Genomic DNA, 57,671 nt, shown 5'->3' on the forward strand with positions numbered 1-57,671 from the left:
AGGGGTCGGATGGTTTCATTGCTCTTTGACATAGTTCCTTATTAAGGAACGCAGAATTAAGAATGGTGAATGAAGAAAGGGGGCACCCTCATCCTCAATCCTTCTCCCGGCCGAAGTTCGGCTTCCAAGGGAGAAGGAAGACAGGAACAGGTGCGTTCGTACGCTTCAGACGTTCTTCGGCTGCGTTTCTGCTGAATGGTGGGCGTGTTTTGTCGAGGACGGAGTTGACGATGTAAAAATCGAGGACGACGACGAGGACGAAGGACGAGCACGATTATTGGCGTTGAAGTGGCTGGCGAGGGTCGGATCTGGGAGGTGTGGACTGGTGGCTAGAGTGCCGCAGGACAGGATGCTATCGAGATGAGGGAGCATCGACCGGACGAGATGGGAAGGCGACTCAGGGGAATGTATGAATTATGAGGTATGGGTTATGAAAGGAGAATTGGGGAAACATCGAACATCCAACATCGAACTCTGACATCGAAAGTGGGGAGTTAGAGCCGCAGCGGCGGCTGAGGAGGGAACTGCCGACAAGATGCCGGCAGCACATTGCTTAGGGCGTGTCGGTGCTTTTTATTGGGATCGGCAGTGGCAATGGGGTGGCGGAGGTCGGTGCCGGAAGTTCGCCTAGTTTGGCTGATAGTGGTTTGCCTTGGTTCAGTTCTTTGTCAGGGGAGTAGACTTCGGGGAGGACTACTAGGGCGATGCGGCGGTTGCGGGCGCGGCCTTCTTCGGTGGTGTTGTCGGCGATGGGGTGATATTCGCCATAGCCGACGGCGGCGAGGCGGTGGGGATCGACGTTCGCCTTTTCAACGAGGTAACGGACGGCGGCGAGGGCGCGGGCGGTGGAGAGTTCCCAATTGGTGGGATACTTCGCCCCGGCGCTGGCGCGGATGGGAATGTTGTCCGTGTGGCCGATGACGTGGATGAGGCGGTTCGGGTGGTTGGTGAGGATGTTGGCGATGCGAAGGAGGACGTCGGCGCCTTCGGCTTTCATCTCGGCTTTGCCGGTGTCGAAGAGGACGCGGTCGAGGATGTTGACTTCGAGTTTGCCCTGGAGTTCGGAGATGGTGATGTCTTTCGATTGCAGGGCGGTGCGCATCTCTTCTTCGAGCTTGGACTTGGCTTGGACGGCGGCTTGGTTCTGTTCTTGGAGGGCGGTGAGTTCTTCCTGGGTCTTGGCGAGGTCGGCTTTCAGTTTCTCGACTTCGGCTTTGAGGTCGTCGGTGGCTTGCTGGGCTTCCTTGGCCTTTTGGACTTCTTCGGGTGTCGGGCCTTTATCGGCGACGCTGAAATAGATGATGACGGCCACGAAAATGGCGGAGAGAACGCTGGCGATATACCAAGTCTGTTTTGGCATGGGAGGGAGGATAGGAGCGGATTCGGAAATTGGGAAGAACGACGTGGGGAAAAAGTATCGGAATGCTGAAAAAAACGAAAATCCGTTGGCTCGCTCACTCCTCACCCCGGCCCTCTCCGCCGAAGCTCGGCCTGCCTATAGAGGAGAGGGAGAACATTTGCCGACTGCTGGCTGGATTTAACAGTCACGGGTTGGCGGTGCAACTTTGAGAGGTTGAAAATTCAGGCGAGGGATGAGTCGGGCTTTCAGCCCTTGGGGCTTTTGGCGAAACGGATTCCTAGGCCGTTGGCCTAGGCTGGTATGAAGCGCGCCGTTGGCGCTAAGGGGAATGCTACGGCGGAGGTCGTGGACTGCCGGCTGGAATCCGGCAGCACGGGCATCGTGCTTCGTCGCTCTGTGTGGAACGCCAACTTGAAAAATTGGAGGGTGAATCACTACTTGCCTTCGATGCCAGTATCGGTTGAACATTCGCGCCGATTTATTTGTCGGATAGCCGTCAGGCTTAAGGCATGGAGTGTCGAAGCCGGACAGAAGAAAACTTATTTGGAAAATGTCATGAGCACAGAGAAGCATCAGTTTCAGGCGGAGATTCAGCAGTTGCTGAACATCGTCATCCATTCCCTCTACACGGATAAAGAGATCTTCATCCGCGAGCTGGTTTCCAACGCGGCGGATGCGTGTGAGAAGTTGCGGTTCACGCAGGCTTCCGGTCAGGCGGTGTATCAGCCGGAAGCGGAACTCAAGATCACGGTGACGACGGATAAGGACGCGGGGACGATCACGATCACGGATGCGGGCATCGGCATGACGCATGATGAGATCGTGCAGAACCTCGGCACGATCGCGCACTCGGGAACGAAGGCGTTTCTGAAGCAGATGGCGGAAGGGCAGAAGCCGGATCTCTCGTTGATCGGCCAATTCGGTGTGGGTTTCTACTCGGCTTTCATGGTGGCGACGAATGTAACGGTGTTCAGCCGTTCATGGCGTGCGGAAGAGCAGGGTTGGAAATGGGTGAGCGCAGGCGAGGGCAGTTACGAAGTGGAGCCGGTGGCTGATCTGCCGCGCGGAACGAAGATCGTGCTGACGTTGAAGGAAGAGGCGAAGCTGTTCTCCGAAGAATGGGAGGTGGAGCACATCATCAAGCGTTACTCGAGCTTCGTCACGTTCCCGATCGAGCTGAACACAAAGCGCCTGAACACGGTGCAAGCCATCTGGGCGCGCAGCAAGAACGAGATCAAGGACGAGGAGTATAACGAATTCTACCGCTACATCGGTCACGACACGGAAGAACCGATGTTCCGCTTGCACTTTGCCGCGGATGCGCCGCTCGCGATTCAAGCGTTGCTCTTCGTGCCGAAGCATAATGCGGAAGCGAACGGGATGACGCGCTTGGAGTCCGAAGTGAACTTGCACTGCCGCAAGGTGCTCATCCAGTCGAAGGCGAAGGGGTTGTTCCCGGAGTGGTTGCGCTTCTTGCGCGGTGTGGTGGATAGCGAGGATTTGCCGCTGAACATCTCGCGCGAGTCCATGCAGGACAGCTCGCTGATGCAGAAGCTGAACAAGGTGTTGACGACGCGTTTCTTGAAATTCCTGGATGAGCAATCGACGAAGGAAGCGGAGAAATACACGACGTTCTATCGCGAGTTCCAACGGTTCCTGAAGGAAGGTGTGGTGACGGATTTCACGCATCGCGAGGCACTGGGTAAGTTGCTGCGCTTCACGTCTTCTGCGACAGAGGGAGATAACTTCACGTCGCTGGCGGAATACGTCACGCGGATGGGTTCCGAGCAGAAGGAGATTTACTTCCTGCTGGCGGCGGATCGCGCAGCGGCGGAGGCGAGTCCGTATTTCGAGGTGTTCAAGGCGCGCAAGTTCGAGGTGCTGTTCCTGAACGATCCGTGGGATGAGTTCGTGATGGATCATCTGCGCGAGTTCGAGGGCAAGACCCTGATCGCGGCGGAGAAGGCTGATCTGTCACTGACGGACAAGCCGGAAGGCGGTCTCTCGGATGACGACGCGGCGGCCTTGGCGAAGTGGTTCAAGGAAACGCTCGCGGAGCGTGTGGGCGAAGTGCGCGCCTCGAAGCGCTTGGTGGACAGCCCGGTGGCGGTGGTGGATGGCGATAAGTTCATGACCTCGAGCATGCGCCGGATCATCAAGGCGATGGGCAAAGGCAAGGAAGCCGAGATGACGCCGAAGCTGGACTTGGAACTGAATCAGTCGCATGACCTGATGGTGCGCTTGAATGGGTTGCGGCAGAGCGATGGGACGTTGGCGGCGTTGCTGGCGGAGCAGCTCTTCGATAACGCGAGGTTGTCCGTGGGCCTCTTGGAAGATTCGCGCAGCATGGTGCAGCGGATGAATCAGTTGCTCGGCAAGCTGGCGGGTGGTGGGAAGTAAAGCCTTGTTCGTGCAAGCGGAGGAGACGGGACAGGCGAAGGCGCCTGTCCCACTACGCTTCGTCCGGCTTTGCTTGCTTAAAAGTCGTGAGGGATTGTTGAAAGCAAGGGTTGAATAATTCGGTGGGACGGGTTAATAGAACAGTAATGAAACGCTTAGGCTTAACTCGGAGCGTGACGCATCTCGGTCTTAAACTGGGAGTGGCGGTCGCGATTTTGGCGGGCAGTGTGATCAGCATGGAAGCTGCACCGAAACCGCCCAAGCCCAAGTCCAAGCCCCCCAAGGGCACCACGGCGGCCCATCATCACCTGCAGCAAAACAACAAGAAGAAGGCGCAACAGCTTCTCTTGCAGCAACAACGGAAGAAGTGATCGCAGGAGCGCACGTTTTACGGGGATCCGTAAAACGTTCCACGAATGAACGTTCTTATCACGGGCGTATGTGGGTTCGTCGGCAGTTCGCTGGCGCGCATCCTTAAAGCTCGTCATCCGGAGTGGAAGCTCTCAGGTATTGATAATCTCAGCCGTCCGGGGGCAGAGACGAATTACCGCGAGTTGCTTCGGTTAGGAGTAACTTTTCGGCACGGAGACATCCGGCAACCTTCTGACCTCGAATCTTTCGGTGATATTGATTGGGTGATCGACGCGGCGGCGAATCCCAGTGTGCTTGCAGGCGTGGATGGAAAGACGAGCAGCCGTCAATTGGTGGAGCACAATCTCACGGGTACCATCAACCTCTTGGAGTTTTGCCGTTCGCGCAAAGCAGGCTTCATCCTCCTCAGCACGAGCCGCGTCTATTCCATTCCGGCGTTAGTAGCGATTCCTTTGAAGTCCGCCGAGAAAGCATTTGAATTTGATGCCAGCCACGCAGCTCCGGCGGGTGTGTCAGCGCATGGAGTAAATGAAAGTTTTTCCACGCAAGCGCCGGTTTCACTCTACGGCGGGACCAAGCTGGCTTCAGAAGCGTTGGCGTTGGAATATCATCACGCATTCAATGTGCCCGTGTGGGTCAATCGTTGCGGTGTTTTGGCTGGCGCGGGTCAGTTCGGTCATCCGGCCCAAGGGATTTTCGCTTACTGGCTCAATGCACATAAGTATCGCCAAGCATTGAAATACATCGGTTTCGGCGGCACGGGACATCAGGTGCGCGATGGGTTGCATCCAGATGATCTGGCAGAGTTGTTGTTCCAGCAGATGGCAGCGCGTGAAGACAAGCTGAAGCCGCGGTTGGTGAATGTGGCGGGTGGCAGCGCAAATAGCATGTCCCTACGACAACTCACGGAATGGTGCGATACGCGCTTTGGTAAACATTCCGTGCAGGCGGATTTGCAACCACGTCCCTTTGACATACCGTGGATGGTCTTGGATTCGCGACTGGCAGAACAGGTGTGGAGATGGAAGCCCAAGCGCGCATTGCCCTCAGTCCTTGAAGAAATCGCCCAGCATGCGGAAGCAAATCCGGGCTGGCTGGAATTGTCGAAAGTTTAACTATGAGTTTTTCAGGTGAAATCGTGTCGCTGGCGGATCTGCCGGCTTGGCGTCAAAAACTGCGGGACAAAGGGCTCAAGCTCGTCGTGACCCATGGCTGCTTTGATATTTTGCACGCCGGCCATGTGAGCTATCTCCAGCAAGCGCGGGAGCAGGGTGATGTGCTGCTGGTGGGGTTGAATGCCGATGCTTCCATCAAGGGGCTGAAAGGACCGAACCGACCGATCAACAATGAAGGAGATCGTGCGCAAATCATGGCGGCCCTACGCTCCGTAGATGCCGTTACACTATTTCCAGAAGTACGAGCCACCAACTTGCTGAAAGCTGCCCAGCCCGATGTGTATGTGAAGGGCGGCGATTACACGCTGGAGACATTGAACCCTGAAGAACGTGCCGTTGTGCAAGCCGCAGGCGCGAAGATCGTGTTCATCCAATTTCTGGAAGGGCGTTCGACGACTTCCATCATTGAGCGGTCGAAGCAGTAGAGGGCAGTTAAGCCTCCAGATGTTTGCGGCGCCATTTTTCTGCGGGCCTGTCGATAATCCAATACACCGCCAGAGAGCCGATCAAGACCACCAATAACGCGGCCGCTGTACGTGGCCAATACGGCAATTTTGCCAGGCGTCCCACGTTGTCGAAAAGGAACACGACCGAGAAGTGGAACAGATAGAGAGGGTAGGAGAAGTTCCCCAATTCACGATCCAATCCTTGGCTGGGAAGGCGCACTGAGTAGGCGATGTAAGGCACGGTGACCAATCCCAGTACCGCACAAGCATACCGGTTCATCAGATACCAATACTCATTGGATGTGCGAGCGGCATCTGGACCGAACAACTGATGCAAAGCTGGCACCATCAAAGAAAGCAGGGCTGTAAGCAGTACGATGCCGATGGAGACGAGCGCTATCTTCTTTCCAGGTTTATAGCCCGATGTGCTGGTGAGGATGCCGAGCAGGAAGCAAAAGAGAAAGCCGGGGAGGAAGGCGACTTTCGATTCCAAAAAGATGTTCAGCGAATAAAACATCAACGGCAAAAAGATGGCGAACGCCAAAGCTTGCTTGCGCGTGAATTTCTGGGGTTCACCGGCAGGAGTGAGATATGTAGCCATCCAGATAAGCAGCGGTGCGATGAGGTAGAACTGCATCTCTACCACAATGCTCCAGAGCGGCGGCAGGAAAGCAGCATGGGACGCTGCCGGGACGATGGCGACAAGTTTGATCCACCAGAGAGGATGCTGCGCCTGTTCGTGTAAAATAGAGTAATCCTTGGAAGTGAAACGCAGCACTATTGCAGCGATGAAGAAGCAAGCCAGATAAACCGGGACCAAGCGCACATAGCGATTGCTGATGAAGCGCAGATAAGGTCTGGGCTGCCTGGAATATTTGTGAACCCACACTTCCGTGATCCAAAACCCGCTCAGGATGAAGAAGACATAAACCGCCCACCCGCCAAAACTGATCACCCAGAAGTGGTGCAAAACCACTACCATGGCGAGAAACGAGCGGAAAATTCCAGGTGCAAGCAGCTTGTTCATCAGAACACAGTTCAGAACGGCGGATTGAAACAGCCGGTATTTCAAAGGTCAACACTCTCGATAGAGCAGGCCGGGGCGGCATGCCCAAGCGGAAATAGAATGGCGTATTCTGCGATTGTAATGGAGGACGGCTTTTTCGACACTTCTGCAAATGGCTGCAGCTGTGGTAACTGGTTCGGCCGGACTGGTCGGCTCGGAAACGTGCAAAAAAATGCATGCGGAAGGGATGGATGTCCTCGGCATCGATAATGACATGCGGGCGCATTTCTTTGGGGCCGCCGCTTCCACCTCCGGCAATCGGGCGAAGCTGGAAGCAATGCTGGGAAACTACCGCCATCATTCCATCGACATCCGCGATCAGGAGGCGGTGTTCAAGGTGTTTAAAACCTACGGCAAGGACATCAGCCTGATAGTCCATGCGGCAGCACAACCCTCTCATGACTGGGCAGCCAAAGATCCGTTCACGGATTTTGGCGTCAATGCCAATGGCACGCTTAATCTGTTGGAAGCCACGCGCCGATTCTCCCCAGATGCAGCGTTTATCTTCACCAGCACGAACAAGGTTTACGGTGACGCACCCAATGCTTTGCCTTTGGTAGAACTCGAAAAACGGTGGGAGATAGCGCCTGATCACAAGTTTAAACAAGGCATCGACGAGACACTGACCATTGATCAAAGCAAGCATTCCCTTTTCGGTTGCAGCAAGGTTGCCGCCGATCTGCTGGTACAGGAGTATGGCCGTTATTTCGGAATGAAAACCGTCTGTTTCCGGGGTGGCTGCCTGACCGGCCCGGCCCATGCTGGCGCGGAACTGCACGGGTTCCTTTCCTACCTCATGAAATGCACGGCTGAAGGCAGGGCTTACCGGGTGTTTGGTTACAAGGGCAAGCAGGTGCGGGACAATATTCACAGTCATGATCTGGTGAATGCGTTCTGGAGCTTTTACCAACAACCGAAAAGTGGTGCGGTATATAACATCGGCGGCAGCCGTCACAGCAATTGCTCGATGCTGGAGGCGATTGATCTTTGCGAACGGATCAGTGGACGGAACCTGGACTGGACTTACGTGGAAGAAAACCGCTCCGGAGATCACATCTGGTGGGTAAGCGATGTCCAGCGATTCCAGAAGGATTACCCCGCGTGGAGTTACCGCTACGACCTGCGGGGGATATTGGAGGAAATTTATCAGGCATGCCTGGGATGACTGAAAGCATGAACACCACTGCGTCCAACTCTGCCGGAGTGGCATCGCCGGAAGCGCCTCCCGCAAGCGTGCCGAAGCTCACACTCCTTTCCATCGTCATACCCGCAAGGGATGAAGAAGGATGCATCGCCTCGACTGTCCAGCATTTGCACCTGGAGCTGTCACTGAACAAAGTCCCTCATAACATCCTGGTAGTGGATGACGGCAGCAAGGACCGGACTTGGGAGATATTGACCGAACTGGCGCAGAAGATGCCTGAATTGCAACCTGTACAAAATCTCGAACTTCACGGTTTTGGCCGTGCCATCATCAAGGGGCTGGATATGATGAAGGGTGATGCGGTGGTGATCATGATGGCCGATGAATCGGATGATTGCCGGGATGTGGTGCGCTATTGGCAAAAACTCAATGAAGGATGGGACTGCGTTTTCGGCAGCCGTTTCATGAAAGGCGGCGGAGTCATTGATTACCCTTGGTTAAAACTGCGGATCAACCGGCTGGCGAATTCCTTTATCCGCATCCTCTTCGGCACCAAGCTCAACGATACGACCAATGCATTCAAGGCATATCGAAAAACAGTGATCGATGGGTGCCGCCCATATCTGTCACCGCATTTCAATTTGACCGTGGAACTGCCGCTGAAGGCGATGGTCAGAGGCTATACGTGGACGGTGATGCCCATCACCTGGCGCAACCGGCGTACGGGCGAAGCCAAGCTCAAGATCAAAGAGATGGGCAGTCGCTATCTCTTCATTTGCCTGTACGTGTGGTTGGAAAAATATTTCAGCCGGGGAGATTACCGAAAATCCAGGCCGGTAAAATGATAGTGCAGTTTTAAGGGAAGGTAAGGGTCTAACTTGGACTTAGGAAGAGAGATATAACCCCTTCATCCGTTTTTTTTGCAAAATGCAAAATTCAACCGCAGTTTCTTATCTGGCAGAAAGTCCATAAGTGATTGTGGCAATCGTCAGCGTCGCGCAGTGCAAGGACGCTTTCTTCCATTCATCCCAAGCACCCAGTGGCGTTGTGTTTTGTAACTATTTTGTTTTAAAATACTTACGTTCTTTTAAAAGGGGTGAAGACACTATTTTCTTGGTGTGACTGATAACCGTGCTAAGCTGAGTTGGATATGAGAGAGTTGCTGGACAGGTTTACACTCGATGCGATCAAGTTCGACTACCAAGTTTTGGCGGGGATGATTTTGATTTGGCTGGTCGTTTTGGCCTGCGTGGTCAGCAGTATTTTTCATCAAGGCGGCACCCGCGGCCGTCGAATTGCTTGGATTTGTGTGGTGACATTTGTGCCGATCATCGGCGTTTTAATTTATTTACCCTTCTCTTTCCGGTTGGAGAATTACCCGGATTTATTCATCTGGCGTAAATCCAAAGGGGCACAATCCAAGGGGTAAACGGTTTTTACCTCAAAAAACGGGCTTAAACGGCTTTTTTTCCTAATTCTCAGTCTTTCAGCGACTTGTGAGGCTTTTTTCTGGACTGAACGGAAGTGATTGGCAATATATCGGCGGTTTTGGAAATCCAAAACCACAAGACACCAACAGTAAGATGTCATCACATTGTGATGGCGTCAAATTGTGCAGGGCATAATTTAGGCATCGGGCAAGCATAGCATACCATGCAGGCAGCCAAGAGAGACATCGCTGGCAAAAAGCGTACGCCGATTCGTGGTCGCAAGATGCAAAGCGTCTTGGGATTGGGAGTGGCGTTCACGTTGTCAGGATTAGCAGCTTCAGCGGAAGCGCAGGAGCAATCCCGCCCGGAATTCACTGCGGCTAATGACCGGTTGCAAACAGGCAATGCGCCTGATGCGGCAGCAGCCGCTTTGGGGGGAGAGCTGACAGCATCCAAGGTGATTGCCGACCCCGGTGCGCCGTACGAGAATCTATTCCAAAATTTCGGTGTAAATCTTGGGGTGACGCCAAAATTTGGTGCCGCACAAACCTACTTCAAAACCGGACCGCTGAATTTGGGCATGGGGGCTGACACCCCGATCAAAAGGGGGTTTCAACCGGATACGGCAGAACTCAAGATCGGTAATTTTTATCTCGACCTCGACTACCTCTCGGCCAGCCTGTTATACACAGATAACGCCAATCTTAGTGAGACGAACCGCCGCGATGATGTCCTTAGCGCGGTGACTTTGGGCATCAGTGCTTTGTATCAGTTGACTGAGGGGCTTCAAATCGGTGTGAGCGGTGCGGTTATTTGGTTGCCGTTGGAAAACCGCATCGGTCTGGCCGGTTTCGGTCTCATTGATCCGTTCGCGCGCTTTGCGTTAGATGGGCAACCTCTGTTCCAGGCCGGCATCTCCTACGATATGATTTTGGGCGGATGGGACATCCGCCTGTTTGATGAGTTCCGGGCCAATAACCGTTCCATTTACGGTTATGGTGATTCTGGCTTCATCGATTTGTATGATGGTGAAACGTTTGATTCGCAGGGGGATGATCGCGTTCGTAATCAACAAGTCTATTACGCTCCCAACAATAATCCGCAGGCTGTGAACCAGCCGAACACGCAGACCACGCGATTTGATGCGGATAACACGGATTTGAGCAATACGGTAGGCGTCATTGCGACCCGGTCACTTCCCACTGAGACGCGTGCCTCGTTAGCTTATTACCATCAAAACTTCTGGGACCTGTCCAGTAACAATCTCCCTGGTGCTGCGCAGGTCGATTCCTTGGATTCATTTATCGCCCGTTTGGATTCAGAGCGAGAGAATCTGCGGTTCAAACCTTATTCGCAGTATACGGCTACGAAAAACAACCTGCAGGATGGTTGGGATCAAACAGTAACCGTGGGTCTGCGCGGACCCATTACTGAAAACATGTTCTTCGATGGCAACATCGGCTACGTTTTCAGCGGCAACACGGATAACACCTCGTTGATCTGGCTCCTGCGGTTGACTCACGAGATCAACCCGACAACGGTTCATATGGTTGATTACAGCCGCGTGCTGACCCAGCCAGATCGTTTCCTGACGCAGAATTACTCCTACCAGATAGCCAAGATACTTGGGCCTTATCTGTCATCTAGTGCTTACGTCCGGCGTCTTGAGGCGGAAGATTTGGATAACAGCAACAGCCTGTTCACTTTGGATCAAGCAGGTGCTTACCTTCGTTATGACTTGGGCGAACATGGTCAGGCGCAGATTCAAGCGTTCTATTCCAAGTACGACTTCGCCTCCGCCGCCTTCAATGACTACGAGCTATACACGCTGCGTTTCCTCTACTCGCGGCAGATCTCGGCCACGGTCTACGGGGATTTCATGTATCAGTTCGAGAAGCGTGAATCGACTGCTGCCGGGGATAGCTACTACGAAAATCTCGTAGCCCTGCGTCTGACGAAGTATTTCTAAGCGCTCTTTTTCTTCTTAGAGTGCCCTCCATACTGGGTCAGTATGTCTGCATGACGGTCATACTGATGCAACACTGCGATGGGACTTCCGTCCTGATTCAAAATCTCGTTGTTGCTGCTCCGGATGATTTCCTCCGCCTTGATTCCGCCCAAGTGTACAACCGGTCCATGCAGATTTTCCAGCATGCGTAATCCCGGGATGCGTCCCTCCCAAATGAGGCGGTTGTGAATCGCTGAATCCAAACCGAACCGAAACGGTTCAGCAGTTTTGTTCACCAGTAGGAATTTCACGAACTCGCGGAAATAGGTCTTCATCTTCTCCGTCGGTCCCATAGTGATGGCACAGCAGCTTATGCGATCTTTGAAATGCTTCTGTGCGTAATCCTTTCCGAAGGCTTTGGTGATCCAATCACGATAGTTTTTATCAGTTTCCATCGTGAAACGAGGATGCTCCCAGAAGGATGTCACTTCACCGCCATCATCGAAGCTGAACGGATCACGTTGGAAAACCACATCCCGTACATCGGTAAGCATGATGCGTCCGTATTCGGAAAGCTGTCCTCGTTGCAACAGTTCATCGGTCAGCAGAAAACGGATGTTCACCACATGATACAAACGTCTGCCCAATGCCGTGATGGATTGTTCAGAGCCAGGCAGCAGTTGCAAAGTTCTCTGCGTGAGAGAAAGCGCCGAGCCGATTTTTCCTTCCCCGTTCAGCTTCCGATCATGCAACGGATGGCGTGGATAACGTTGTTTGAACGCAATGAGTTTTACTCCGCGTTTCTTCAATTCGTTCAGCGTTTCCTCGCTCGTGCGATCATGAAAAAGAAGCACATCACCGGCATACCCAGTGGCCGCCAGCGTATCAAAAAACGGCCGTAATGCGGCAAAGTCATAGCCGCTCACCAGACCGATGATCAGATTCTTCATCTTCAAAAAAACTAGCTGCCCTTGGTATGATTGGCGATGAGTTTGGAAGTCTTCTTCACGAAAACCATGTCCACCTGCCACAACGCGTCATCCAGCGGGCGACGCATCAGATTGCAGACTTCGTAAGGCACGAAACCGCGTTCATCCATGAACCGCACCGTCTCGGGCATCAGGGGCGCGCCTTTGATGATAGGCAAGAGTGATACCTCAAGCAGCACGAGTTCAGAGATGGCCAAGGCATTGGTCGCTCCGCGCAACACTTCGAGTTCATAGCCCTGCACATCGATCTTCAACAGGTCGATGCTCTTGATGTTGTGCTTCTCCACCAAGAGATCCACCGTGGTCATGGAACGCGTCACCTTTTTGCGGTTGGCATCGCATTGCTCATAAAGCACAGAAGAACCGGTCTCCATCTCGTAGAATTCCACCGTGTCATTGGGGCTGGCGCCTACGAGCGTGATGGCATAATCGACCTGTCCGTTATTACGGTCCACTACCGTGCGGAGCAGCGGCTCTTTTGTCGGCTGGCCTTCCACCATGAGCGATCGGGCGTTCGGGAATATGCGAATGACCTCTTCTGTCCATTCACCCTCGTAAGCGCCCACATCGATGATTTGGTTCAGCTCATGGCCGCAGCGTTTGATGTTCTGCAAGGTCCACTTCATGTTGGTCATGTTGTAGAACCAGTTCGCCCGCTGCCGTTCCTTCGGGTTCAGGATGGCGATGATGTAATGCAACACGAACAGCTTGAGCTTGCTGGGAAGCAGGCTGCGGCCGAGTTGCAACAAGGTTCGTTTAATGGCCTTCATGGTGTCTTAACGATTCCACTGCGTAGTGGAATACGCATTTAGCAGATTAACGGCTTTTGTTCTCAAGAAATTTCTGCGCGGCCCCGATCACGGCCGCAGCTGAGATGGCATCCATACATTTCAGGCCGTAAGGGCAGGGTGTCCGCAACCAGCACGGGGCACATTCCACCGGTGTATAGAACGGGATGTTATTCGGATAAGGAAAATTCTCTGGTGAGGTGTATCCGCCAAAGACGATTATCGCCGGTGTTTTAAATCCTGCAGCCATGTGCATGCCGCCCGATTCTGCGCCTAAGTAGAGCTTCGCCTTGCTGATCAGGAAGGCCAAGTCAGTGAGAGTGGTTCGGCCAGCCAAAGAGAGGAAATTGGGACCAGACAGATTCAATATCGGTTTGGTTCCCGCTTCGATCACCAGATGGTCTTTGCTGAGAGCTTGTGCCACAGCCTGCCACCGTTCGAGTGGCCAGGTTTTATTCGGCGTCCAATTGCTTGTCTCCGTCTGAATGACGATATAAGGACGTTTTTGTGCCGCCAGCTCTGCTGTAAGCCAGGGAGAGGGTGTGACTTCTGGGGGGGCGGGACGAAAATCATCCGCATCCAAGCCTACACGTTCGCAGATGAGACGAAAGACATTGCGATTGCTCGGTACTTGATAGCGATAGCTTAGCTCCAGAGAGTCGCGTTTGTTTTCATCTTTGGCCGGGACTACCGAAGAGAGCAAAGGATGTCCTTGCCAGAAATCCATGTACCGAGTGACGAACGTGATTCGACAGGTTGGGTTTGCGATCTTGATGGCACGAATGACACCACTCGCCAGCAGTTCATCCCCGATTCCGCCACCGGGTGAACGAATCTTCAGCGTATTGCGCTGATAGGGTTTGCCCAACGGCCAACGAAGATGCCGGTATGCGGCAGGATGAACCCGCCGGATGAAAAGCGCACAACGCTGGTCAACTGCCTGAACAGCTCCGCGCAAATCTTTTAGAATGGCTTGGAAACGGCTCACAGCTCAATGCGGGCGAACCTTTTTGGCTTCTGCCGGTTTGCTTCCCGGAGTCACGGCTTTCACCAGTGATTTGAACATGGCCACTAGTGGGCGAGAAGAGGGCTGGTAACGCCATGACTTGAGGAACAGAGGCACAGCTGATAAGGCGCTTTCTTGAGCAGTGTAATAAGCATAATCAAAAAAATGTTCGGCCACCATTTTTCGATATCGCGCATGTTCAGGCTCTGGCAGCCGGTCATTGATATGTTTGTAGATGCATTCCAAACCACACGCTTCACGGCGGGCAGCAGCCACAACGGTTGCATGGACTGAAATGTTGTCCCCTTGAAGCGGCTTCGTCCAGGTGGGCCGTGAGCTAAAGGCGCACGTCGCATTATGGTTCAGCGTGATCTCGCTTAAGAGAAGCAGGTCCTCCAAAGTCCAACGCGCCACTTCCAGATTCCAGCGGGCCATCTTGTCTTTGCGCATCACCATGGCCGTGGAAGGGGCAGGGCGATGGATGACGATCAATTCTCGCGTCCTCTCGGCTGACAGATGACAAAATCCATCCGCATCTGGTGAGGTGGAAACCGGCGGCATGTAGGAAGTATCCTTGAACCGGTCGGCGGCCAGTAATTGGCCTTGCTCATCCACCTCGCGCCAATTCGCAAAATAGATGGGTACTTGGTACCGTTGAATGGCGGTCATCGCGCGCGCCAGATGATTTTCGTCCCAGTAATCATCGGAATCGAGTGTGGCCACGTAATCACCACGCGCACGGTCGAGACCGTGATTGCGGGCAGCAGACTGGCGTTGATTCTCCTGCCAGTAGTATTCGATATCTGTGCGTTTCTCGAGCAACTCGCGAGTCTTATCCTTGGAGCCGTCATCAATGACGATGATCTGCTTGTTCGGATAAGTCTGGCGCAGCGCGGAATCGATTGCGCGCATGACCGTGCGTTCCCGATTGTAAGTCGGGATGATCACCGAAACGAGCGGCAGATTGGAAAGGGAGACAGACATGTGACTAGCGTGTGCTGCCTTGCTTTTGCATGAGCTGTTTGAAAAGCGTCACATACCGCTCTCCTTGCAGGGCGAGCGGATATTCTTTTTCCGTTTTGCTCCGGCAAGCGGCCCGGAGATCTGTACCAGAACTCAAAGCGGTCAACGCGCGTTGCAGACATTCGGTGAAACCTTCCACTGAAACATTAGGATTCAACCATCCGGTAACACCATCGGTGACCATGTCAGGCATGCCGCCGATGTGGAAGCCAACGACAGGTGTGCCGCAAGCCATGGCTTCCAGCACAGTATTAGGCAGATTGTCCTCGGTGGCGGGATGCAGCATCAGGTCGGCTGCTGAATACAGAATGGATTGCAGCACTTCACTGCTGATGAAGCCCATGTGCTGAATCGTCACGCCCGGAAGGTCGAGCTTCGGCGGTTCATGGCCCATGGTCAGCAGCGTGATTTTTTTATCCGACATCTGCTTCAAGGCACCGAGCGCGAAGCGTGCGCCTTTGCGCTCTTCGCCCAAGTTGGTGGCTGGCAGCAGGAGAACGGGTCCTTGAGCTTTAATGCCGAGGGATTCACGCGCCGACGCACGATCTACCGGACGAAAGGTGTTCAGGTTCAGCCCGTAGGGAATGTGGATGACTTGATGATCACGCCACGCGCCGCGCAATGCCTCCTTTTGCATCCAGACGGAAGGCGTGATGCAAGTGAGGTGCGGGCGGTCTTTCAAGAACTGAAGCTTACGCTGAAATATGGGACCGATCTCTGCGGGAGGCACGTGCTTATGGACGCCAGGACATAATTTCTCCGTGGCGCACGCAGCATCACAACCAGCGGTGAACTTGTTGCAGTAAAATGCGTAAGTGCAAGCACCGGTAAAGCTCCACATGTCGTGCAGAGTCCATGCTTGCGGCAGGTGGGCAGGGATGGCTTCAAGGATGCCCATGTCCCAGCCAGTCGTGAACGTAGTGTGGATGTTCACCACATCCGGTTGGGTCTTGGCGATCAGCTTCTTGAGCTTGCGGATACTGAGATTCTGCAGAAGCTGATTCTGCGGGCGTTCCGGCAAAAGTTTGATCAGTGACGTGATCGCTTCCCCCGAAGCGGACAGATGCGAAAGCAGAGGATGCGAGACCCAGGGCGTACGTTTGTTCTGCGCGTACGCATAAGTGCGATGCACCTCGGCTCCAACGGCCAGCAGGCCATGCGCCAGCCGCGTGGTGGAGATGGCTCCACCATGCGAAGATTCTGTGTCTGATAAGATGAGTATGCGCATGATTGGCTTTGGCGCTCGCAATCCAGTGATGAGGCTTAAATTTTCTCTGTGATGACCGGAGGGATCCAGCGGGCCACCCGTTTGTTGAACTTCCGTTTCTTATCCCAAGCGAGCCACTCACTGAACTTGGGACCGATCAGGTTCTGCCGTTCCAGTTCGGCGATGACGAAAGGATGAAAATTGCGCATGCAGGGCAACAGCACGGCGGGAGGACATTGTCGGATCAGTTCATCGATCTCTTTTCTGATGTCCACCCCCATATGATTACACAAGGCGATGACGTGCTTGGTGGTGCCAGTCACGTAAGGCTCCCGCATCGCTTCACTGAAGCGCTTGCCATCCTGTTGCTGATGATGACGGATGCAGACCAGCGGTTCCGGGCTGAAAGTGATGCCGCCATAACGCGCGATTTCAGCCGCCACCAAACGGTCACAATCGTAAGGATTGTAGAACTCCGTCAGCAGGGTGAAACAACGGTTCAAAGTCTCCCTTTTCCACAGCCCGGTCGAGAGGTGGATAGGGGTGCAAGGCAGAGAACCCAGTGCCAGTTGCTTCGGACTCAGATTCCACGGAGCGGTCACAGCCGGAAACCCGGAACCAAACCAGAGAGCGTAATTCTTGGCAGACGAATATTCGCAAATGGTTTCGGAAGTGTAGAAATTCCAATCGCAGAAAAACGCTTCGGTGCCATAAGTCTTCAGGCTGTCGTAAGCCCGCTGCAAATAGCCAGGAAACCACCAGTCATCATCATGAAGCGTGGCGACATAGTCCGCGCTCGCCTGACCGTAAAGGTTCATGCTTCGGGCTGGATGAGGCTGGGCTGGGTCCAGATACTCATACTTGATCCGGGCATCACCAAAACTTTCGCAGACGGCCTGTGAATCACGGTTCTGCCCGTTCTCCGAGACGATGATCTCCTTGATGAGATGACCGCCCGTCTGATTCAGGACGGAGGCGATGGCCACCTTCAAGAGTTTCGGCCGGTTGGCCGTTGGCATGATGACGCTTACCATGATGCAGCGAGAATATCTGAGGTAACCCGTTTAAGGTTGCAGCCCCAGTGATTTCGGATGGAGACCGGTGATCATCTCTTCGCGCAACACTTCACGAGGAAGCAAAGGAGAAAGATCTTCCAAAGGCGGTGAAACCAATGTCCCATCCTTTTGCACGGCAAGCGAAAGCTTGGGATGAAAATATTGTTCCGGATGCATGAAGACCTCGACGATGCACGGGCCTTGATGCGCTTGAACCTCGGGCAATACCTTGTCGAAATCTTCCCACGTACGGATCTGCCATGCAGGAAAGCCGAACACAGCCGCCAGCTTGCTGAAATCAGGGCAGCTCACACCGGATTTGCGGTCCGTGCCGGAATAACGGCCTTTGAGGATCGCCTTCTGCGTGTGCTTGATCATCAGGTAACCGTCGTTGTTGAAGATGAACAGTTTGATGGGCAACTGATGATGCGCCATGGTCTGCAATTCCTGCAGGTTCATCATTATGCCGCCATCGCAGTTGAGGCACATGACCTCACCGCGATTAAGTGCGAATGAAGCACCGATGGCACCGGGCAGGCCGAAGCCCATTTCGCCCAGACCTTGCGAAGTGAGCAACCGTTGCGGCGGCGTGATGGAAAGCGCCTGATGACCGCTGAGCAAGGCGGTGCCCATGTCCGTAACGATCACCTGGTCCGGTTTGAAGTGCGGACGCAGCTTGGCCATGAACGGATAGGAATTGATGAAGCCTTCCTTGTCTTCGTGTTCTGGCCCGATCCAAGGGAACTTCCGGCAGGTGTTCTGGCATCTTTGCACCCATTGTGTCTGCTCGGTTGTAGGAGCAGGTGGGTTGCTGGCGAGAACGGTTCGGATGAAATCGCCCGCATCAGCGCACACGTTGTGATTAAAGCGGCTCGGATACTTCTTGAGTTCCGTAGGATCGATATCAACGACCGTGATGGTCGAAGCGTCGCGGGCAAATTCAGAGATCTCGTAACCTACCTGCAAAATCGCCATGCGTGTGCCGATCGCGAGCACGTAATCGCTGTTCTGCAGAATAAGGTTGGCCGCACGCTGGCCATAAGCACCAGCACGCCCGACGATCAATGGATGTTCCGAGGGCAGCAGGTCAATGGCTGACCACGTGACCAACGCGGGAATGCCTAGCTGATCCACCATCTTGCGCACGTCTTCCACAGCATCTGCCATACGCACACCGACACCGAGCCAGAGCAGGGGACGTTTGGCGCTACGCAAAGCCGTGAGAGCCTTAGTCACTTCCTGTTGCAAGGCTGCTCCGGACAGTGTTGCCGGGGCTGACTTTTCTTCTGCTTCCGGTGTGAAGTGAGGGAGAGTATCCTCTTCCACCATGGCTCCCTGCACATTCATCGGAAAATCCACCCAACAAGGCCCAGGACGGCCAGTGGTGGCGTAGTGCCAGGCTTTCTCCAGTTCAAAAAGAACTTGTTGCGGGTCCATGACACGGCTCGCGTATTTGGTCATTTTGCTGACCGCGAACGGGCTGTCATAACCTTGGATGCCATACATGCGCAGATCATGATCCGGCGTGATATAACGGGCGTTTTCCTGACCGGAAAGGATCAGGCAGGGGATCGAGTCCGCCCAGGCAGAAAGCACGCCGGTGATGGCATTGCTGGAACCGGCACCTGCGGTCACAAGCGCGAAGGTGGGTTTGCCCGTGATTTTCCAATAAGTTTGCACCGCCATCGTGCAAGCCTGCTCATGATGGTTGCAGATCAGCTCGATGTTCGACTTGTTAAAGATGGAATCGAAAATGTGGGCATTGGCAGAGCCGATGATGCCGAAGGCATGAGTGATGCCTTTTTCATCAAAAAAACGGGCGATCAAATCGCTGACTTTAATTTTCATATCGATTGGATGTGGCGATTCCAGGTGATCGTGCGCTGAATGGCGTCAGCCAAGGGCACCGTCACAGTCACGGAAAGTTCTTTCTTGGCGCGTTCGACTGAGGGAACCAGCCGCGTACGGTCATGGCCCGCCTGTCCCAAACGGGTGCGGATCTCGGGTGGAGGTGAGAAATGGCGGGTGATCAAGTGGGCGAGTGAACCGAGGTCGATAGGTTCAGGGCTGCCAACATTATACACCTGGCGCAGACGTCCTAGGGCCAGCGCGGATAAGACCCAGAAAGCAAAATCGCTGGCGTACATGATACTGCGAATGGTAGCGCCATCGCCCATGATGCGAATGGGGCCGCCATTGAAGCTGTCCCGCATGAAATCCGTGACCGCCCAGGGCAATTGCAATGATTGATAAGGGCCGACAAACGCGAACGGACGCAAGGTGACGATAGGCAACTTGCTTTCACTCAAAGCGCATTGTGCGGCCACTTCAGCAAAACGTTTCGATTCGGCGTAAGCGACGTTCACATCGTCGCAACGCAAGGCACCGCTGTAGGTTTCATCGATGCAAGGCATGTCCCAAGGCTGGGAACCGTAGACCAAGCCGGAACTGAGGATGACGATCTTCTCCAAGTCCTCCTGGAGATTGGCAGCGCGCAGCAAACGCATGAGGCCAAGACCATTGGTTTCTGCGACGGCATTTGGCTGGGACGCGAGCAGACGACGGTCTGTCAGGGCGGCGGCGTGGATGATATAACGGACATCGCGCGGCAGTTCGGTGAAGTGACGGATATCGCCCTCAGTCAGCTTGAGCCACGATTGTTGTCCCAGCTGCGGCCAGCGGCTGGCGAGTGATTTGGCATTCCGGCTGAAGGCCGTGACCTTGATGCCGAAACTGTGCTTCTCATTCAGCACGTTAATCAGTTCCAGCAACCATGTGCCCAGGAAACCGGTGCCGCCCGTGATGAAGATGTGCTGGTTGCGCAGAGCTTGCAGATTCTGCGTGCGGCCTTCGATCACCGCTTCCGCGTCAGCCCGGACTAATGCGATTGCTGGGTTCATAGTTTACTTGGGCGCAATTTTCTTTTGGGCGAGTTCAGAGGCGACTTCCAGAATCAGATCTTCCTGGCCGCCGACCACTTTTCGCCGCCCTAATTCAAAGAAGACGTCACGTGGGTCGACACCTAATTGCGTGGCGGCGCGCTGAACAGGTTTCGCAAAGCCGGAGAACACGCCCGCCAAACCGCTGACGATGGTGATGGCGTTAGAATCGGGCAAAGAGCCAGCGAAGAGCTTTGCGGCGATCTCGGCGGCGTCGAGGGCCTTGTAGAGGTCCAGACGTACGGGATAGTCCTGCTGCTTAAGCACCGCGGCGAGAAGCTCCAGCGGAGCATTACCTGCACCCGCGCCGAAGCCTTTGGCGGTGCCATCGATGATGCGTGCGCCTGCTTCTAGGGCCGCAAGTGAGTTGGCGATGGACAGGCCCAGATTGTCGTGCGCGTGGAAACCCACGGGCACTTCCAGTTTCTCGACGAGCAAACCAACTTTCTCGGTCACCGCAGTGGGGAAGTATGCTCCGGCGGAATCCATGAGCACGATGCCTTGAGCCCCATAGCTCTGCATTTTCTTGGCTTCTTCAAGCAGCACATCGGCTGTGACCATGTGGCTCATCATGAGCACGCCCCATGTCTCGCGACCGACGGAGCGGACGTAGCTGATGTGACGCTGGGTGATGTCCGCTTCCGTGCAATGACAACCGATGCGGAACAAATCCACGCCGCAGTCCAAGGCATTGACGATCTCGCGCTTGATGGTGGCGAAACCGGGAATCACATGGACGCTGAGCTTGGTATTGTTGAGGCACGCTTTGGCTGCACGAAGCATGTCGCCTTCGGGGACGAGGCTTTCGCCTACTTGCAATGAAGAAGCTCCGAGGCCGTTGCCGTGGCCGACTTCGAGAAAGGAAAAACCGGCGGCTTCTGCGGCTGTCGCATAGGCGCGCACTTGCTCCAGCGTGATCTTGTGGCTGTAAGCATGGGAGCCATCACGCAGGGTGGCATCGCAGACTGTGATGTCGGGTTTGGCGGTCATGCGTCAGGAAAGTTTTCTTTGTGAGTACGCTTCGGCAAAAGCGATGGCAGCACAGTTGATGATATCCAGATTGCCTGCGTATTTCGGAAGATAATCGCCCAAACCATCCACCCTGACCATCGTTATCAAACGGTTTCCTTCGATGATCGGGTCGAGGATCAGTTGGTAACCGGGGACGTATTGACGGATCAATGCCACCATTTCCGAAACCTTCTGGCGCGTAGCGGCCAAGTCAGGCTTGGATATTTTCGCCATCACCGTGGTCTGCATATGCACGCACGGGCTGGCGGGATTAAGATTTAAGATGGCCTTGGTGTGATTGCAGGAGGAGAACATCTGTATGCCCGATTCGGTGGTCATCAGATATTCGTCCAGATTGATACGGGTGGCTGGACCGGCACTCCGTGAGGCGATGCTGGAGACGGTCTCGATATATTCCACGCTCTGGTTCGCACTGGCGATGGCGCAGGCGAGAGGGATCGAAGCCTGACCGCCACAGGTCACCATGTTCACATTCGGCTCGTTCAGACACTCGTTGAGATTCACGGCCGGAACGCACATGCGACCTACTTTGGCGGGAGTCAGATCGACGGCTACGATGCCTGCTTCCTGAAAGAGCGGTGCGTTTTTGTAATGATGTTCTGCGCTGGTGGCATCGAATACCAAGGCGATCTCTTTTTTGAGATCGAGGATGCTGTCGATGCCTTTGGCAGAGACAGGAACGTTCAGCATGCTGGCCTTGGTCATGCCGGGAGAGGAGAGGTTGCGACCGGCGAAGACGCGACATTCCAGCAGGGGAGAGCGCAGCACCTTCAACAGCAGGTCCGTGCCGATATTGCCGGTTCCTAAGATCGCGATGGGCAGTTTGGCCATACAGCTTGCTTGTTCAGCATCAATTCCGTTTTATCCATGCCACAGTCCGTTGCAGCGCATCATCCAGACTTGTTTCCGCATTCAAATGTAGTTGTGACCGGGCTTTGCCAGTGGCGGGCACGTAACGCTCCGGCAAGCTGCCAGCCCGAGGCTGGCCGGCGATGACGACCGGTGAACCGGGAGAGAACTGGTTTTGTATCTTTCGCGCCAGTTCACCGATGGAGAGATCGTTTTCCGCACCTACATTATACGCTTGGAAAGCCTCGCCACGAAACAGGATGGTCCAAAGCCAAATGGCAAGATCCGCTGCGTAGAGGTAAGAGCGCATCGGCGTGCCATCACCGAGGATATGGATTTTTTCACCCGCCAACGCGTTTCTCAAGAAGTTGCCGATGGCGTAGTGAGAATCCAAGGGCAGGTAAGGACCCACGAAAGCGAAACAGCGGGCTACTTTGACTTCGAAGCCATATTGCCGCCCATGAAGCACGCTCAAGTGTTCGGACAGGCGTTTGCCTTCTCCATAGGCGGAGAGGGCGTTCATGGTGTCAGGAGCGCCGGTATAGCTTTCGGGAACGTGGGTGAGGTCTTTGGGTTGTGGTCCATAGACTGCCCCGGAACTGGTCAGGAGAAATTTTTTAGCACCTGCATGGCGGGCAAATTCCAAAGCCCGTTGCGTGCCATCCACAATCGTTTCCAACATCAGCAAAGGCTGTTCAGCATTCAGCTTGGCACTGGCTTCGGTGGCCGCGTGGATGACGTGGGAGAAATTTCCGGCGGGAAATTCAAAGTCCCGAATATCTCCCGTGACAAAAGAGATCGCCGGATGGTTCAGCAGATGCGGAGCTTTGGCAGCCAGTGCCTGCGGATTGCGACTGAGCACTACGGCATGGGCGTCGAGCTTCAGGGTGTCATTCGCCCACGCAAAACTTTCCAATAACCAGCAGCCAAAGAAGCCGGTTCCTCCGGTGATGAAAATACGCTGGCCACGCAGCTCCTCCCACAACCCTTGGGTGTGGTGCATTACATGATCCAGATCTTTGGCCAGCGGGTTGCTCATTTACGGCTATGGCAGTAATCGCGAATGACTTTGACCATGTGATCCAGCATGGCCTTGGACAGGCCCGGGTAAGTGCCCAGGAAGATGGCTTGGTTCATGATCTGATCAGCACCGGGGAGTTCTCCGATGGTGCGGAAAGCACTGGGCCGGTCTTTCTTCAACTGCACGAAAACGGGCTGGCGAAGCAGATTGCCGCCAAAGAGCATGCGGTTGCCGATCTTTTGTGAATCGAGATGACGGCCTAATTCCGTGTGCGTGAAAGGCGCGCCGGGCTTGACGCGGATCATGAAGCCGAACCACGAGCAATCTGTGCGGCAGCCGGTGTTATCCCAAGTGAAACCTTGCGACGTCCAGCCGGTGGCGTGAGTAGGCAGCGAGAAATCGAAAAACTCTGACAAGTCCGCCAATCCAGCGCGGAGGTGTTCCCAATTCGTTTTGCGCGCCTCGACAAAGGCGGCGAGTTTCTTCAATTGCTGACGCCCGATGGCAGCCTGCGGGTCTAGCGGCTTCAAATTGTAGCCGAGGTGGCTGTAGATATATTTGTGGTCGTAGCCTTTGGGCAGTTCGCCGAGCTGCCAGTCGAAACGCTTGTTGCAGGTATTGTCTTTGCCGCTGGCGCACCAGCAGTCGCGACCCCAATCACGAAAGCTCTCGGCATAAGTTTTCAGAGGAGGACGGGAGACGATGTTCACGGCGCCACCTTCACCCATGGTGAGGTGGTGCGGGGGATAAAAAGATTGTGTCGAGATGTCACCCCAAGTGCCGGTGTAGCGGGTGATGTGCGTGCCGTTTTCCGGGATGCCGGGAGAATTGCTGGTGATGCCGAGAGCTTTGGCGCGTTCGATCGGCATGGAGTAGGTGCAGCCGAGGGCATCGCAATTATCCTCGATCAACCACAGATCATGTTTGCGGCAGAATTCGAGGACGGCACCGAGATCAAAAGGATTGCCCAAGGTGTGGGCCATCATGACCGCTTTCGTTTTGCCGGGGCTGTAGGCGCGTTCCAACTGATCCACCTGCGCGTTGCCCGTAGCCGGATCGTTATCCATGAACACGGGGATGGCACCGTATTGGACGATAGGAGCGACGGTGGTCGGGAATCCTGCGGCTACGGTAATGACTTCATCACCGGGCAGGATACGCTTATGCGGCGGTAGCTTGTGGCTGGTTAGAGCAGAAAATGCTACCAGATTCGCTGAAGAACCGGAGTTGACGAGCAGCGAGTGTTTGACGCCCAGATAAGAGGCGAGTTCTTTTTCAAAGGCTTCGCCTTCCGGTCCCAAGGTCAGCCAGAAATCCAACGTGCTGCCGACAGCGGCTTCCACTTCGTCTTCCGTGAAGACGCGGCCTGCGTAGGGGATGGTGGTTTTTCCGGGAGTGAACTCGTTGGCGTTTTCAGCGCCGGGACGGTTCGCGCGATGGACCATGGCGGAGTATTCGCGGGTGAGGCGTAATATCTCAGCTTTTAACTCAGCAGGGGTTGGCATGATGCGTTTAAGATTTGGCCCACTCGATCTGGCGCTCAGCGGCTTGCTGAGCGTAGTTTTGGATCTGGGCGAGAGTCAGTTCCCGGGCACTATTCGAGTTGTTAGATTCGGTGACGGTGCGATACCACTGGGCGGTACGGGCGACGGTTTCAGAGAAGTTCCACACCGGTTGCCAGCCCAACAGGCCATGCGCCTTGTCCGTGGTCAGATGCAGCAACTTGGCTTCGTGCGCGGCTTTGGGATCGCTCTTGTCCGTCCAGGTGCCGGGCCAATGCTTCAACAATTCTTCCACCAGTGATTTAACATTCTGGTTGGAGCTGTTGGTGGGGCCGAAATTAAAAGCGGAAGAATAGTATGAACCGTCGAAGCGGCCCAACTGCGGATTCGCCAGCAATGCGCCGAGCCACAGGTAACCGCTCAAAGGTTCCAGCACATGTTGCCAGGGACGCGTGGCCACTTTGTTGCGGACAGGGATGGCTTCACCCTTTTGCAGAGAACGGACGCAGTCAGGGATGATACGGTCCTTGGCCCAATCTCCACCACCGATGACATTCCCCGCGCGCGCGCTGGCGATCTTCACCGGATGATTGACGAAGAAAGAACGACGCCAAGAACTGATGGCCAGTTCAGCAGCAGCTTTGCTGGAGCTGTAGGGATCGAATCCACCCAAGGCATCTTCTTCGCGATAGCCATGGACCCATTCACGATTCTCGTAGCATTTATCCGTGGTGATGAAGACGGCGGCACAGGACTTGCCCAAGTGACGAAGCGATTCGAGCACATTGACAGTGCCCATCACATTCACTTCGTAGGTATCCACCGGGGCGTCATAGGAATAACGGACCAGTGGCTGTGCGGCTAAGTGGAACACGAAATCCGGCTGCGTTTCGAATATGGATTTCTTAACGGCAGCAGCATCGCGGATGTCGTTGATCTCGTTCTCCAACCGGCCAGCGAGTTGCAGCTGATTGAAGAGGGCAGGGCCCGCGTCAGGCGCGAGGGAGTAGCCATGCACAATAGCACCCTGTGACAACAGCCATTCAGCCATCCAGGAACCTTTGAATCCTGTATGGCCGGAGAGCCAGACTTTTTTACCGTTATAGATGGAGCCGAACATCACCAGGTTTTCCAAGGAGCTTTGCCGCTGTTCCAGAGAGAGTTCAGGTATTGGTTTTCTTGATAAGTATCCATCGGCTGCCAGAAGCCATCATGCTTGTAGCTGTTGAGCTGACGGTCTTTTACCAAATCTGCGATCGGCTGACGCTCCAGCATGACATTGGGATCGTCAGGCAGATACTTGAACACGTCGTGCTGGCAAACCATGAAGCCGCCATTGATATACGCGTCTTCCATCTGCGGTTTTTCCGCGAAGCTATGGATGCTGCCATCATCGGCGATCTGCATCGCACCGAAGCGTCCGGCAGGATGAACGGCGGTGATGGTCAGATGCTTGCCTGATTTCTGATGGCACTGGATCGAAGCATTGACATCGATGTTCGATACTCCGTCGCCGTACGTGAGGAGAAATGGTTCGCCGGGGGCGAGATATTTTTGAATCTGGCGCACGCGGAAAGCAGTCATGGACTCTTGGCCGGTATCAGCCAAGGTCACACTCCAGTCTTCTTCACCGTGGCGGTCGTGATATTGGATGGCCGGATTGCGTCCGAGCTGGAGGGTGACATCGCAGGTGTTCCAATGATAATTACGGAAATAGTCTTTGATCATGTCGCCTTTGTAGCCGAGGCAAAGGATGAACTCCTTGTGCCCTTGCACGGCGTAGGTCTTCATGATGTGCCAGAGGATCGGACGATTGCCGATGGGCACCATGGGCTTGGGGCGGTATTCCGTCTCTTCACGGAGACGGGTGCCTTTACCACCGCAGAGGATGACTACTTTCATATTTTCTTAGTGGCTCAAAACTTCGGTGGACCAGGCCATCTTAGGACGGATGGAACCGATCCAAGGGCCGGAATATTCTTTGCGCATCTCGCCGCTATCATGGGCGATGAAGCTCAGCACGTTCTCGGCCTTTGCCAGGATCTTGGAATTGTTATGCACGAGAAATGCGCTGATGCCGTAGCTGCATTCATTTAGGAAATTCGCCGGGATGACGCAGCGGGTGCGGTAAGTGCCGATGGGCAGATTCTTATTAGCCCAAACATCTTCAATGGTGTTCACCGAAGGCATGTTGCCGGTCGCGAGGATGCAAGAGCCGAGATTGTCCAGCAGGTGGATGCTGCAGGAAACAGCTTCATTGCCAGTCTGACAGACGTAGTCAATCTCCACGACTGTCTCGCTGCCGGTCTTCACTTCGCTGGTGATCTTTTCATCGCTGAGCAAACGTACGGCGGTGATTTTGGCGATGTGATTTCCTGGAGCTTTCTCCAAGTCTTTCCACTTCATTTCTCCTTCGCGATTACCGAGTCCGGAGATGTAATGCTCGATCGCTTTGGAAACGGTGCCGTCCATGGAGACTTGGCCTGCGCTCATCACGATGCCGCGCGTGCAAAGTTTGCTCAAGCTGGCTAGTTGATGAGAGACGAACAGGACCGTGCGGCCCTCGTTGTTAGCCACGTTCTGCATTTTTCCGAGGCACTTCTCCTGGAAACGCACATCACCTACTGCGAGCACTTCATCTACGATCAAGATTTCGGGATCAAGGTGAGCAGCCACTGCAAAGGCCAGACGCACATACATGCCGCTGGAGTAGCGTTTGACCGGAGTATCGAGGAACTTCTCGATCTCGGCGAATGCGACGATTTCATCGAACTTCTTTTTGATCTCAGCCTGGCTCATACCGAGAATGGCACCGTTCAGGAAAACATTCTCGCGTCCGGTAAGTTCGGGATGAAAACCGGTGCCGACTTCCAGCAAGCTGGCGATGCGACCGCGGAGGCGAATCTCGCCAGTGGTGGGTTCGGTGATCTGGCTGAGAATCTTCAGCAACGTGGATTTGCCAGCGCCATTGCGACCGATGATGCCGACGACTTCGCCGGGATTGATATCGAAAGAAACATCACGCAATGCCCAAAATTCGGCAGGAGAAGTTGAGGGTTGCCCATTTTGGGCTCCTGACCCGCCCAAGAATTTCTTGGCCGTATACGCCAGTCGGTCGCGTAGAGTGTCATGACGAATGGTTTCGCCGAGTTCGTAACGCTTGCCGATATTACGAACGCTGATGATTGGATGGCTCATTCGTTAAATAACGTCAGCAAAGGTTTTCTCCGTGGTGCGGAAGTAATAAGCACCCGTGATCAGCAGTAGTCCCACAACTGCCACGCTGGCAGTCATACCAGGCCAATACGGCTCAAATTGTTCACCCAGAATGCACCAACGGAAGCCTTCCACAGCGCCCACCATGGGATTGAGTGTGTAAGCAAGCATAAGCCATTTCTGGGGAATAAGGCTGATGCTGAAAAACACGGGCGTCACATAAAGGCCCATGCGGGTAAGGAAGGGGACTACGTGTTTCACATCCCTATATTTGACATTCAAAGCGCTCAGCCACATGCCGACGGCCATGGCTGCCATGGTGGTGTAGAGGAAAAAGAAAGGCAAAAGCAGCAAGCGCGGAGTAAGTGCTGTTTGATGATACAACATCAGCAAGAACAAGAGAACGAGGGAGATAAGAAAATCGATCATGCCACTCATGACCGCGCTTCCGGGAATGATAAGGCGGGGAAAATAGACCTTGGTGATCATGTTCTGCGAAGCGATCAAGGAATTGCTGCTTTCCGTCATGGCATTGGAGAAATATTGCCAAGGAAGCAAGGCGGCGAAGGTGAGTAAAACGTAAGGCACGCCATTACTGGGTAAATTGGCAAGACGTCCAAAGACGACTGCGCCAATTGCCACAGTCAGAAGGGGTTGCAACACGGCCCAAGCCACACCCAAAAGAGTCTGCTTATAACGGATAAGCACATTGCGCCATGCAAGTTGCCAGAATAATTCGCGATAGCGCCAGAGTTCCGCCATATCAATGGCGGCCAAACCGCTGCGGGGACGGATAACTCGCTCAATGGCGGAGGCGTTGGGGGAGGATGCGGGCATGCTCAGAGGAGGCGGTTGATCAACGGGTTGTCAATGAGGCCTGACAGTTGGCGTTGGAACTTTCGTGCGCGTTCCAGTCTTTCCGTGACGGTCTTCATGGCGGCGGACTCGTTTTCAGAACTGATGTCGGATGTCTGGGCCAAACTTTGCTTGGCGTGAGTTTCAACCTGCTCAAGATGTCGGCCTGCCGTGTGCAGTTTTTTTTGTAAAGTTTCCAAGAAGCCGTCGCGAAAGATTTTTCGAAAGTCAGTTTCGGCTTCGTAAAAGTCTCGGCGATCACCTTTTACCCAGACTTTATGCACTGCAGCCCAGCGTTCCATCTGGCGGATGGTGATGCTGATGCTGGCTTTGCTGACGCCGAGTTGTGCTGCAATCTCTTCCAGGCAAATGGGTTCGGGGCTGAGGTAGAGGAGGGCGTAAATCTGTCCTACGAGGCGACCAAGCCCGAAAGACTGGGTGGTGGAGCCGCCCGCTTCAATAAACTTGCTGCGGGTATGCATCCAGTCGGGCTGTTTACTGTCTGTCTGCCTGGGCATTCGTTTAGAAAATTCTAAACGTTGTGTATGGTTTGTGCTGGTTGAGTGTCAAGTACTTTGAGTGAAGATGCGCAGATAAGGGCGGGCTGATTTGGAACAAGACAGCTAAGATACAACACTGCTCAATTTTTGCAAATTTCTACTTTACAGGAAGAAGGGAGTTTAGTTCCTTATAGCGCGTGACTTATCACCGGCCTAATGGCTTGGTGGAAACTGGGTTGAGGAATTGAACGTTTTTATACGCCATGAAACTAAATTATCGCTACGCGCTTAGTTTGTTTGCCGGACTTGTTCTTGCGACAAACGTTACTGCGCAATCTCAAAATGCATCTGACAAGGTCGATGGATGGCGTAAGGCTCGCGAGGAGTATTTGAGCCAGTTGCGCGCCAAGGAGCAGGTGGGTGGACGTCTGGACGGTCTCCAGAAGGAGCTTGATCGCCTGTCTGATCGCCGCGTGTTTTTGGAGCGCGAGTCTACTTATGTCCGTTCCAAGTCTGATACTGCTGCCAAGCAGTTGCAGCTTGCCAATTCCAACCAGGTTGCCACGGAGATTGAGAAGTGGCAGAAGGAAGCCTCAGCTTGGGCTGAGCGTGTGAAGGCTGTGGAAACTGAGACAGCGCAAATCGATGCGCAGATCGAAGCTAAGTTGGGCGAGTTGCGCAAGCTGGCCTCTGAGGGTGGTTCCAAGGTTTTGACCACGGGTGAGCCGATCCAGATCTTTGTGGTGGAAGACGAGTCGTTCAACAGTGTTTATCAAATCCGTGAGGGTGGATACATTGTTCTTCCTCGTATCGGTCGCGTGCAGGTTGCTGGTAAGGACTTGCCGGACGCCGAGAAGACGATCAAGGAAGCTCTGGAAGCTTCGCAGTTGCGTCAGGCCACGGTGATGGTTGAGCGCACGGTTGAGACTTACTCGGCTGGTTCCGCGAACGTGGTGTATCTGGCTGGTGAATTCAAGCAGACTGGTCCTTTGTTGTTGCCTGCCGGTTATTCACCGACAATCACGACCATCTTCATCCGTTCGGGTGGTACAAAGGATTCCGGTGATTTGACCCGTGTGAAACTTCTCCGCCTTGCGGAAGGCAAGAGCTTGGTGGAAGAAGTCAATGTGCAAGCGATTTTGGATGGTGCTGGCTTGACGCCGGATGTGTCCGTGCAGCCGGGTGATATCGTGGTGGTGCCGGCCTTCGCCAACCGCGTGTATGTGACGGGTAACGTCAAGAGCGCTGGTATCGTGCAGTTGCCGATTGATGAGGAGTTGACGGCCTATGCGGCGATTCTCCGCAGTGGTGGTTTTGCCCGCTTCGCCAAGAAGAGTGGTGTGTATGTGCTTCGCAATGGTGGTAACGGTGAAAAATTCCGCATCCCTGTGAGCATCAAGAGTGTGCAATCTGGCAAACAACCTGATGTGGTGCTGCAAAGCAATGACATCATCGTGGTGCCCGAGAGCTTCTTTAGCTTCTAAGATGTCATCTTATTGACTCTCAATCCCCTGCGCTGCCCAGTGCAGGGGATTTTTGTTTGCAGATGCGGATTCTTGCTTTCCTTGCGGCTTTATTAGGTTAGAATACAACTGATATGTTACCCGGCGTAAAACAAGCCCCGATCAAGTTCGGTGATTTGATGGTCTATCTGACGGTTGTGATCAAACACATCCGGCTGATAGTGCTATTGATGGCTTTTTCCCTGCTCGCCGGCCTGACGTTGTATGTGTATTCCCGGCCAGTCTATTACGCGAAGACGTTGATTGAGCGCAAGGAATTGCCATTGCCGGTGACGACTCAGACTGTTTTCGGAGATAGTACCACTGATTCACTTTTCTATCAGTTCAGTTCTCCGCATCTGACGGAAAGGACGGCTGCCCGGTTTGGTATCAACATGCCATACAAGTATGTCTACCGGAAGCACATCAAGAAGGTTTCTTATAAAATTAATTCTCAAGGAAATGTGGAGATTGAGGTTTGGGCTTTTTCAAGGGATTTGGCGGAGTTTTGGACAGAGCGCATGCTCGAGGAGTATAATATTTACCGCCAGGAGCAACGCCAGAAGCGTCGTGAGATGGTGTTGAACGATTTTACCAAGGAGATGGCCAGCATCAGTAAAAAGATGGAGGAATGGGTTGCTACCAATTTCGCCTATCAGGACAGTAATAAAATGGCAGAAATCACCAGCCAGATGCGCGAGATGCAGGCCGTGCCCGTTGAATTGACCCGGGTTAACTATGTGATAGAGGAATTGCAGAGTTTGAAGGCGCGGCTGACCAAGCCGGATTTGAATGTGGTGGAGAAGCTGTCGATTTTGTCCGCAAACTCAGGTCTTTTGGACTTGAAGATTGGCGCCACCTTCGATGTGAGCGAAGGGTTGAAGCCCATCGGAGCTGGGGCTGATGCCAATGCCAAGACGCGTGAGTTTGTGATCATCCCCGCAATCAATGAAGCCAAGGGGCCGGTCACTTGGGATGAGGCAGAACGGAGATTCCGCTCCTTGAAGCAGGAGCGTGATCAATTGAGCCAGCGTTATCTTGCTGCCCATCCCAAGATGAAAGAGGTAGAGGAGAAACTAAAAAATGCCGAACAACAGTTGAAAGCCGAATTGGAGGGTGGCATTCAAAAAGTGGATGTCCGTTTGGCGGAGCTCAGCGCCCGTCAGGCCGACTTGAAGGCGAAAATGCCCGAGTATCTTGAAACAAAGAAGCAACAGGCGAAGGTTCAACTTGGTTTCGATCAATTAGCTGCGGGCCAACTGGCGTGGCGTGGGTTCTATGACAGTCTGGCAAAGGCGGTCAGCACGCTGGATTACGGTGAAAACAAGGAACGGATTTTTCTGAACTACGCAGGCATATTGGAGGAGCGCCTCTCAGTCCCTGCTTCTCCGAACCGTTTCAACCTTTTGCTTTATGCTTTCATACTTGGGCTTGGCCTCGCAGTCGGGGTGCCTTTCCTGATCGAGTACTTGGACCATACTATCGGCACGGTGGAAGTGGGTGAAGATTCCTTGAAACTCAGGGCTTTGGGTGTGGTGCCCCAGTTGAGCCAGCGCGGCGTGCAGGACAAGGCGCAGGGGGAATCTGAATTGGCGACGATGACGGAGAATTTCCGTGTCATCCGTACAAATCTTTTGTTCAATGGCGAGGCCGACAGTGATTCCAAAGTCATCATGGTCGCCAGTGCGATGCCGCAAGAAGGCAAGACTTATGTGGCTCGTAACATAGCAACCTCATTCGCCCGGAAAGGGGAACGTACGCTGCTGGTTGATGCGGACATCCGTCGCGGGACTGTGCATCAAGCGTTCAAAGTCGCATCCACCCCTGGTCTCGCAGAAATCATCATGGACAAGAATGATGCTGCCAGTGCCATTCGCAAGACAGACATACCTAACTTGGATGTAATCCCGCGTGGCAAGTTCAGCGAAGAAGTCACGGACCGTTTTGGCAGTGAAAAGGTACATAATTTCATCGAGAGTTTGCGCGAGAAATATGACCGCGTGATCATCGATACTCCGCCAGTGCTGGGTCTTGCCGAGACATCCTCCTTGCTTTCTTCAGTGGATGGTGTGGTTTTTGTGATCTGGAGCGGGCGCACTCCTTTGCGCAATGTCCGGATCGCGATTGAGACGTTGCGCAGCAACGGTGCCCAGTTCTATGGCTTTGTTTTGAACCGGTTGGATCTCACGGCCACTTCCAATTATTATTATTACTACTACTACTCTCATAACTACTATGAGAGCTATCATCCAGCAGAGCGCGCAAGTTGAGTTGCATCCGGCTTTTGGTCTGTTGACGCACTGGTAATCAATAGCAATCCACCCCTCCTTGAACCTGTCCAATTCCGCAGTTTCCGATCAAGGCGTTTCGGTGGTCATACCGGCCTATAATTATGCGCACTTTCTGGCGCAAGCGATAGATTCCGCATTGGACCAGACGCACTCGAATGTAGAAGTCATCGTGATTGATGATGGTTCGATCGATAACACACCGGAGGTGGCGGCGAAATACGGGGATCGCATCCGTTATATAAGGAAGAAGAATGGCGGACTGCCAGCAGCCAGAAACACTGGCATCCGGGCAGCAAGCCATGGGCTGATAGGGTTTTTAGATGCGGATGACATCTGGAAACCGGATTTTCTGGCTAAAGCACTGTCTTATTTTTCCAGCCCTGAAAATTTCGGTCTCGTCGCCTCCCAGGCAGTATATGTGGACGAGAAGGGGACGCCTTTCGAATTGAAGTCCTTGGCCTATCATGTGCATGGCCGTTTGGACCATCGAGATATCCTGCTGAAGACCCGTTTTTCCCCTTCGGCGGTGGTGGCCAGGAAAAGTGTGCTGGAGGAATCGGGTTTGTTTGACGAGACCCTGCGCAGTTCTGAAGACCGTGACATGTGGATACGAATGGCGGCAAGAAAGCCTGCGTATCTCATCCCGGAACGCCTGGTATTGATCCGGCGTCATCGAAACAGCATGAGCCGCAACGCCGAACGGATGAAGCTGAACATCTTCACGGTGTTGAACAAGGCGAGAGATATGGAGCTGGTGTCCCGGTCGGACTGGATGTTCTGGCTCAAGGCAAGTTCGTTCGCCTACTTTCAATCGGCATGGATGTACTTTGAACAAGGGAATCGGCTTGTTGCTTTGAAGGAACTCGCCGTATCCTGCCTGTTGTGGCCGTTCTATGGGGATCCAAACCGGTTAAATGAACCGGCACTGTTCCGTTTGCGCAGCGGCAGGCAGTTCCTGTTCGCACGTCCGCGGTTTTGACATCGGTCCCCGGCGTATTTTTGAATCGAGCCCAGACAGCATATCGCCAGAGTGGCACCTGTGAAAAAGAAGATCCAAGTTTTACATGTCGTTCTATCCCTTGATCCCGGGGGGATGGAGAATGGCGTGGTGAACTTGGTGAACGGTTTGCGGACGGAGGATCTGGAGATAAAAGTCTGTTGCATCACGCGGGCGGGAGCATTTGCCGCGCGTTTACCGGCTGACAAGCAGCCGGTGGTGCTGAACAAGCCGCCCGGGTTTTCAAAGAAAACGGTGAATGATCTGCGTGAGGTCATTCGCGCCACCGGTCCGGCTATCCTTCATACCCACAATCACGGCACGCTTATCTACACGGTTTTGGGGCGGCCTTTCGGAGGAAAATGGCCGATCTTGCATGGTGAACATGCTGAATTCACCAAGGTTGACCTGACTTTGAAGCGGCGATTGCAACGGTGGGCGTTCTTCCAACGCGTTGACCGGCTGGTTCCCGTATCCGTGAGCTTGGGCGAGCATCTTGTTTTTCATGGTGCGCCAAAAGAGAAAATCTATGCGATAAATAACGGTGTCGATGCGACGAAATATTCCCCGGGTGATTCTCCTGCTGCCAAACGCGCATTGGGCCTGCCTGAAAATGCCTTGATCATCGGCATGGTCGGACGGTTTGGAGCTTTCAAAAGGCATGAGATGCTGGTGAACGCCTTTAACAACTTGAAACTGAGCGGGGAACAGCCGCACCTGCTGCTGGTAGGCGGTGGTGGACCGGAAGAGACGCGGGTACGTCAGGTTGCTTCAAACAGTCCGGTGAAGGAGCGGATACATCTCGCTGGTTATCAGTCTGACCCCAGCCAGCACTATCGGGCCATGGACCTGCTGGTGGTGCCATCTTTGAAGGAAGGGATGTCGAACGCCGCGCTGGAAGCGATGGCCACGGGCGTTCCGGTTCTCTGCCACACTTCTTGTGGTCATGCGGACATCCTAACTGATGGTCAGAACGGCTTTGTGCGAGGAATGGAATCCGACACCCAGTTGACCGGGATTCTGAGCGATGTAATGGCCGATCGCAATTTGCTGAAGCGGGCCGGTCTGGCGGGGCGGGATTATGTGGTGCAACACCTCTCCCTTGAGCGGATGAGAGAACGCTATGCCGGGCTTTATCGGGAGACGGCGAGAAAATGGGGATTGGCATAGTTCTCAGCCAGGCTGAACTGCATGGATTTTATCGCCGTCATACTTTTCATCATACTCTATCACATTCGTCCGCACGAATGGATCGGAGCAGCGGCGGCCTTGCGTCCGGCGATGGTGACCATGCTGATGGCCCTGTATGGGACGTTCACCCGAGAGAATGGTTTCAGCCTCGCGCTTCTGCTTAAAACGCCACATGACTGGTTGATGCTGGCGTATTTTGGCTGGATCGTCGTAACGGCCCCCTCACCAGTGGAGACATTCAAATCCAGCTACAGCCTCTTTCTTTATTATTACGTCATCGTGCTGGCGCTCTCCAGCGTGGAACGAATCCGGAAGTTTCTGGCCTGCTGGGCCATCATGGTCGTCGTAGTGGCGTGTCTTGCGGTGGCCAGTGAGTTCGGTTTCGATCCGATGCACGGCCAGGATATGACACAAGGAATGATGAAGGGCCGCCTGATCCTGAATGTGTCAATTTTTCAGAATCCGAACGCATTGGGGCACAGCATGGTTCCGGCTTTTGGCATGCTTTATTTCCTCTATTTTTGGAAACGGTTCTTTGCAGTAAAGCTCAGCATGTTGCCCATGGTGGCCATGCTGGCGTGGTGTTTGTTCCTTACGGTTTCCAAGGGGGCATTTTTGTCTGCGTTCGCAACTGCTCTCGCGGGCTATTCCTTCCGGCGTCCGCTGATAGTGAAAGTACTGATTGGGGTGGTATCGATCACGGTAGGATGGGCGGCTCTAAAATCTCTTCCTCGGATGCAAGAGCTGGATCGTCCTTCTGCGGAGGGCGGTATTCAAGGGCGCGTGTGGGTGTTCCGTTGGGGATTGCACACATTTTTCAATACCTCCAACGGTGTCGGTTGGGAGCACTTCGCTGAAGGCTTTGCCCGTCATTCGGGGTTTCCGAAGGCTCCGCATAGTTCTTATGTGGCCGTCGGGGCTGAATTGGGAAAACCGGGATTGTGTCTGTTCATCGCCATCATCTACGCCTGTTTTGCCACTTTGGTCCGGGCCAAGACGGAGGATGATGAGGTGGAGAGGATTCGCCGCGTTCTATTCGTGATGGTGGTTGCGTATGTGGTTTCTTCCTGGATGGTTGGATGGTCTTCGCGAGCCTCCTTTTTCGTCATGATCGCCGTAGTCGGAGCCTATCAAAGACAGTTGCTCGGATTGAATGAGAAACTCCCATCGGTGGAGGCACCAGCACGGGTGCGCCGCCGGGTGAAACCGGCATCCGAACCGGTGGTTGAGACTAATGCACCTTCTATGCCTCCGGCAGTGCCCATACGCCGCCGGCACCGCAGGCAATTGCCTCCCGCCGCGACTGCGCCGGTTGACAAGGCGCAAACGCCTGCCCCCAAACCGGAACCGGGCATCAAATGGAATTCCTTCAGTTGGAAAGATTATGTGATGGTTGGCATTTGTACTTACGCGGTGGTGCGCATCTGGTCTTACGCGATCTCCACCATGTAAGTAACGCGATACATCGGTCGTGCTTGACTTGGCTACAACGCTGTTTTTCTGGACGTCGGTTTTCCTGCTCGGATTTGCCTTTGCAGGGTATCCGGCGCTCATGATTTTTTGGGCATCGAGGCGCCCGGCACCGCCGGTTGGCACCCCGGATACCAAGCCGAAGATATCTTTCGTTTTAGTGGTGGCGGATGAGCAGGAGCGGATCGTGCAACGGGTCGCCAATTTGCTGAACGCAGTTTATCCCGCGGAAGCGATGGAAGCGGTGGTGGTGACGGATGGCTCCAAAGATTCAACCGTGGCCCGCTTACGGGAACTGATGCTGACGGATACGCGCATCAAACTGGTCGAACTGCCGGAACGCAAAGGCAAGGCCAATGGGTTGAATGAAGCAGTTCAGACGGCTACTGGGGAACTGCTGGTGTTTGCTGATGCGCGACAGCGTTTTGCCGAAGATACGGTTTCGCGGTTGATTCAGGCTTTCGGTGAAAAAGAGACGGGGGCTGTCAGCGGACGTCTGGTGGTGGCGGGTGAAGCCTCGGCGGTGGGGCAGGGGGTAAGCAGCTATTGGAGCATCGAGACGCGTTTGCGTGCCGCGGAATCGGTCCTTGATTCCTGCATCGGCTGCACGGGTGCAGTGTATGCGATGCGCCGTGATTTGTATCAGCCCATTCCGCCGGACACGCTGCTGGATGATGTGGTCATACCTATGCAGGTCGTGATGCAAGGATATCGCGTTCGTTATCTGCCAGAAGCCGTGGCTTATGATCCTCAGGATCTTTCGCCGGAACGTGAGCGCATCCGCAAACGGCGCACTTTGGCGGGAAATTTCCAGATGTTGTTCCGCCATCCGGACTGGCTTTTACCATGGAAAAACCGGACATGGTTCCAGCTCATCGCGCACAAGTATCTGCGTCTGGCCGGCCCGCTATTGTTGCTGCTGATATTGGTGAGCAGCTTCATGCTGAGTGATCATGTCTTCTATGCGTTTTGTTTTTGGGTGCAACTATCCCTCTACACGCTGGCCGTCATCGGGCTGAGTGTGCCAAAAGTGGCGACCAAGGCCGTCTCACTCCCGGCGGGATTTGTTTTTCTCAATTGGACGATAGTGCTCGGACTCCTGCATTATCTGCGTTCTCCCAAGTCCGGGGCCTGGGAAATGGTGAAGCCGAAATAAACGTCCATGCGTGCCATGAATCTATGGCTGCCAGCTTATTTGCGGCAGCGCCCGTGGAAACCTCCTGAGGGAAAGATGGTGGATGTGATGATCGCTGTATGTGATCATTTCGAGCCGTTTCATGCCACGGACAAGAAAGGGGCGATGGAGCGGATGCGCCTGTGGAATGAAGCGTATCCCAAGCTCATCTCCCAGTTCCGTGATGCGGATGGCCAGCATCCCCGGCACAGTTTTTTTTACCCCATCGAGCAATATGACCGCGATGTGCTTTGCTCGTTGCAGGAACTGGTGCAGGCCAGCGGTGGTGAAGTGGAGCTGCATCTGCACCACAAGGATGACACGGAGGCGGGTTTGAGAGAAGCCTTGGCGCGGGGCAAGGATGATTTCGTGAAGTTTGGATTCCTTTCTCGTGATGCGACGGGAAAACTTGTTTACGCCTTCGTGCATGGAAACTGGGCCTTGGACAATTCCCATCCTCAAGGCAGGAATTGCGGCGTCAGCAACGAGCTTTCTATTTTGCAGGATACGGGCTGTTACGCGGATTTTACCATGCCTTCTGCGCCTGATGCGACGCAGACGCGCATCATCAACCAGATTTATTACGCCGAGGACACGCCAGCACCGAAATCTCATGATCATGGTGTGCGGGTGAAAGCCGGAAGTGCTGGCGGAGGTCAGGGACGTCTGTTGCTGGTGCAAGGACCTTTGGGGTTGAACTGGGAACGGCGTAAGTTCGGCATCCTTCCGCGACTGGAGAATTCAGACCTGACGGGAGCCAATGCCGCACGGATGGATCGTATGCGTGTATGGACACGCATGGGCATCAGTGTGGAAGGGCGCCCTGAATGGTTGTTCATCAAACTCCATTCGCATGGAGCGGTGCCACGCAATTCCAGCATGTTGCTCGGCGAGCCGATGCGACGTTTCCATGAGGACCTTCTGTCGCAATGGAATGATGGCAAACGCTTCCGCGTGCATTATGTCTCTGCGCGGGAGATGGTGAACATCATCCACGCGGCAGAGAATGGGCATTCCGGTGATCCGGGGCAGTATCGGGACTATCGTTATCGTCTGGTGACGCCGAAATTTTCCAAGGCTGCTTCAGCGTGAAGATACTGTTCATATCCAATCTGTTTCCTGATCGTCAGGAGCCTAACCGGGGCGTGGTGAACGCACGGTTGCTGCGGCATATGGCGAAGGAGGCGGAGGTGCGGGTGATCTCGCCGAGACCGTCTTTGAGCGGATGGTGGAAAAAAGATTCGGGACGAACGGCGTTGGCCGAAGATGTGCAGTTTGCGCCCCTTTATCCGTGGGTGCCCTATGTGCCCAAAGTGGGCAGCAAGTTCAATGACAGGCTTTATGCGGGGCGGTTGAGATCATGTATTTCAGAAGTCCGCCAGACTTATAAGTTTGATGCGGTTTTGTGTTCGTGGCTTTACCCGGATGCATGCGCGGTATCACATCTGGCCGGTGAGATGGGCTTCTCCTACGCTGCTGTGGCCCAAGGCAGCGATGTTCATCAATATATCAGCATGCCCAGCCGGCGGACGCGGATCGTGAAGGCGGTGAACCGCTCGGTTCGCACTATTGCGCGAAGCCAGGAACTGGCGCGATTACTGCTTGAGGCAGGAGCGATAAAAGAAAAGCTGCAGGTGATCTATAACGGCGTTGAAGGAGACATCTTCAAACCGGGTGATCGTAGTGAGGCCAGACGCATATTGGGACTGCCTGAGTCCGGCAAACTTATCCTCTACGTGGGCAATCTGCTGCCGGTTAAGAATCCTGGCTTGGCTTTAGCGGGTTTGCAGCGGTTGCATTCCATTTCTGCACCATCCGAAGGCCCTTCTCTGCTGATGGTGGGGCAGGGGACATTGGAATCTTCGTTGAAATCCAAAGCGGTCGAACTGGGCTTGGGTGATCGGGTGATCTGGGCCGGCAGCCAGCCGCCCCGGCAGGTGGCCTTGTATCTGCAAGCGGCGGATGTGCTCTGTCTGCCGAGTGATAATGAAGGACTGCCCAATGTGATGCTGGAAGCATTTGCAAGCGGTCTTCCTGTGGTGGCGACACAGGTAGGTGGCATACCGGAAGTGTTGAACCGGCCAGAACTGGGGCGGCTGGTTCCACCCCGTGACGCCGAGGCGATGGCAAATGCGCTCCGGCAGATTTTATCGTCGCCGCAAGATGCAGAATTCATTGGAAAAATTGGGGCAGGCTTTAGTTGGCGGCAGACAGCGGATGCTTATCTGGGTGTATTTGAAAACATGAAAGAGGGGGGGGTGGATGGGAGGAGATAAGTCGTTAAAATGTGAAGTTATTTTGACCTAGGTAAATATAAAGTGTATTTTTGACTACGAATTTTTGATGTGCGCAATCTGCGGAATAATCAATTTTAGTGACCCTTCCGGGCAGCCAGAAATGGTGGAACGGATGCGAGATGTAATGGTCAATCGCGGACCTGAGCATGGAGGCTTGCAGGTTTTGCCTCATGCCGGGTTGGGGCATCGCCGTTTGCGGATCATTGACCTTTCGGCGTGCGGCAACCAGCCAATGCCGAATGAAGACGAGACTGTATGGGTCGTTTTCAATGGAGAGATTTATAATTTTCAGGAGCTGAAGCAGGAACTGCTGCAAAAGGGGCATAAGTTTCGTTCCAAGAGCGACACGGAAGTGATCGTCCATGGTTACGAAGAATGGGGGACTGCGGTCTTTGGGAAGATAGACGGCATGTTCGCGATCGGCCTTTGGGATGTCAAAACCAAGAAGCTGGTTCTGGCACGCGACCGGTTTGGCAAGAAACCGCTTTTTTACCGGCATCAAGGGCCGGTTGTTCAGTTCGCATCGGATGTGAAGGCCATTTGGGAAGCGGCTGGCCGTCAGTTGAGCGTGGACCCGCTGGCAGTGGATTGTTATCTTCATCATTTGGGAGTACCGCAGCAGCATGCGATATATCAGGGTATCGCGAAAGTTTTGCCGGGGCATTGGATGGAGTTCACGGCTGAAGGCACGCGAGGTGAATGTTATTGGAAGCCGCGTTTTTTGCCCAAACTGGCGTTGGGAGAGCAGGAACTGATCGAGGCTGTGGATGGCTTGCTCAAAGCGGCAGTACGGCGGCGCCTGGTGAGCGATGTGCCTTTGGGGGCGTTTTTAAGTGGCGGTGTGGATTCGAGCTTGGTGGTGGCGCTGATGGCGCAGGAGCTGGGCAGCAAGTGCCGGACATTCTCCATCGGCTTTGGTGAAGCGGATTTTTCGGAGTTCGAGTACTCACGGCAGGTAGTGCAGAGGTATGGCACCAGTCATGAGGAGATCGTGCTCAAACCGGATATTTTGGAAGATCTCACTTCACTGGTCTGGGAGTACGGTGAACCTTTCGCAGATTCCTCGGCCTTGCCGACATACTATGTGTCCAAGGCCGCCAAGCAGCATGTCACCGTGGCTCTGACAGGAGATGGCGGGGATGAGATATTTGGCGGGTATGACATCTCCAAAGTGGCGTACTACGCGGCGTATTACAATCTGATGATGCCGGAAGGATTGCGGTCCAGCGTGGAGAACTGGCTTTTCAGCGATTCAAAAGCGGTGAAGAGAAACCGGTTGCTGCATCAGTTCAAGACCTTGGCGGTCCGCGCCAATGACGATCCTCAGATCCGCCACAGTTACTCGATGGCGTTCAATCCTTCTGAGCGCGCCGCGCTCTACCATCCTGAATTCATGACGCGTGTGGGCGGTCATCGGCAGCATCACATCTTTGAAGCGTATCAGGATGACATGAAAGATCTGCACCTGATCGACCAGTATTTCCTGGCGACTCTGGTTTCGCGCCTGCCGAATGATTATTTGGTGAAGACGGATGTGGCCTCGATGAAGAACGCTTTGGAATTGCGTTGTCCGTTCCTGGATACGCAACTGGCGGAGTTCTCCAACCGCATTGATCCGTTGGTGAAGGTGAAAGGCGGGCAACAAAAGTATCTGCTTAAAAAAGTGGCCGAGAGGTATCTGCCAAAAGAGATCCTTTACCGTCAGAAGAAGGGGTTTGCCCTGCCGCTTGTGCATTGGCTCCGTACAGATTATCTGCCGTTGCTGAAACAGATGCTGCCGGATGGCTGGCTGGTGAAGAATAGGTGGTTCCGCCGCGAGGCATTGGTGGCTTATATCGAGGAACATGCTTCCGGCGCGATGGACCATACGCACCGTCTTTGGTCGGCGTTGTGGCTTGAGCTGTGGTGCCGCATGTTTATCGAAGGTTCGCTGAAACCGGGCGACAGTTTGCGCGGTTGATCCGCGCGCTTATCGTGGTGGAACTGTTTTTCTTTTCCATAGCACGAAACCACCTTGTCTGGCCGGATCAACGATAGGTTCGTAATGTGTGCGCAGGGTCTGATAGATCGGATGTGCCCGTCCATGGCCGGCAAATGCCAGGGAGAAATTATCCTCCACGTGGGTGACAATCATGGCCGCCTTTTGTGATTTCAGGGCAGCTTCCACGTTTTGGGAGTGCCCGGCATCGTGAAAAGGTTCATACCATGTGTAGAAATAGCCGAGCACGGGTTTGCGATCGCTCAGCAAGTAGAGGAAATCGTGGCCGGAAAAAACGATGATACGGTCTGAAGGTGCGGATTCCGTGCGGATTTTATCTGCCAGGTATTGGATCGCTGGACCATGGGATTTGGACCAGCGGAAATGGAAGCGCGGGGTGGAGACCATGACAGATGTGGAGCTGTCCAGAGCTTTGATCACCCGTCCCATACCCAAGGTCACACAGAAAGTGACAGTGATGATGAGCAGGGCAGTGGCCAGCTTTCTACCCCATGAGGTATCCATCTGCCACAAGTATAGCGAGTGGAAAAACGAAACGGCCAGGGCGGGAAAAACATAGGGCGCATGCACGGATGAATTCATCTGGAGCAGGTTACCCGTTGCGAAGACCAGAAAGGGGAGCGCGAGCAGCAATGAGGGCTGCGCTTCCTTCTTGATGATCCAGAAACGCCACCAGGTGAAGACGGAGAAAATGGCCGAGAACGGGCAGATGAGCACGGCCAGGGCGGCCGAGACGTTCTCTGCGCTGAAACCGTTTTGGAGGAATATGGTCTCATTCAACCGGTCATAGAGTCCTGCAGCGGTCAGATGACGGGCGTGAAATACAGCGCCAAGTTGGAGTCGATAGCTTTCGGTGGTAGTGAAACGGCTGAAATACCAGACTGATATGGCGAACATCACCAGGACCAGAGCGGTATAGATGGCAACTGAAATAAGCGGCGTTGTAACCGCAGCTTCTGCTTTTGCAGGTTGGCGGCGTGCAACGATTAAGAAGCACCAGAGTGCAGCAAGGATGGGAAGGCCGATAATGAACTTGCACCAGACAACTATGATCGTCAGCAAAGCGGAAATGAGCAGATGCTTCACCGTGCCTGACTGCCACCAACGTACCATGGCATCAGTGGCGAAGAGAGCGAGGCAGGTGGCCCACAGGTTGGAAAATGAATACGGCCAGGCGAAGTAGTTGGAGGTGGAGGAAAAGGCGATAATGGAGAGGGCACCAAGGAATGCGATGCGCGCCGGAGCCAGCAGCCGCAAGCATCGATAGACCCCGAGGACAACGCCAGCCCCGAGCAGTTTGGCCACCCATAAAAGGACATCGGTGTGGACACCGAAGAGGGCATAGGCGAGAGCATTGACAGAGGGAGCCCAAGGGCCATAGAGCCAGAAGATATCACGGTAGAGCATTTGACCATCGAGCATGAGCCAAGGGACGGTCAATTCTTTGCCGGCATCAACGATGAAGCGCCCGATCAGCCGGAAGCAGACGATTTGCAACAGGAGATAAAGACCGAGCAGGACAAGCAGAGGGACCAAATCAGAACGCCAGGAACCGGGGCTGTTTTTTGAGGTGTGGGATGGTAAGCCCAAAGGCGATCCCTGAGATAACGGAGATTACTTGCCTCCGCCAACGGCAGTGGTATTACCACAGCAGGCTCCTGTATCCATAAAGATACGGGAGGCAGCGGAGTCCCCTGCAGGACGAGAAGATCCACTCAACATGCCAGGGCGGTAAAGGGCCTGAAACTTTTTGGAATTCGCTGTCTGATATTCGCAGCCATCGTAGAGGGCTGGGGAAAAGACGGCTTGTACAAAAGTAGGAGCTTCGACGTCCGGAAGATCAACGATCCAGCGATCTTTGAGAGGGAACACAAACAAAGGACGGTCAATCTCTGCAGGCGTGATCACTGCCGGAGAAATATAAGGCGCGACGAAGACGGGTTTCACCATGCAGGGAGTGTAAGTGCCTGCTGCTTGAACCTTTTCAGGTGCAAACAGAGCCAAAACAGCCGAGGCGAAAACCGTGATTTGTGTCCGGCGACCTAACATCGGCCACTTTTCTAATGGGTAGCTTCTTTGCCTGCAATCCTAAAAGTTGATGATTTTTATCTCTCATACGGAGTGGACCTAGGTTTAAAGCTTTTGCCGGGAGGGGGTTGCGGGGCATAATGGCGAAGAAATGACGGAAGTCACATGGCTGGCAGTGTTGGGCATCGTCCTGTTTGGCGGGGCGAGCTTCTTCTTTGCTGTCGCCGAAACAGCCTTGTTCTCGCTAAGCAAGTGGCAGATCCGCCAGGTGACGGAGAAGAACCCGGCTAAAGGGGATTTGGTGAGCAGGTTGCTCAACCAGCCGCAGGAGTTGCTTGGCGCTTTGGCTCTGGGGAATACCCTTTCCAGTGCGGCGGTCATGGCCATCGGCCTCTGGATGGGGCTGGCGGGTGGGTGGTTTTTAGTGTGGACGGTGATCACTACGGCGGTGTTGTTGCTCTTGGGGTGTGAGGTTTTGCCCAAGACCTTGGCCGTGCGGCGGCCGGAATCATGGGCTTTGCGGGTGGCCAAACCGCTCTTTGCGTGGCACGCGTTCGTCAGGCCTTTCCGTGAGATCGCCCAGCGGGTGAATGACACGATCTTGCGCGTGACGATTCCCAAGTCCATCAAGCCGGCAAACTCGGTGACGGATGCCGATTATCGTGAATTGTTGGAAATGGCGTATCACCACGGGATGCTCATGAAGTCCGAGCGGGATATCATCTTGGAGATCGTCCGGCTGGATCAACGCACCGTTAAGGAGGTCATGCGGCCACGTGCGAAGATGGATGGTGTGACGGATACGATGACCGTCGAAGAGATGCGCGCGGAAGCGAGGCGGCTGAAGCATCGCCGCCTGCCGATGTATGATGAGGAGAACGATACGATCATCGGTGTGCTGAACACCCGTGAACTTTTATTGAACCCGAGTTCAGACTTGGAAGAGGCGCTGGAGTTTCCCTCGTTCGTGCCGGAGAGCATGAATCTTTTGCAACTGCTGGTTAGCTTGCAGCGGCAGCAGCGCGGACTGGCGCTGGTGCTGGATGAGTATGGTGAACTGGCGGGAATCGTGACGCTGGAGATCATTTTGGAAGAGCTGGTCGGTGACATCCGTAGTGAAGGTGAAGTGGCCGAGTTCAAGCTCGAGAAATTGGCAGAAGGCCGCTGGCGGGTGAATGGTACTTTGAAGATCGGCGAGTTCGGGGATGAGTATCCAGATTTGGGTGAGATCGCGGGTGTGGAGACGATGGGTGGCTTGCTGATGTCCCAGCTCGGTGTGGTGCCGAATGCGGGGGAATCGGTCATCTACAAGGGGATCAAACTGACGGCCAAAGCGGTGGATGAACGGCGCGTCCGCGAGGTGTTGGTGGAGGTCGCGAAGCGAAAGGGCCTTGTATGAACCTGATGTATCTTTTTCTCTTCATCGCCTGTGTCACGGTTTCATTTCTCCTTTCGGGAATGGAGGCTGGCGTGCTGGCGTTGAGCCGCTTGCGTGTGCGGCAATGGGTGCGCCAGGGCAACCGTCGGGCGCGGTTGCTGAATGAATTTCTGGAACGTCCGGAGAACTTCTTGTGGACGATCCTGGTGGGTAACACCTTGGCGAACATCGTGGTGGTGTGCCTGATGGTGGCGGCGTTGCACAAGCATCTGGCCGAGTATCCCTGGCTTATCGCCGTGCTGCTGGCGGTGCTGTTCTTCGCGTTCTACATGTTCTGCGATTTGTTGCCGAAGATGCTGTTCCGGCATTTCCCTAACCGCCTGTGCCTGTATCTGGCGGGGCCATTCCGTCTGGTGCATCTGGTGTTGTCACCGCTGGTCTGGGTGATCGAGAAGTTCGCGAACTGGGTGGGTCAGCTCGCTGGTGGGCGTGTCTTCACCGGGCAGATGTTCGCGACGCGTGATGAGTTCCGGTTGGTGATGCAAGAGTCCGCGCAAGGGCTCACGCCCGAGGAGCGCAGCATGATCCAGCGCGTGCTGGAACTGCATAATCTCACGGTGCGCCAGATCATGATGCCCATGGAGCAGGCGGTGACCACGGCGAAGGATGTGGTGATGAGCGAGGTGTTGGAGTTATGCCGCGAGAAGCGTCTGACGCGTCTGCCAGTGATGGAGACGGTTGGGCGCACGAGGAAGCTGGCTGGTGTGCTGAGTCTGAAGCATGTGCTCTACGAGAGCACGTTCGATGTGCGGAAGAAGGTGGCCGAATATGTGCAAGTGCCCGTGGTGCTGGAGCCGGAGATGCGGTTGGAAGTAGCGTTGCAACGGTTGCAACGCAGCGGCCAGCGCATGGGGGTGGTGATGGGGCGCGACCAGAAACCAATCGGTATCGTGACGGTGCAGGACATCATGCGCGTTATGTTTGGCGCGGTGAATCTCTGATATGGAAAGCGATTACATGTTCAAGTTGATCGGAGGCGGCTTCTTAGTCGTCTTCCTGGTCTTTTTGAACGGCTTCTTTGTGGCGGCGGAATTCGCGATCGTGAAGATCCGCGATACGCAGCTCGTCACGCTGGAGGAGAAGGGGAACAAACGGGCCATCGTGGCCCGGAGGGTGGTGAAGAATCTGGATGCATCGCTCAGTGCCACCCAGTTGGGCATCACCCTGGCGAGCTTGGGATTGGGCTGGTTTGCGGAGCCGATATTTGCGTCATTGCTGGCGCCTATGCTGGACCGCCTGATCACGGGCGAAGTGCATATGGGTTCATTCAGCGTTGGTGCGGAGAAATTAAAGCATGGCATCGCGTTTGCGTTCGGCTTCTCCGTCATCACATTCATGCACATCGTGATGGGTGAGCTGGCTCCGAAGTCGATGGCCATCCAAAAGCCATTGCCCACGACCTTGTGGATCGCGGCACCGTTGGAGCTGTTTTACAAACTTTCCTACCCGTTCATCTGGATGTTGAACAATACATCGCTGTGGATGTTGCGGCAGGTGGGCATTCATCCGGCGAGCGAGGCGGAGCTGGTGCATTCTGAGGAAGAGCTGCGGATGCTTTTCACGTCATCGCACGAGCACGAGGGCGGCAGTGAATTACAGCGCAAGATCGTCTTCAACGCGATGGACCTGAAACGGCGCATCGTGCGGGATGTGATGCGGCCGCGGCAGGAAATCACCGCGCTGGATACTGAGGCTGCGATCGTGGATTGCCTCGATGTGGCGGAGAAGACGCGTTACTCGCGGTTTCCATTATGTGAAGAGGGGGATGTGGATAAGACGCTGGGTGTGGTCCATTTCAAGGACTTGTATGCTTTGCGTTCACGGGCGAAGACGGGGCGTGATCTGAAACCGGTGGCGCGCAAACTCATCTATGTGCCGGAAACGGCGCGGCTGGAAAAGGTTCTCGCCTTGTTCATGGACCGGAAGCTGCACTTCGCCATCGTGGTGGATGAATACGGCGGCACGACGGGCATGGTGACGCTGGAGAATATATTGGAAGAGCTCGTGGGACAGATTCAGGATGAGTTCGACCAGGAAAAGCCACTGCTGGTACAATTGAGTGGCGGGATGTGGGACATCGACGGTGCTTTGCCATTACATGAGCTTTCCGAATTGGTGGGTGAAGAGTTGAACGCGGAAGATGTGACGACCACGAGCGGCTGGGTGACGCATCAAAAGGGCGGTTTCCCGAAAAAAGGCGATGAAATCGTCATTGGAGAATTCGTCTTGCGCGTAGAGGAGATGGATATGACCCGCGTGGCACGCCTGAGACTTATGAAACAGCCCATCATGGCGGCAGAAAAAACCGATAATGCACCATGATCGTCACGCGGCTAGAGGGTGGATTGGGCAACCAGCTTTTTCAGTATGCGCTGGGCCGCAAACTTTCTCTTCATCACGGGGTTGAGTTGAGACTTGATTGTGAGTGCTACCGTCGCGACAGCGCCCGCAAATTTGTTTTGGACCAGTTTCCGATACAAGCCACACAAGCCACACTTAGCGACATCTGGCGGGCTTGCCCGAGCGAGGCGGCATCCCGGGTGGTAGTCAGATTACGTCCTTCCCGGCTGGCGCACTCTGTGGCTGCGCGATTGCATTCGCCGTACCGGCTGGGTGAGTTTCATCCGGTGGAGGCGATGCCGCCTTTGATGCACGGGAAGGTGGTCCGTGAACGGCATTATCATTTCGACAAGGAAGTTTTGCGTTCGCCGAACGGTTCGGCCCTCATCGGTTTCTGGCACAGTGAACGCTATTTTCAGGATGTGAGGCCACAGTTGCTGGCCGAGCTGCGAGTGCCGCCGGGAGACTCAGCGATGGCCCGAAGAATTGCGGAATGTGAGTCGGTTTCGCTTCACGTGAGGCGCACGGACATGGTCAAAGACCCGCGTTACACGGCGACAACGGCCCAATACTGTCACCGGGCGATGGAGGTTTTTCGGGCCAAGCTGGAGCGGCCGCAGTTCTTTGTGTTCTCGGATGATGCGGGCTGGGCGTATGAGAATCTGGTCACGTCACCGGATGTTCACATGGTCTCCGAGGAGAAGGGCGGCGATGCGGTGGAGGAGTTCCGGTTGATGTCCCATTGCCGTCACCATGTACTGGCGGCTAGCACGTTCAGCTGGTGGGCGGCATGGTTGAATGACCGGCCGGAGAAGGTTGTGGTGGCACCTCCAGCGTCTGTCTGGCTCAAACAGCCGAATTGTGATGCGCGAGATCTGTTGCCACCAGAGTGGGAGCAGATACCGGTCGAGTGATCAGGCGGGAGTGTTTGCTGGCGGTTTTCGGAAATGGAACATACCGGTGCCGAAACCGCGTTCCGGGGCGTAATGGGGCTGCACATCGTAGCCGTAGAGGTATTGTTCGTTGAGCAGTTCCAAGCCGGCGGAGAGTTGTAAGACATACTGCCGCGTGAAGGCACGGTGGGCGTTGTAATACACGTGGTTCGCCGAATCTATCGGCACACTGATGTAAAGATGACCGCCGGGTTGCAGTACGCGAAGCAGCTCTTGCCAGGCTTTTTCACTGCCCCAGGGGTCGAAAGGATCTCCGTATCGGCCCAAGCCGATGTGCTCTACTACACAGAGAGATGAAAGGCTGGCGACGGAAGAATCTGCAAAGGGCAGAGAGAGGATAGAGCCTTCACGGAATGAAAAATCGACAGCTTTCAGCACTACTGGACGGATATCGACCATCGTGACGGGAACGAACTGGGCGACGAGAGCCATTGTCTTGGCGCTGGAGCCTACGTCCACATGCTGTAGAGGGCGAACCTGCGAGAGACGGTGAGCAAACCAAGTATCCTGCACGAAGTAAACCGGCTCCAGAGGAGTGGTGTCAGTGCGGTCGAGCAGGCAGGGGTAGAGATTGTCCGGATTGAGGGTGAAGTGCGGGTTTTTGGGCTGCATCATCTGGAAGGCCCGGAACTCGCGGTAAAATTGCGTGCAAGCACTTACGCCTTTTAGCCAGCCGAAGTTGAGGCCGTAATGACGGCGCAACGCCCGCCAGCTTTCCAGCAGAAAGCGGAGGAGAAAGATTTTTCTCAGGCGGTCTTTCATTCTCTCAGATCTCAACCAGCCTGAATGGCAGGGGCCGACGTGACGGCTTCGAGCGGTTCTTGCCGCGCACCTGTTCAGGGTTGAGAGCGATAGAAATCCAAAGTCTTAGCGAGACCTTCTTTCCATGTCACTGTGGCCTTGTAACCGAAAGCCTTTTCAGCCGCTGAATTGTCTGCTAGCGAAGAACGCACATCACCAGCGCGACCGGATTCAAAGCGCGGTTGGATGGACTGGCCGGTCAGATCGTTCAGATCACGCACGAGATCCAAGAGGGTGACGCTGTGGCCGGTGGCGGCATTAAAGACGCCGCCAGCGACCTTCTCAGCAGGGGCTTCGGCAGCGAGCAGGTTGGCGCGGACGACGTTGTCGATGTAGGTGAAGTCGCGGGATTGCAGGCCGTCACCGTAGATGACGGGTGTCTCACCCTTCAGCATCGCCGTGCAGAACTTCGCGATGACGCCGGAGTAAGGAGAGTCGAATGCCTGACGCGGGCCATACACGTTGAAGTAGCGCAGAGCCACCGTCGGCAGGCCATAGAGGCGATGGAAAAGCTGGCAATACTTCTCGCCTGCATACTTTTGCAGAGCGTAAGGGGAAAGTGGATTCGGTGGCAGGCCTTCGTATTTCTTAGGTGCATCTACATCGCCGTAAATGGAGGAGGATGAGGCGAAGAGAAAGCGTTTCACGCCCGCATCACGCGCAGCGAGAAGCATGCGCAAAGTGCCGTCCACATTGAAGAAATTGCTCTCAATCGGTTGCTGCACGGAGCGAGGGACAGAGGGCAGGGCGCCTTCATGGAAAACCCAGTCGCAACCCGCGATGAGCTTTTTGACAAGCTCCTGATCAGTGACATCGCCTTCGACAAACTCCAAGTCCGCTTTCGTGCCGTTCGCCCAATCGAGATTGTGACGTTTGCCGAGGGAGAGGTTGTCGAGGACGATGACTTTGGCTCCGCGCTGGCAGAGGTTCTGCGCGATGTGTGAGCCGATGAAACCGGCGCCGCCGGTGATGAGTGCTTTCATGCTTTGAAGTAACGCTGCGGATGCTTCACCACACCGGCGAAGGCATTACGGGTATCGACGAGGAGTTTGGCGTGATCGGCCACGAGGGCGTAATCCACGGCCTTATGATTAGTGGAGAGCAGGACGAGATCGTAACTGGCGACTTTTTCAGGCGTCAGTTCGACGCTCTTGTTACCGGCGAAATGGCCATGCTCACGGGAAGGACGGATGACGGGCACGTGCGGATCGTGATATTCCACATGCGCGCCTTGGGCTTCGAGCAATTCCCAGAGGACGTACGAAGGACTCTCGCGATCATCATCCACGTTCGATTTGTAAGCGATGCCCAGCATCAGGATGCGTGAGCCAGCGACCGATTTGCGGACGCTGTTCAGGGCGAGACGCACGCGTTCCACCACGTAGTTCGGCATGGCGGTATTGATCTCGCCAGCCAGTTCGATGAAGCGGGTGCGCTGGCCGTACTCACGGGCCTTCCAAGTCAGATAAAAAGGATCAATCGGGATGCAATGACCGCCGAGGCCAGGTCCCGGATAGAAGGGCATGAAGCCGAACGGCTTGGTCTTGGCAGCGTTGATGACATCCCAGATGTCGATGCCCATGGCGTCATAAACGACCTTGAGCTCGTTCACCATGGCGATGTTCACGGAGCGGAAAATGTTCTCCGTCAGCTTCACCGCCTCGGCTACGCGGCAAGACGCGACCGGGACCAATGTCTTGATAGCGCGACCGTAAATGGCCTTGGCCTTTTCCAAGCAGACAGGCGTGAAACCGCCGATGACCTTCGGGATGCTGACGACCTGACTCTGAGGATTACCTGGGTCTTCGCGCTCAGGGGAGAAAGCGAGGTGAAAATCGTGACCGGCTTTCAGGCCAGAACCGGCTTCCAGCACTTCGCGCAGATCGGTGTCCGTGGTGCCGGGATAAGTGGTGGATTCGAGGATCACCACGGTGCCTTTTTGCAAGTGAGGCGCCATGGCTTTGCCGGTATTGATGATGTAGCTGATGTCCGGCTCGTTATTCTTTCCGAGCGGCGTAGGCACGCAGATGATGACGGCTTCGCATTCGGCGATGCGCTTGAAATCGGCGGTGCTTTCGAAGCGTTTGGCCTTCACCATCGCATCCACGCGGCTGCTGGGGATGTGCATGATGAAGCTCTCGCCCGCGTTCAGCTTGGTGATCTTGGCCTGATCGATGTCGAATCCAAGGATGTCGACGCCAGCTTCTGCGAAGGTCAATCCCAAGGGGAGACCTACATAACCAAGACCGATGATGCCCGTACGTTTGCTCATATAATGAAAGCACCGCTACTATCCGAGCGGGGTGGCGAGGTGGAAAGACTTTTTTGGTGTCAGTAGGGCAATACCGCATTTTCAGGAAATGAGGGATTTCGCCATTGAGCATCAAGAATCGCTTCTTCATTGCGTCAGATTTGCTTCGTAAGATAAAAACTTGATGCAACAACGAACGGAAAGCCGTTTAGCGATCTCTGCCTGGAGTCGTATCGTTTTCGTTCTGAAGATTTTTAAGTAAATGGATTCTGAATTGGATGTAGAAGTTTTAAAGCAAACACTTGCCCAGCTGGTGGAGCGTTTAAAACAGGCGGAGGGATTGCTGGCGGAGAACGATTTTGCGGCGGCAGTATCGATCACGGGCGATTTGTTGGAGGCATCGCAATCCCTGCCCGAGAATCTCGGACCAGTGATGGTTTTTCGCGCGTCTGCATTATTGGTGCGAGGAAATGCCTTGCGAGAGCAGGGGAGCAGCGTGACACGCAAGGCGGCGCTGGCGTGTTTTGATGAGACGTTGCGGCTTTTGAACCGGTTGCCCGAGGACGAGATCCCGCACTTTCGAAATCATCAGGCCAAGGCCTGGATGAATCGGGGTATGACGCTTCTGGCAGAAGGAGGCGCTTATTATCTGACCGAGGCGGTCAGTTGCTTTGATCGTGCTATCCAGATGCGGCAGGAATTGGTCGCTACGGATCCTGAGCCTTTGATCCGGTATGGTCTCGCAGCGGGATGGATGAATCGCGCCGATGCTTTGACGCGGCGGGCCGGGGAGAATGATCTGAACGAAGCGGTGAAGTCTTACGATGAAGGTTTGCGCGTGATGGACAGCGTGCCGATCGATGCCAACCCGTTGTTTCGCCAGCGGATAGGCATCGCGTGCCTGAACCGGGGACTCACCTTGGAGACGATGGGAACGGAGGCTGCATTAGGGCAGGCGTTGGAGTCTTTTGATAAATGTGTCGCGACGCTGGAGCATTCTCCGGAGGTGCCGAAACGACAGCAGATAATGGCTGCGGCACTGATGAACCGTGGAAATGTGCTGTTGAAACGTCAACCGGTGGATGCGGCAGCGGCACGCTATGCGGCGCAACGTGCCATCCAATGCGTCCTTACATCTGAACGGAATGATGTGGCGGATGCGGAGATCGGTTTGAAGTCGCGCCATGTGGCGTGTCGCGCGATGGCGGCGTTGACGGAGAAGATGACGGATGGCGTGGCCAAGTCAGATCTCTTTGCCGAGGCGACGGACTTGGTGGATGACGGGATGGAACTGGTGCGTTATTGGCATGCGAAGGGCGTGAGGGATTTCGGGCCGATCGCGAATGATATGTTCCGATTTGGGGCGAGGGTTTATCAGGTCTATCAACCGCATTTTGTGGATGAGTTTGTGGAGGAGAATCAAGGGATGGGGCTTACGTTGAAATGACGAATGACCAAGCACTAATGACGAAGGAATGAACTAATGTCGAATGACCAAAAGAAAATGGGTATTATGACATTGGGCATTTGTCATTGAGTCATTCCTTCGTCATTCGTCATTTTCTCTTGGTGGAAAAGATTGGAACTGGGGCTAAGTTTGCCGCTTAATAGCTGCATTCCTATGAGAACGACTTTGTTGCCTGCGTTTGCGTGTGCTTTGACGGCTTCTACTTTGCTGGCGGCGGAACCGCCTTTGCCTAAGTTCCGCGCGGTGGATGTGGATACGAAGGTTGAGATCGGTTACGGCATCGCCATCGCGGATGTGGATGGGGACAAGAAGCCGGACATTCTGCTGGCGGATAAGAACACGATCCAGTGGTATCGCAACCCGACGTGGGAGAAATTCGTTATCGCGGAGAAGCTCACGGAGAAAGATCACGTGTGCATCGCGGCTGCGGACATTGATGGCGATGGCAAGGCGGAGATCGCGGTTGGAGCGGGTTGGAATCCGGGCGATACGGTGGGGAGCGGCGCGGTGTTCTATTTGATTCCGCCGGCGGACCGGACGCAGAAGTGGGAGCAGGTGGCTCTGCACCATGAGCCGACAGTGCATCGCATGCACTGGATCAAGAATGCGGCGGGCAAGTATGAGCTCATCGTGAAGCCGTTGCATGGTCGCGGGAATAAGAACAACGAGGGCGAAGGTGGCAAGGTAATGGCTTACACGATGCCGGCGAATCCCAAGGATGAATGGAAGACCACAGTGGTCAGCGACAAACTGCACGCGAGTCATAATTTTCAGGGCGTGAACTGGGACAAAGATGCGGAACCGGAGATCATTCTCGGCAGCAAGGAAGGGGTATTTCAGTTTGATCGCAGCGGCAGCGAATGGAGGCGCACGCAATTGACGGATCAGCCGACGGGCGAGATCCGCGATGGCAAGTTGCCGGGTGGCAAACGATTCATCGCCACAATCGAGCCGATGCATGGCACGACGGTGGCTTCTTATATTCCGACGAAAGATGGTCTGTGGGCCCGTACATTGATCGATGAGACGTTGAAGGATGGTCACGGCTTGGCCATCGGCGATGTGTTGGGTATTGGCAGTGACCAGATCGTGGCGGGTTGGCGCGGGATGATGCCGAAGGGGGTGCCGGGTGTGCGTCTCTTCACGCCGCTGGATAATGAAGGCAAGCAGTGGCGCACTACGCCGATCACGGGCGAAGAGGTGGCGATTGAGGATCTGAAGCTGGCGGACTTGAATGGGGATGGGAAGCTGGACCTGATCTTGGCCGGGCGGGCGACGAAGAATTTGAAGATTCTTTTTAATGAGAGGTGAGAGAGGGAGGTGTTTTCGGTCAATCTCTATACCATTTTTGAGTGCCGGTTCTTATTGTGAGTTCGGTGGTGAAGACCGAAGTTAGGGCAAAGCGGCAGCTTTGCCCCACCATGATGGTAGAAGGTAAGGCCGAAAGGTCCAAAGGCTGACCGCATATTGCCTTTTTAACAGGAGACGTTTGACCGCGAGGCGGGATGTGATAAACATCCCGCTTTGTTGCTTTTTGCAAGAGTGTGTATGGCAAACGAGAAGTTTAACGCGTTTAAGAAAACGAAGGGTTTCCGTCGCTTGGTATGGGCGACGGTGGTGCTGGTGGTGTATTCCATCGTGGGTTTCCTAGTGCTTCCGGCGGTGATTAAGTCACAGCTCATCAAGCGCCTGCCGGAATACACAAAACGGCAAGTGTCCATCGCGGATGTGAAGCTGAATCCCTTCGCGCTGTCTTACACAATGCGCGGTTTTTCGCTGACGGAGACGAATGGTGAGACGTTTGCGTCGTTGGGCGAAGTGTATGTGAATTTCGAATTGTCCTCCATCTTTAATGGGGCATGGACGCTGGGGACGGTTTCGGTGAAAGAGCCGTTTGCACAGGTCACGCGCAAGGCGGATGGGACGTTCAATTTCGACAACCTCATCCCTCCGGCGGATACGAATGTTGTGAAGGAAGTGAAGCCGTTGCCTGCGGTGCTGGTGGAATTGTTGACGATCGAGGGTGGAGCGGTGGCATTCACGGATGAGACGCGGCCGGGGCCGTTCAAGACGAAGATCGCGCCGATCCAGTTCGATCTCACGCAATTGACCACGCGACCGGACAAGCACAGCCCGTATGGCTTCACAGCAAGCGATGATGCTGGGATGAAGCTGTCTTGGACAGGGCGTGTCTCGGTGCAGCCGCCTGCGTCATCGGGCACACTGAAGATCGAGGGTGTTTACCTGCCGAAGTATGCGAACTATGCGGCGGAGTTTTTTGATGGTGAGATCGTGCAGGGGAAAGTGAACGTGGATGGCAAGTATGGCTTCTCACTCGCGGGTGCGATGCCATCGGTCACATTGACGAATGGTCTGGTGCAAGTGCGGGATCTGAAGGTCACGGCGAAGGGGGACACGTTGGTGACTTTGCCGACGGTGGATGTGAAGGGGATCGTGGCGTCGCTAGAAGAGCGGTCGATCAAGGTCGGTGAACTGGCGACGAGCGGGCTCGAGGCGAAGGTGGTGCGGGAGAAGGATGGAAGCATCAATCTGCTGAATCTCATCAAGCCGCAGCCGGTGGTGACAAATGCGGTGAGCACGAATGTGACCGTGGTGGCAACGAGCAATGCCGCACCGTGGAGGGTGGCCCTGGATTCACTGCAAGTGGCGAACTACAGCGTGACTGTGGAGGATCGAACGTTGGCGAAACCGGCATCGCTCAAGGTGGACCAGGTGGCGGTGCGGGTGGATGGTTTTCAACTGACGACGAATGCGACGCTGACGACGAAGGTCTTCGCGCGTTTGAACGAAGCGGGCACGGTGGAGGTGTCCGGGCCGGTGCATGTGTTTCCGCCGGATGGGGAATTGGCGATCGAGTTGAAGGAGATGGACCTCCGACCGTTGCAGCCGTTCGCGGCACCGTTTGTGAATGTGGCGATCCGGAGCGGGTTGCTCTCCACGAGTGGCAAGGCGCAGTTCGCATTGCCTGCGAGTGGTGCGCCGAAGCTGACGTTCAAGGGCGATGTGAAGCTGGATAAGTTCGATACGGCGGATGGCACGGAGTTCCAGGATTTCGTGAAGTGGGAGGCGCTGGCGATCAGTGGTATTCAACTGCAAAGCGAGCCGCAGGATTTGCAGGTGCAGGAGGTGAAGTTGAAGGGATTGCAGACGAGCTTGATCATCGGGACGAACAAGCAATCGAACATCGAGACGATCTTGATGACGAAGGCGAAGACGACGAATGAGGTGGTGGCGGTAACGAATCAGACGGCGTCGGCGAGCGTGCAGACGAATGCGAGTGTGGTGCCGGTAAAGCTGGCGAAACTGGTGCTGGAGGATGGTTCGTTGAAGTTCGTGGATAATTCCATCCAGCCACATGCAGTCATCGCGGTGCAGAAATTTGACGTGAGCGTGGATGGGCTTTCGACCATTGAGGAACAACCTGCGACGGTGGCCATCAGCGGGCGCGTGGATGAACTGGCGCCGTTCTCGGTGACGGGCAAGGTGCGGCCAGTGTTGACGAATCTGTTAGTTGATTTGGTGATTAGCAATCGTAACACGGATATGACGGCGTTCACGCCTTACATGGAGAAGTTCGGCGGGTATCCTATCACGAAAGGCAAGGTGAGCGTGGGGTTGAAGTATGAGATCGTGGGCATGGCGCTGAAATCCGAACACAGCGTGGTGGTGGATCAATTCACGCTGGGGACGAAGAACAGCAGCCCGGATGCGATCAATCTGCCGTTGAAGCTGGGTGTGGCGTTGCTGAAGGATCGGCATGGGAAGATTGAGCTCGATCTGCCGGTGAACGGAAGATTGGATGATCCGCAATTCCGCGTGTTGCCGGTGGTGATGAAGGTGCTGGTGAACTTGGTGACTAAGGCGGTGGCGTCGCCGTTCGCGCTTTTGGGCAAGCTGGTGGGTGGTGGGGAGGAGATGAGCTTTGTGGCGTTCGAGCCGGGTGTGGGAACGATACCGGAAGCGGAGCAGGCGAAGATGGAGAAACTGGCGAAGGCGCTGTATGAGCGGCCGGGCTTGAATCTGGAGATCGCGGGGGCGGTGGAGATGAAGGGGGATCGCTCGGCGCTGGCGAAGTTGAAGTTTGAGCAGCAGTTGAAGGGGATGCGTTTGAAAGAGATCGCGGCGAC

The 57,671-nt window shown here is 54.7% G+C and carries 48 protein-coding genes (1 of these 48 running past the window's edge); 24 read left to right on the forward strand and 24 right to left on the reverse strand.

Going from position 1 to position 57,671, the window contains the following annotated elements:
• Positions 1-553: 553 nt before the first annotated feature.
• On the reverse strand, positions 554-1,360 hold the full coding sequence (locus VGH19_20460; protein HEY1173749.1) for an OmpA family protein: 807 nt from the start codon (positions 1,358-1,360) through the stop codon (positions 554-556).
• Between the two features lie 555 nt (positions 1,361-1,915).
• On the opposite strand from VGH19_20460, the gene htpG reads away from it, so the two are divergent.
• The 4 genes from htpG (at position 1,916) to rfaE2 (ending at position 5,732) form a co-directional block, all read left to right on the forward strand.
• A complete protein-coding gene (gene htpG / locus VGH19_20465) occupies positions 1,916-3,760 on the forward strand; it encodes a molecular chaperone HtpG (GenBank protein ID HEY1173750.1) in 1,845 nt (614 codons plus the stop codon).
• Between the two features lie 146 nt (positions 3,761-3,906).
• The gene (locus VGH19_20470) at positions 3,907-4,131 is read left to right on the forward strand and encodes a hypothetical protein (GenBank protein ID HEY1173751.1); all 225 of its coding nucleotides are present in this window, start codon (positions 3,907-3,909) and stop codon (positions 4,129-4,131) included.
• Between the two features lie 45 nt (positions 4,132-4,176).
• Positions 4,177-5,247: an NAD-dependent epimerase/dehydratase family protein gene (locus VGH19_20475; protein ID HEY1173752.1), complete on the forward strand. Its 1,071-nt coding sequence runs from the start codon at positions 4,177-4,179 to the stop codon at positions 5,245-5,247.
• Positions 5,248-5,249: 2 nt separating this feature from the next.
• On the forward strand, positions 5,250-5,732 hold the full coding sequence (rfaE2, locus tag VGH19_20480; protein ID HEY1173753.1) for a D-glycero-beta-D-manno-heptose 1-phosphate adenylyltransferase: 483 nt from the start codon (positions 5,250-5,252) through the stop codon (positions 5,730-5,732).
• A 7-nt stretch (positions 5,733-5,739) separates the two neighbouring features.
• On the opposite strand, the gene VGH19_20485 is transcribed toward rfaE2, so the two are convergent.
• On the reverse strand, positions 5,740-6,780 hold the full coding sequence (locus VGH19_20485) for an acyltransferase (protein HEY1173754.1): 1,041 nt from the start codon (positions 6,778-6,780) through the stop codon (positions 5,740-5,742).
• A gap of 151 nt (positions 6,781-6,931) precedes the next feature.
• Here VGH19_20485 and VGH19_20490 point away from each other — a divergent pair, with 151 nt between their 5' ends.
• From VGH19_20490 to VGH19_20505, 4 genes are all read left to right on the forward strand, one after another.
• Positions 6,932-7,984, forward strand: coding sequence for an NAD-dependent epimerase/dehydratase family protein (locus VGH19_20490; protein HEY1173755.1), 1,053 nt, complete (start codon positions 6,932-6,934; stop codon positions 7,982-7,984).
• Positions 7,985-7,992: 8 nt separating this feature from the next.
• Positions 7,993-8,808, forward strand: coding sequence for a glycosyltransferase family 2 protein (locus tag VGH19_20495; protein ID HEY1173756.1), 816 nt, complete (start codon positions 7,993-7,995; stop codon positions 8,806-8,808).
• 305 nt (positions 8,809-9,113) lie between these two features.
• Positions 9,114-9,392, forward strand: coding sequence for a PLDc N-terminal domain-containing protein (locus tag VGH19_20500; protein ID HEY1173757.1), 279 nt, complete (start codon positions 9,114-9,116; stop codon positions 9,390-9,392).
• A gap of 224 nt (positions 9,393-9,616) precedes the next feature.
• Positions 9,617-11,362, forward strand: coding sequence for a hypothetical protein (locus tag VGH19_20505; GenBank protein HEY1173758.1), 1,746 nt, complete (start codon positions 9,617-9,619; stop codon positions 11,360-11,362).
• Here the strand turns inward: VGH19_20505 and VGH19_20510 are convergent.
• From VGH19_20510 to VGH19_20590, 17 genes are all read right to left on the reverse strand, one after another.
• A complete protein-coding gene (locus VGH19_20510) occupies positions 11,359-12,291 on the reverse strand; it encodes a hypothetical protein (protein HEY1173759.1) in 933 nt (310 codons plus the stop codon). The genes VGH19_20505 and VGH19_20510 overlap by 4 nt on opposite strands.
• 11 nt (positions 12,292-12,302) lie before the next feature.
• Positions 12,303-13,100: an FkbM family methyltransferase gene (locus tag VGH19_20515; protein ID HEY1173760.1), complete on the reverse strand. Its 798-nt coding sequence runs from the start codon at positions 13,098-13,100 to the stop codon at positions 12,303-12,305.
• 46 nt (positions 13,101-13,146) lie between these two features.
• The gene (locus VGH19_20520; GenBank protein ID HEY1173761.1) at positions 13,147-13,986 is read right to left on the reverse strand and encodes a glycosyltransferase family 9 protein; all 840 of its coding nucleotides are present in this window, start codon (positions 13,984-13,986) and stop codon (positions 13,147-13,149) included.
• A gap of 123 nt (positions 13,987-14,109) precedes the next feature.
• A complete protein-coding gene (locus tag VGH19_20525; protein HEY1173762.1) occupies positions 14,110-15,108 on the reverse strand; it encodes a glycosyltransferase family 2 protein in 999 nt (332 codons plus the stop codon).
• A 4-nt stretch (positions 15,109-15,112) separates the two neighbouring features.
• Positions 15,113-16,375: a glycosyltransferase gene (locus VGH19_20530; GenBank protein HEY1173763.1), complete on the reverse strand. Its 1,263-nt coding sequence runs from the start codon at positions 16,373-16,375 to the stop codon at positions 15,113-15,115.
• Between the two features lie 35 nt (positions 16,376-16,410).
• Positions 16,411-17,388: a glycosyltransferase family 2 protein gene (locus VGH19_20535; protein ID HEY1173764.1), complete on the reverse strand. Its 978-nt coding sequence runs from the start codon at positions 17,386-17,388 to the stop codon at positions 16,411-16,413.
• A 30-nt stretch (positions 17,389-17,418) separates the two neighbouring features.
• A complete protein-coding gene (locus VGH19_20540; GenBank protein ID HEY1173765.1) occupies positions 17,419-19,257 on the reverse strand; it encodes a thiamine pyrophosphate-binding protein in 1,839 nt (612 codons plus the stop codon).
• The gene (locus VGH19_20545) at positions 19,254-20,309 is read right to left on the reverse strand and encodes an NAD(P)-dependent oxidoreductase (protein HEY1173766.1); all 1,056 of its coding nucleotides are present in this window, start codon (positions 20,307-20,309) and stop codon (positions 19,254-19,256) included. The genes VGH19_20540 and VGH19_20545 overlap by 4 nt, the downstream gene beginning before the upstream one ends.
• Before the next feature lie 3 nt (positions 20,310-20,312).
• The gene (gene dmpG, locus VGH19_20550; protein HEY1173767.1) at positions 20,313-21,338 is read right to left on the reverse strand and encodes a 4-hydroxy-2-oxovalerate aldolase; all 1,026 of its coding nucleotides are present in this window, start codon (positions 21,336-21,338) and stop codon (positions 20,313-20,315) included.
• Between the two features lie 3 nt (positions 21,339-21,341).
• Positions 21,342-22,211 carry an acetaldehyde dehydrogenase (acetylating) gene (locus VGH19_20555; protein HEY1173768.1) on the reverse strand — a complete coding sequence of 290 codons (870 nt, stop codon included), beginning with the start codon at positions 22,209-22,211 and terminating at the stop codon, positions 21,342-21,344.
• Positions 22,212-22,230: 19 nt separating this feature from the next.
• Positions 22,231-23,268, reverse strand: a complete 1,038-nt coding sequence (locus VGH19_20560; protein HEY1173769.1) for an NAD-dependent epimerase/dehydratase family protein — start codon at positions 23,266-23,268, stop codon at positions 22,231-22,233.
• Complete coding sequence (rfbH, locus tag VGH19_20565) at positions 23,265-24,755, reverse strand: lipopolysaccharide biosynthesis protein RfbH (GenBank protein HEY1173770.1); 1,491 nt, start codon at positions 24,753-24,755, stop codon at positions 23,265-23,267. The genes VGH19_20560 and rfbH overlap by 4 nt, the downstream gene beginning before the upstream one ends.
• Positions 24,756-24,762: 7 nt before the next feature.
• Entirely contained in the window at positions 24,763-25,887 is a 1,125-nt protein-coding gene (gene rfbG / locus VGH19_20570) for a CDP-glucose 4,6-dehydratase (GenBank protein HEY1173771.1), read from the reverse strand.
• Entirely contained in the window at positions 25,872-26,654 is a 783-nt protein-coding gene (gene rfbF / locus VGH19_20575; GenBank protein ID HEY1173772.1) for a glucose-1-phosphate cytidylyltransferase, read from the reverse strand. Before rfbF ends, rfbG begins: the two co-directional genes overlap by 16 nt.
• A gap of 6 nt (positions 26,655-26,660) precedes the next feature.
• Positions 26,661-27,950 carry an ABC transporter ATP-binding protein gene (locus VGH19_20580; GenBank protein ID HEY1173773.1) on the reverse strand — a complete coding sequence of 430 codons (1,290 nt, stop codon included), beginning with the start codon at positions 27,948-27,950 and terminating at the stop codon, positions 26,661-26,663.
• Between the two features lie 3 nt (positions 27,951-27,953).
• A complete protein-coding gene (locus VGH19_20585) occupies positions 27,954-28,805 on the reverse strand; it encodes an ABC transporter permease (GenBank protein ID HEY1173774.1) in 852 nt (283 codons plus the stop codon).
• A gap of 2 nt (positions 28,806-28,807) precedes the next feature.
• Positions 28,808-29,305 (reverse strand): hypothetical protein, encoded by a 498-nt coding sequence (locus tag VGH19_20590; protein HEY1173775.1) that lies wholly within the window; start codon positions 29,303-29,305, stop codon positions 28,808-28,810.
• A gap of 281 nt (positions 29,306-29,586) precedes the next feature.
• Between VGH19_20590 and VGH19_20595 the strand changes: the two genes are divergently transcribed.
• The 9 genes from VGH19_20595 to asnB all read left to right on the forward strand — a co-directional run bounded on the left by VGH19_20595 (position 29,587) and on the right by asnB (position 42,205).
• On the forward strand, positions 29,587-30,807 hold the full coding sequence (locus VGH19_20595) for a polysaccharide biosynthesis/export family protein (protein ID HEY1173776.1): 1,221 nt from the start codon (positions 29,587-29,589) through the stop codon (positions 30,805-30,807).
• Between the two features lie 113 nt (positions 30,808-30,920).
• The gene (locus VGH19_20600; GenBank protein ID HEY1173777.1) at positions 30,921-33,095 is read left to right on the forward strand and encodes a polysaccharide biosynthesis tyrosine autokinase; all 2,175 of its coding nucleotides are present in this window, start codon (positions 30,921-30,923) and stop codon (positions 33,093-33,095) included.
• Positions 33,096-33,153: 58 nt separating this feature from the next.
• Positions 33,154-34,095, forward strand: coding sequence for a glycosyltransferase (locus VGH19_20605; protein ID HEY1173778.1), 942 nt, complete (start codon positions 33,154-33,156; stop codon positions 34,093-34,095).
• A 60-nt stretch (positions 34,096-34,155) separates the two neighbouring features.
• Positions 34,156-35,283 (forward strand): glycosyltransferase, encoded by a 1,128-nt coding sequence (locus VGH19_20610; protein HEY1173779.1) that lies wholly within the window; start codon positions 34,156-34,158, stop codon positions 35,281-35,283.
• Between the two features lie 21 nt (positions 35,284-35,304).
• Positions 35,305-36,756 carry an O-antigen ligase family protein gene (locus VGH19_20615; GenBank protein ID HEY1173780.1) on the forward strand — a complete coding sequence of 484 codons (1,452 nt, stop codon included), beginning with the start codon at positions 35,305-35,307 and terminating at the stop codon, positions 36,754-36,756.
• 100 nt (positions 36,757-36,856) lie between these two features.
• Positions 36,857-37,930 carry a glycosyltransferase family 2 protein gene (locus tag VGH19_20620; GenBank protein HEY1173781.1) on the forward strand — a complete coding sequence of 358 codons (1,074 nt, stop codon included), beginning with the start codon at positions 36,857-36,859 and terminating at the stop codon, positions 37,928-37,930.
• 6 nt (positions 37,931-37,936) lie between these two features.
• Entirely contained in the window at positions 37,937-39,040 is a 1,104-nt protein-coding gene (locus VGH19_20625) for a hypothetical protein (protein HEY1173782.1), read from the forward strand.
• Entirely contained in the window at positions 39,037-40,224 is a 1,188-nt protein-coding gene (locus VGH19_20630; GenBank protein ID HEY1173783.1) for a glycosyltransferase, read from the forward strand. The genes VGH19_20625 and VGH19_20630 overlap by 4 nt, the downstream gene beginning before the upstream one ends.
• A gap of 67 nt (positions 40,225-40,291) precedes the next feature.
• Positions 40,292-42,205: an asparagine synthase (glutamine-hydrolyzing) gene (gene asnB, locus VGH19_20635; GenBank protein HEY1173784.1), complete on the forward strand. Its 1,914-nt coding sequence runs from the start codon at positions 40,292-40,294 to the stop codon at positions 42,203-42,205.
• Positions 42,206-42,214: 9 nt separating this feature from the next.
• On the opposite strand, the gene VGH19_20640 is transcribed toward asnB, so the two are convergent.
• Together VGH19_20640 and VGH19_20645 are read right to left on the reverse strand one after the other, a co-directional pair.
• Entirely contained in the window at positions 42,215-43,780 is a 1,566-nt protein-coding gene (locus tag VGH19_20640) for a hypothetical protein (protein ID HEY1173785.1), read from the reverse strand.
• A 78-nt stretch (positions 43,781-43,858) separates the two neighbouring features.
• A complete protein-coding gene (locus VGH19_20645; protein ID HEY1173786.1) occupies positions 43,859-44,194 on the reverse strand; it encodes a hypothetical protein in 336 nt (111 codons plus the stop codon).
• Positions 44,195-44,423: 229 nt separating this feature from the next.
• Between VGH19_20645 and VGH19_20650 the strand changes: the two genes are divergently transcribed.
• From VGH19_20650 to VGH19_20665, 4 genes are read left to right on the forward strand one after another with little or no spacing between them, the layout of a single operon-like run.
• Positions 44,424-45,671: a hemolysin family protein gene (locus VGH19_20650; GenBank protein ID HEY1173787.1), complete on the forward strand. Its 1,248-nt coding sequence runs from the start codon at positions 44,424-44,426 to the stop codon at positions 45,669-45,671.
• The gene (locus VGH19_20655; GenBank protein HEY1173788.1) at positions 45,668-46,651 is read left to right on the forward strand and encodes a CNNM domain-containing protein; all 984 of its coding nucleotides are present in this window, start codon (positions 45,668-45,670) and stop codon (positions 46,649-46,651) included. Before VGH19_20650 ends, VGH19_20655 begins: the two co-directional genes overlap by 4 nt.
• Position 46,652: 1 nt before the next feature.
• On the forward strand, positions 46,653-48,032 hold the full coding sequence (locus VGH19_20660) for a hemolysin family protein (GenBank protein ID HEY1173789.1): 1,380 nt from the start codon (positions 46,653-46,655) through the stop codon (positions 48,030-48,032).
• Positions 48,029-48,964, forward strand: a complete 936-nt coding sequence (locus VGH19_20665) for an alpha-1,2-fucosyltransferase (GenBank protein HEY1173790.1) — start codon at positions 48,029-48,031, stop codon at positions 48,962-48,964. The genes VGH19_20660 and VGH19_20665 overlap by 4 nt, the downstream gene beginning before the upstream one ends.
• Here the strand turns inward: VGH19_20665 and VGH19_20670 are convergent, their stop codons facing one another.
• The 3 genes from VGH19_20670 to VGH19_20680 all read right to left on the reverse strand — a co-directional run bounded on the left by VGH19_20670 (position 48,965) and on the right by VGH19_20680 (position 52,076).
• Positions 48,965-49,765 carry a DUF268 domain-containing protein gene (locus tag VGH19_20670; GenBank protein HEY1173791.1) on the reverse strand — a complete coding sequence of 267 codons (801 nt, stop codon included), beginning with the start codon at positions 49,763-49,765 and terminating at the stop codon, positions 48,965-48,967.
• 74 nt (positions 49,766-49,839) lie between these two features.
• Positions 49,840-50,787, reverse strand: a complete 948-nt coding sequence (locus tag VGH19_20675; GenBank protein HEY1173792.1) for an SDR family oxidoreductase — start codon at positions 50,785-50,787, stop codon at positions 49,840-49,842.
• Positions 50,784-52,076, reverse strand: coding sequence for a nucleotide sugar dehydrogenase (locus VGH19_20680; protein ID HEY1173793.1), 1,293 nt, complete (start codon positions 52,074-52,076; stop codon positions 50,784-50,786). Before VGH19_20680 ends, VGH19_20675 begins: the two co-directional genes overlap by 4 nt.
• 241 nt (positions 52,077-52,317) lie before the next feature.
• Here VGH19_20680 and VGH19_20685 point away from each other — a divergent pair, with 241 nt between their 5' ends.
• The 3 genes from VGH19_20685 to VGH19_20695 all read left to right on the forward strand — a co-directional run.
• A complete protein-coding gene (locus tag VGH19_20685) occupies positions 52,318-53,502 on the forward strand; it encodes a hypothetical protein (protein HEY1173794.1) in 1,185 nt (394 codons plus the stop codon).
• Positions 53,503-53,676: 174 nt separating this feature from the next.
• The gene (locus VGH19_20690) at positions 53,677-54,834 is read left to right on the forward strand and encodes an FG-GAP and VCBS repeat-containing protein (GenBank protein HEY1173795.1); all 1,158 of its coding nucleotides are present in this window, start codon (positions 53,677-53,679) and stop codon (positions 54,832-54,834) included.
• 237 nt (positions 54,835-55,071) lie between these two features.
• Positions 55,072-57,671, forward strand: partial view of a DUF748 domain-containing protein gene (locus VGH19_20695; GenBank protein HEY1173796.1) — the 5' portion only. It continues 646 nt past the right edge of the window; only the first 2,600 of its 3,246 coding nucleotides appear in the window; its start codon is at positions 55,072-55,074; the stop codon falls past the right edge of the window.

This window comes from Verrucomicrobiia bacterium, assembly GCA_036405135.1.
Classification (GTDB): Bacteria; Verrucomicrobiota; Verrucomicrobiia; order Limisphaerales; family JAEYXS01; genus JAEYXS01.

What these genes read in the sequence shown, in the direction of transcription:
- VGH19_20460 (HEY1173749.1), bottom strand. Translation starts at nt 1,360, where the DNA reads ATGCCAAAACAGACTTGGTATATCGCCAGCGTTCTCTCCGCCATTTTC.
- htpG (HEY1173750.1), top strand. Translation starts at nt 1,916, where the DNA reads ATGAGCACAGAGAAGCATCAGTTTCAGGCGGAGATTCAGCAGTTGCTG.
- VGH19_20470 (HEY1173751.1), top strand. Translation starts at nt 3,907, where the DNA reads ATGAAACGCTTAGGCTTAACTCGGAGCGTGACGCATCTCGGTCTTAAA.
- VGH19_20475 (HEY1173752.1), top strand. Translation starts at nt 4,177, where the DNA reads ATGAACGTTCTTATCACGGGCGTATGTGGGTTCGTCGGCAGTTCGCTG.
- rfaE2 (HEY1173753.1), top strand. Translation starts at nt 5,250, where the DNA reads ATGAGTTTTTCAGGTGAAATCGTGTCGCTGGCGGATCTGCCGGCTTGG.
- VGH19_20485 (HEY1173754.1), bottom strand. Translation starts at nt 6,780, where the DNA reads ATGAACAAGCTGCTTGCACCTGGAATTTTCCGCTCGTTTCTCGCCATG.
- VGH19_20490 (HEY1173755.1), top strand. Translation starts at nt 6,932, where the DNA reads ATGGCTGCAGCTGTGGTAACTGGTTCGGCCGGACTGGTCGGCTCGGAA.
- VGH19_20495 (HEY1173756.1), top strand. Translation starts at nt 7,993, where the DNA reads ATGAACACCACTGCGTCCAACTCTGCCGGAGTGGCATCGCCGGAAGCG.
- VGH19_20500 (HEY1173757.1), top strand. Translation starts at nt 9,114, where the DNA reads ATGAGAGAGTTGCTGGACAGGTTTACACTCGATGCGATCAAGTTCGAC.
- VGH19_20505 (HEY1173758.1), top strand. Translation starts at nt 9,617, where the DNA reads ATGCAGGCAGCCAAGAGAGACATCGCTGGCAAAAAGCGTACGCCGATT.
- VGH19_20510 (HEY1173759.1), bottom strand. Translation starts at nt 12,291, where the DNA reads ATGAAGAATCTGATCATCGGTCTGGTGAGCGGCTATGACTTTGCCGCA.
- VGH19_20515 (HEY1173760.1), bottom strand. Translation starts at nt 13,100, where the DNA reads ATGAAGGCCATTAAACGAACCTTGTTGCAACTCGGCCGCAGCCTGCTT.
- VGH19_20525 (HEY1173762.1), bottom strand. Translation starts at nt 15,108, where the DNA reads ATGTCTGTCTCCCTTTCCAATCTGCCGCTCGTTTCGGTGATCATCCCG.
- VGH19_20530 (HEY1173763.1), bottom strand. Translation starts at nt 16,375, where the DNA reads ATGCGCATACTCATCTTATCAGACACAGAATCTTCGCATGGTGGAGCC.
- VGH19_20535 (HEY1173764.1), bottom strand. Translation starts at nt 17,388, where the DNA reads ATGGTAAGCGTCATCATGCCAACGGCCAACCGGCCGAAACTCTTGAAG.
- VGH19_20540 (HEY1173765.1), bottom strand. Translation starts at nt 19,257, where the DNA reads ATGAAAATTAAAGTCAGCGATTTGATCGCCCGTTTTTTTGATGAAAAA.
- VGH19_20545 (HEY1173766.1), bottom strand. Translation starts at nt 20,309, where the DNA reads ATGAACCCAGCAATCGCATTAGTCCGGGCTGACGCGGAAGCGGTGATC.
- dmpG (HEY1173767.1), bottom strand. Translation starts at nt 21,338, where the DNA reads ATGACCGCCAAACCCGACATCACAGTCTGCGATGCCACCCTGCGTGAT.
- VGH19_20555 (HEY1173768.1), bottom strand. Translation starts at nt 22,211, where the DNA reads ATGGCCAAACTGCCCATCGCGATCTTAGGAACCGGCAATATCGGCACG.
- VGH19_20560 (HEY1173769.1), bottom strand. Translation starts at nt 23,268, where the DNA reads ATGAGCAACCCGCTGGCCAAAGATCTGGATCATGTAATGCACCACACC.
- rfbH (HEY1173770.1), bottom strand. Translation starts at nt 24,755, where the DNA reads ATGCCAACCCCTGCTGAGTTAAAAGCTGAGATATTACGCCTCACCCGC.
- rfbF (HEY1173772.1), bottom strand. Translation starts at nt 26,654, where the DNA reads ATGAAAGTAGTCATCCTCTGCGGTGGTAAAGGCACCCGTCTCCGTGAA.
- VGH19_20580 (HEY1173773.1), bottom strand. Translation starts at nt 27,950, where the DNA reads ATGAGCCATCCAATCATCAGCGTTCGTAATATCGGCAAGCGTTACGAA.
- VGH19_20585 (HEY1173774.1), bottom strand. Translation starts at nt 28,805, where the DNA reads ATGCCCGCATCCTCCCCCAACGCCTCCGCCATTGAGCGAGTTATCCGT.
- VGH19_20590 (HEY1173775.1), bottom strand. Translation starts at nt 29,305, where the DNA reads ATGCATACCCGCAGCAAGTTTATTGAAGCGGGCGGCTCCACCACCCAG.
- VGH19_20595 (HEY1173776.1), top strand. Translation starts at nt 29,587, where the DNA reads ATGAAACTAAATTATCGCTACGCGCTTAGTTTGTTTGCCGGACTTGTT.
- VGH19_20600 (HEY1173777.1), top strand. Translation starts at nt 30,921, where the DNA reads ATGTTACCCGGCGTAAAACAAGCCCCGATCAAGTTCGGTGATTTGATG.
- VGH19_20615 (HEY1173780.1), top strand. Translation starts at nt 35,305, where the DNA reads ATGGATTTTATCGCCGTCATACTTTTCATCATACTCTATCACATTCGT.
- VGH19_20620 (HEY1173781.1), top strand. Translation starts at nt 36,857, where the DNA reads ATGATTTTTTGGGCATCGAGGCGCCCGGCACCGCCGGTTGGCACCCCG.
- VGH19_20625 (HEY1173782.1), top strand. Translation starts at nt 37,937, where the DNA reads ATGCGTGCCATGAATCTATGGCTGCCAGCTTATTTGCGGCAGCGCCCG.
- asnB (HEY1173784.1), top strand. Translation starts at nt 40,292, where the DNA reads ATGTGCGCAATCTGCGGAATAATCAATTTTAGTGACCCTTCCGGGCAG.
- VGH19_20645 (HEY1173786.1), bottom strand. Translation starts at nt 44,194, where the DNA reads ATGGTGAAACCCGTCTTCGTCGCGCCTTATATTTCTCCGGCAGTGATC.
- VGH19_20650 (HEY1173787.1), top strand. Translation starts at nt 44,424, where the DNA reads ATGACGGAAGTCACATGGCTGGCAGTGTTGGGCATCGTCCTGTTTGGC.
- VGH19_20655 (HEY1173788.1), top strand. Translation starts at nt 45,668, where the DNA reads ATGAACCTGATGTATCTTTTTCTCTTCATCGCCTGTGTCACGGTTTCA.
- VGH19_20660 (HEY1173789.1), top strand. Translation starts at nt 46,653, where the DNA reads ATGGAAAGCGATTACATGTTCAAGTTGATCGGAGGCGGCTTCTTAGTC.
- VGH19_20665 (HEY1173790.1), top strand. Translation starts at nt 48,029, where the DNA reads ATGATCGTCACGCGGCTAGAGGGTGGATTGGGCAACCAGCTTTTTCAG.
- VGH19_20670 (HEY1173791.1), bottom strand. Translation starts at nt 49,765, where the DNA reads ATGAAAGACCGCCTGAGAAAAATCTTTCTCCTCCGCTTTCTGCTGGAA.
- VGH19_20675 (HEY1173792.1), bottom strand. Translation starts at nt 50,787, where the DNA reads ATGAAAGCACTCATCACCGGCGGCGCCGGTTTCATCGGCTCACACATC.
- VGH19_20680 (HEY1173793.1), bottom strand. Translation starts at nt 52,076, where the DNA reads ATGAGCAAACGTACGGGCATCATCGGTCTTGGTTATGTAGGTCTCCCC.
- VGH19_20685 (HEY1173794.1), top strand. Translation starts at nt 52,318, where the DNA reads ATGGATTCTGAATTGGATGTAGAAGTTTTAAAGCAAACACTTGCCCAG.
- VGH19_20690 (HEY1173795.1), top strand. Translation starts at nt 53,677, where the DNA reads ATGAGAACGACTTTGTTGCCTGCGTTTGCGTGTGCTTTGACGGCTTCT.